This window comes from Neisseria sp. SLRRB23, assembly GCF_050896295.1.
GTDB lineage: Bacteria > Pseudomonadota > Gammaproteobacteria > Burkholderiales > Neisseriaceae > Neisseria.
In genome coordinates this window covers 1-57,671 of sequence record NZ_JBPBFH010000013.1, presented here as the reverse complement: position 1 = coordinate 57,671, position 57,671 = coordinate 1, and the positions used below count along the sequence as shown (strand labels likewise).

General features: G+C 51.8%; 49 protein-coding genes, 1 tRNA gene and 2 pseudogenes (1 of these 52 running past the window's edge). 14 read left to right on the top strand and 38 right to left on the bottom strand.

Features of this window, described 5'->3' with window-relative positions:
- The 6 genes from pepN to dusB all read right to left on the bottom strand — a co-directional run.
- Nucleotides 1–1,194, bottom strand: the 5' portion of a protein-coding gene (pepN, locus tag ACRPFF_RS04925) for an aminopeptidase N (protein ID WP_432673976.1). It extends 1,410 nt beyond the left edge of the window; only the first 1,194 of its 2,604 coding nucleotides appear in the window; its start codon is at nucleotides 1,192–1,194; its stop codon lies beyond the left edge, outside the window.
- Nucleotides 1,195–1,325: 131 nt separating this feature from the next.
- Nucleotides 1,326–2,120, bottom strand: a complete 795-nt coding sequence (locus tag ACRPFF_RS04920) for a 3'-5' exonuclease (RefSeq protein ID WP_107863045.1) — start codon at nucleotides 2,118–2,120, stop codon at nucleotides 1,326–1,328.
- 729 nt (nucleotides 2,121–2,849) lie between these two features.
- Nucleotides 2,850–3,737 carry a lipid A biosynthesis lauroyl acyltransferase gene (locus ACRPFF_RS04915; protein ID WP_432673979.1) on the bottom strand — a complete coding sequence of 296 codons (888 nt, stop codon included), beginning with the start codon at nucleotides 3,735–3,737 and terminating at the stop codon, nucleotides 2,850–2,852.
- Nucleotides 3,738–3,787: 50 nt separating this feature from the next.
- The gene (ruvC, locus tag ACRPFF_RS04910; RefSeq protein ID WP_432673975.1) at nucleotides 3,788–4,324 is read right to left on the bottom strand and encodes a crossover junction endodeoxyribonuclease RuvC; all 537 of its coding nucleotides are present in this window, start codon (nucleotides 4,322–4,324) and stop codon (nucleotides 3,788–3,790) included.
- Nucleotides 4,325–4,326: 2 nt separating this feature from the next.
- Nucleotides 4,327–4,566, bottom strand: a complete 240-nt coding sequence (locus ACRPFF_RS04905) for a Fis family transcriptional regulator (RefSeq protein WP_002213092.1) — start codon at nucleotides 4,564–4,566, stop codon at nucleotides 4,327–4,329.
- A gap of 29 nt (nucleotides 4,567–4,595) precedes the next feature.
- Nucleotides 4,596–5,606, bottom strand: a complete 1,011-nt coding sequence (gene dusB / locus ACRPFF_RS04900; protein ID WP_432673978.1) for a tRNA dihydrouridine synthase DusB — start codon at nucleotides 5,604–5,606, stop codon at nucleotides 4,596–4,598.
- A gap of 366 nt (nucleotides 5,607–5,972) precedes the next feature.
- On the opposite strand from dusB, the gene ACRPFF_RS04895 reads away from it, so the two are divergent.
- Nucleotides 5,973–7,346, top strand: coding sequence for a DEAD/DEAH box helicase (locus tag ACRPFF_RS04895; protein ID WP_432673974.1), 1,374 nt, complete (start codon nucleotides 5,973–5,975; stop codon nucleotides 7,344–7,346).
- A gap of 332 nt (nucleotides 7,347–7,678) precedes the next feature.
- Complete coding sequence (locus tag ACRPFF_RS04890) at nucleotides 7,679–8,917, top strand: FAD-dependent monooxygenase (protein ID WP_432673973.1); 1,239 nt, start codon at nucleotides 7,679–7,681, stop codon at nucleotides 8,915–8,917.
- A 76-nt stretch (nucleotides 8,918–8,993) separates the two neighbouring features.
- Here ACRPFF_RS04890 and lysS read toward each other — a convergent pair whose 3' ends face one another.
- Nucleotides 8,994–10,505 (bottom strand): lysine--tRNA ligase, encoded by a 1,512-nt coding sequence (gene lysS, locus ACRPFF_RS04885; RefSeq protein WP_432673972.1) that lies wholly within the window; start codon nucleotides 10,503–10,505, stop codon nucleotides 8,994–8,996.
- A gap of 154 nt (nucleotides 10,506–10,659) precedes the next feature.
- Complete coding sequence (locus tag ACRPFF_RS04880) at nucleotides 10,660–11,913, bottom strand: NRAMP family divalent metal transporter (protein ID WP_432673971.1); 1,254 nt, start codon at nucleotides 11,911–11,913, stop codon at nucleotides 10,660–10,662.
- A 316-nt stretch (nucleotides 11,914–12,229) separates the two neighbouring features.
- Here ACRPFF_RS04880 and ACRPFF_RS04875 point away from each other — a divergent pair, with 316 nt between their 5' ends.
- Together ACRPFF_RS04875 and ACRPFF_RS04870 are read left to right on the top strand one after the other, a co-directional pair.
- Nucleotides 12,230–14,026, top strand: coding sequence for an aminopeptidase P family protein (locus ACRPFF_RS04875; RefSeq protein ID WP_432673970.1), 1,797 nt, complete (start codon nucleotides 12,230–12,232; stop codon nucleotides 14,024–14,026).
- A gap of 17 nt (nucleotides 14,027–14,043) precedes the next feature.
- Nucleotides 14,044–14,355, top strand: a complete 312-nt coding sequence (locus ACRPFF_RS04870) for a hypothetical protein (RefSeq protein ID WP_432673969.1) — start codon at nucleotides 14,044–14,046, stop codon at nucleotides 14,353–14,355.
- Between the two features lie 628 nt (nucleotides 14,356–14,983).
- Here the strand turns inward: ACRPFF_RS04870 and purH are convergent.
- From purH to serB, 3 genes are all read right to left on the bottom strand, one after another.
- Nucleotides 14,984–16,564, bottom strand: coding sequence for a bifunctional phosphoribosylaminoimidazolecarboxamide formyltransferase/IMP cyclohydrolase (gene purH / locus ACRPFF_RS04865; RefSeq protein WP_432673968.1), 1,581 nt, complete (start codon nucleotides 16,562–16,564; stop codon nucleotides 14,984–14,986).
- Nucleotides 16,565–16,724: 160 nt separating this feature from the next.
- Nucleotides 16,725–17,948 (bottom strand): chloride channel protein, encoded by a 1,224-nt coding sequence (locus ACRPFF_RS04860; protein ID WP_432673967.1) that lies wholly within the window; start codon nucleotides 17,946–17,948, stop codon nucleotides 16,725–16,727.
- A 63-nt stretch (nucleotides 17,949–18,011) separates the two neighbouring features.
- Nucleotides 18,012–18,845, bottom strand: a complete 834-nt coding sequence (serB, locus tag ACRPFF_RS04855) for a phosphoserine phosphatase SerB (RefSeq protein WP_432673966.1) — start codon at nucleotides 18,843–18,845, stop codon at nucleotides 18,012–18,014.
- Between the two features lie 289 nt (nucleotides 18,846–19,134).
- On the opposite strand from serB, the gene ACRPFF_RS04850 reads away from it, so the two are divergent.
- The 3 genes from ACRPFF_RS04850 (at nucleotide 19,135) to pntB (ending at nucleotide 22,528) form a co-directional block, all read left to right on the top strand.
- Entirely contained in the window at nucleotides 19,135–20,676 is a 1,542-nt protein-coding gene (locus ACRPFF_RS04850) for a Re/Si-specific NAD(P)(+) transhydrogenase subunit alpha (protein ID WP_432673965.1), read from the top strand.
- A 3-nt stretch (nucleotides 20,677–20,679) separates the two neighbouring features.
- On the top strand, nucleotides 20,680–21,063 hold the full coding sequence (locus ACRPFF_RS04845; protein WP_432673964.1) for an MAPEG family protein: 384 nt from the start codon (nucleotides 20,680–20,682) through the stop codon (nucleotides 21,061–21,063).
- Nucleotides 21,064–21,142: 79 nt separating this feature from the next.
- The gene (pntB, locus tag ACRPFF_RS04840; protein WP_432673963.1) at nucleotides 21,143–22,528 is read left to right on the top strand and encodes a Re/Si-specific NAD(P)(+) transhydrogenase subunit beta; all 1,386 of its coding nucleotides are present in this window, start codon (nucleotides 21,143–21,145) and stop codon (nucleotides 22,526–22,528) included.
- A gap of 492 nt (nucleotides 22,529–23,020) precedes the next feature.
- Here pntB and ACRPFF_RS04835 read toward each other — a convergent pair.
- From ACRPFF_RS04835 to rlmD, 7 genes are all read right to left on the bottom strand, one after another.
- Nucleotides 23,021–23,096, bottom strand: a tRNA-Asn gene (locus ACRPFF_RS04835).
- A gap of 84 nt (nucleotides 23,097–23,180) precedes the next feature.
- The gene (locus ACRPFF_RS04830) at nucleotides 23,181–23,540 is read right to left on the bottom strand and encodes a roadblock/LC7 domain-containing protein (protein ID WP_311398448.1); all 360 of its coding nucleotides are present in this window, start codon (nucleotides 23,538–23,540) and stop codon (nucleotides 23,181–23,183) included.
- 18 nt (nucleotides 23,541–23,558) lie between these two features.
- Nucleotides 23,559–24,203 carry a peptidase M23 gene (locus ACRPFF_RS04825; protein WP_311398449.1) on the bottom strand — a complete coding sequence of 215 codons (645 nt, stop codon included), beginning with the start codon at nucleotides 24,201–24,203 and terminating at the stop codon, nucleotides 23,559–23,561.
- 1 nt (nucleotide 24,204) lies between these two features.
- A complete protein-coding gene (locus tag ACRPFF_RS04820) occupies nucleotides 24,205–24,741 on the bottom strand; it encodes a GTP-binding protein (protein WP_432673962.1) in 537 nt (178 codons plus the stop codon).
- A gap of 10 nt (nucleotides 24,742–24,751) precedes the next feature.
- On the bottom strand, nucleotides 24,752–25,849 hold the full coding sequence (locus ACRPFF_RS04815; protein ID WP_432673961.1) for a response regulator: 1,098 nt from the start codon (nucleotides 25,847–25,849) through the stop codon (nucleotides 24,752–24,754).
- Nucleotides 25,850–25,872: 23 nt separating this feature from the next.
- Nucleotides 25,873–27,294: a tetratricopeptide repeat protein gene (locus ACRPFF_RS04810; protein ID WP_432673960.1), complete on the bottom strand. Its 1,422-nt coding sequence runs from the start codon at nucleotides 27,292–27,294 to the stop codon at nucleotides 25,873–25,875.
- 270 nt (nucleotides 27,295–27,564) lie between these two features.
- A complete protein-coding gene (gene rlmD / locus ACRPFF_RS04805) occupies nucleotides 27,565–28,884 on the bottom strand; it encodes a 23S rRNA (uracil(1939)-C(5))-methyltransferase RlmD (protein ID WP_432673959.1) in 1,320 nt (439 codons plus the stop codon).
- A 63-nt stretch (nucleotides 28,885–28,947) separates the two neighbouring features.
- Here rlmD and ACRPFF_RS04800 point away from each other — a divergent pair, with 63 nt between their 5' ends.
- Nucleotides 28,948–29,964, top strand: a complete 1,017-nt coding sequence (locus tag ACRPFF_RS04800) for a L,D-transpeptidase (protein WP_432673958.1) — start codon at nucleotides 28,948–28,950, stop codon at nucleotides 29,962–29,964.
- 81 nt (nucleotides 29,965–30,045) lie between these two features.
- Here ACRPFF_RS04800 and ACRPFF_RS04795 read toward each other — a convergent pair whose 3' ends face one another.
- The 5 genes from ACRPFF_RS04795 to rpsT all read right to left on the bottom strand — a co-directional run bounded on the left by ACRPFF_RS04795 (nucleotide 30,046) and on the right by rpsT (nucleotide 34,764).
- Nucleotides 30,046–30,330, bottom strand: a complete 285-nt coding sequence (locus tag ACRPFF_RS04795) for a PepSY domain-containing protein (protein ID WP_039854296.1) — start codon at nucleotides 30,328–30,330, stop codon at nucleotides 30,046–30,048.
- A gap of 149 nt (nucleotides 30,331–30,479) precedes the next feature.
- Nucleotides 30,480–32,288 carry an aspartate--tRNA ligase gene (aspS, locus tag ACRPFF_RS04790; protein WP_432673957.1) on the bottom strand — a complete coding sequence of 603 codons (1,809 nt, stop codon included), beginning with the start codon at nucleotides 32,286–32,288 and terminating at the stop codon, nucleotides 30,480–30,482.
- A 57-nt stretch (nucleotides 32,289–32,345) separates the two neighbouring features.
- The gene (locus tag ACRPFF_RS04785; RefSeq protein ID WP_432673956.1) at nucleotides 32,346–33,047 is read right to left on the bottom strand and encodes a DUF502 domain-containing protein; all 702 of its coding nucleotides are present in this window, start codon (nucleotides 33,045–33,047) and stop codon (nucleotides 32,346–32,348) included.
- Nucleotides 33,048–33,192: 145 nt separating this feature from the next.
- Complete coding sequence (locus tag ACRPFF_RS04780; RefSeq protein WP_432673955.1) at nucleotides 33,193–34,317, bottom strand: phospholipase A; 1,125 nt, start codon at nucleotides 34,315–34,317, stop codon at nucleotides 33,193–33,195.
- 183 nt (nucleotides 34,318–34,500) lie between these two features.
- Complete coding sequence (gene rpsT, locus ACRPFF_RS04775; protein ID WP_311398456.1) at nucleotides 34,501–34,764, bottom strand: 30S ribosomal protein S20; 264 nt, start codon at nucleotides 34,762–34,764, stop codon at nucleotides 34,501–34,503.
- A gap of 302 nt (nucleotides 34,765–35,066) precedes the next feature.
- On the opposite strand from rpsT, the gene ACRPFF_RS04770 reads away from it, so the two are divergent.
- Nucleotides 35,067–36,209, top strand: a complete 1,143-nt coding sequence (locus tag ACRPFF_RS04770; RefSeq protein WP_432673954.1) for an extracellular solute-binding protein — start codon at nucleotides 35,067–35,069, stop codon at nucleotides 36,207–36,209.
- Between the two features lie 288 nt (nucleotides 36,210–36,497).
- Here ACRPFF_RS04770 and ACRPFF_RS04765 read toward each other — a convergent pair.
- The 3 genes and pseudogenes from ACRPFF_RS04765 to tyrS form a co-directional block, all read right to left on the bottom strand.
- A pseudogene (locus ACRPFF_RS04765) lies at nucleotides 36,498–37,501 on the bottom strand (IS5 family transposase); the annotation flags it as partial.
- A 195-nt stretch (nucleotides 37,502–37,696) separates the two neighbouring features.
- Nucleotides 37,697–37,819: a hypothetical protein gene (locus ACRPFF_RS04760; RefSeq protein ID WP_432673953.1), complete on the bottom strand. Its 123-nt coding sequence runs from the start codon at nucleotides 37,817–37,819 to the stop codon at nucleotides 37,697–37,699.
- Between the two features lie 16 nt (nucleotides 37,820–37,835).
- A complete protein-coding gene (tyrS, locus tag ACRPFF_RS04755) occupies nucleotides 37,836–39,131 on the bottom strand; it encodes a tyrosine--tRNA ligase (protein WP_432673951.1) in 1,296 nt (431 codons plus the stop codon).
- A 255-nt stretch (nucleotides 39,132–39,386) separates the two neighbouring features.
- Here tyrS and ACRPFF_RS04750 point away from each other — a divergent pair, with 255 nt between their 5' ends.
- Nucleotides 39,387–39,665, top strand: a complete 279-nt coding sequence (locus ACRPFF_RS04750) for a hypothetical protein (RefSeq protein ID WP_170314416.1) — start codon at nucleotides 39,387–39,389, stop codon at nucleotides 39,663–39,665.
- Nucleotides 39,666–39,679: 14 nt separating this feature from the next.
- On the opposite strand, the gene ychF is transcribed toward ACRPFF_RS04750, so the two are convergent.
- Together ychF and ACRPFF_RS04740 are read right to left on the bottom strand one after the other, a co-directional pair.
- A complete protein-coding gene (ychF, locus tag ACRPFF_RS04745; RefSeq protein WP_432673949.1) occupies nucleotides 39,680–40,771 on the bottom strand; it encodes a redox-regulated ATPase YchF in 1,092 nt (363 codons plus the stop codon).
- Between the two features lie 115 nt (nucleotides 40,772–40,886).
- Nucleotides 40,887–42,563: a formate--tetrahydrofolate ligase gene (locus ACRPFF_RS04740; protein WP_432673947.1), complete on the bottom strand. Its 1,677-nt coding sequence runs from the start codon at nucleotides 42,561–42,563 to the stop codon at nucleotides 40,887–40,889.
- Nucleotides 42,564–42,741: 178 nt separating this feature from the next.
- On the opposite strand from ACRPFF_RS04740, the gene ACRPFF_RS04735 reads away from it, so the two are divergent.
- On the top strand, nucleotides 42,742–43,173 hold the full coding sequence (locus tag ACRPFF_RS04735; protein ID WP_107792106.1) for an EamA family transporter: 432 nt from the start codon (nucleotides 42,742–42,744) through the stop codon (nucleotides 43,171–43,173).
- 70 nt (nucleotides 43,174–43,243) lie between these two features.
- On the opposite strand, the gene ACRPFF_RS04730 is transcribed toward ACRPFF_RS04735, so the two are convergent.
- On the bottom strand, nucleotides 43,244–44,629 hold the full coding sequence (locus ACRPFF_RS04730) for an L-serine ammonia-lyase (protein WP_432673945.1): 1,386 nt from the start codon (nucleotides 44,627–44,629) through the stop codon (nucleotides 43,244–43,246).
- Between the two features lie 95 nt (nucleotides 44,630–44,724).
- Nucleotides 44,725–47,115 carry a DNA topoisomerase (ATP-hydrolyzing) subunit B gene (gene gyrB / locus ACRPFF_RS04725; RefSeq protein ID WP_107997079.1) on the bottom strand — a complete coding sequence of 797 codons (2,391 nt, stop codon included), beginning with the start codon at nucleotides 47,113–47,115 and terminating at the stop codon, nucleotides 44,725–44,727.
- A gap of 265 nt (nucleotides 47,116–47,380) precedes the next feature.
- Between gyrB and ACRPFF_RS04720 the strand changes: the two genes are divergently transcribed.
- Both ACRPFF_RS04720 and ACRPFF_RS04715 read left to right on the top strand, forming a co-directional pair.
- Entirely contained in the window at nucleotides 47,381–48,253 is an 873-nt protein-coding gene (locus tag ACRPFF_RS04720) for a mechanosensitive ion channel family protein (protein ID WP_308018177.1), read from the top strand.
- A gap of 87 nt (nucleotides 48,254–48,340) precedes the next feature.
- The gene (locus tag ACRPFF_RS04715; RefSeq protein ID WP_432673977.1) at nucleotides 48,341–50,377 is read left to right on the top strand and encodes a M3 family metallopeptidase; all 2,037 of its coding nucleotides are present in this window, start codon (nucleotides 48,341–48,343) and stop codon (nucleotides 50,375–50,377) included.
- A gap of 528 nt (nucleotides 50,378–50,905) precedes the next feature.
- On the opposite strand, the gene ACRPFF_RS04710 is transcribed toward ACRPFF_RS04715, so the two are convergent.
- From ACRPFF_RS04710 to ACRPFF_RS04675, 8 genes are all read right to left on the bottom strand, one after another.
- Nucleotides 50,906–52,069 carry a cytochrome-c peroxidase gene (locus ACRPFF_RS04710; protein WP_432673943.1) on the bottom strand — a complete coding sequence of 388 codons (1,164 nt, stop codon included), beginning with the start codon at nucleotides 52,067–52,069 and terminating at the stop codon, nucleotides 50,906–50,908.
- Nucleotides 52,070–52,290: 221 nt separating this feature from the next.
- Nucleotides 52,291–52,857 carry a manganese efflux pump MntP gene (locus ACRPFF_RS04705; protein ID WP_432673942.1) on the bottom strand — a complete coding sequence of 189 codons (567 nt, stop codon included), beginning with the start codon at nucleotides 52,855–52,857 and terminating at the stop codon, nucleotides 52,291–52,293.
- A 1,049-nt stretch (nucleotides 52,858–53,906) separates the two neighbouring features.
- Nucleotides 53,907–54,974 carry a trimeric porin PorB gene (porB, locus tag ACRPFF_RS04700; protein ID WP_432673941.1) on the bottom strand — a complete coding sequence of 356 codons (1,068 nt, stop codon included), beginning with the start codon at nucleotides 54,972–54,974 and terminating at the stop codon, nucleotides 53,907–53,909.
- A 361-nt stretch (nucleotides 54,975–55,335) separates the two neighbouring features.
- Nucleotides 55,336–55,491: a hypothetical protein gene (locus tag ACRPFF_RS04695; protein WP_219207893.1), complete on the bottom strand. Its 156-nt coding sequence runs from the start codon at nucleotides 55,489–55,491 to the stop codon at nucleotides 55,336–55,338.
- A gap of 13 nt (nucleotides 55,492–55,504) precedes the next feature.
- The gene (locus tag ACRPFF_RS04690) at nucleotides 55,505–55,828 is read right to left on the bottom strand and encodes a type II toxin-antitoxin system PemK/MazF family toxin (RefSeq protein ID WP_432673940.1); all 324 of its coding nucleotides are present in this window, start codon (nucleotides 55,826–55,828) and stop codon (nucleotides 55,505–55,507) included.
- Nucleotides 55,816–56,055: an AbrB/MazE/SpoVT family DNA-binding domain-containing protein gene (locus ACRPFF_RS04685; RefSeq protein ID WP_002227726.1), complete on the bottom strand. Its 240-nt coding sequence runs from the start codon at nucleotides 56,053–56,055 to the stop codon at nucleotides 55,816–55,818. The genes ACRPFF_RS04690 and ACRPFF_RS04685 overlap by 13 nt, the downstream gene beginning before the upstream one ends.
- 122 nt (nucleotides 56,056–56,177) lie before the next feature.
- A complete protein-coding gene (gene truA / locus ACRPFF_RS04680; protein ID WP_432673938.1) occupies nucleotides 56,178–56,981 on the bottom strand; it encodes a tRNA pseudouridine(38-40) synthase TruA in 804 nt (267 codons plus the stop codon).
- 21 nt (nucleotides 56,982–57,002) lie between these two features.
- Nucleotides 57,003–57,407 carry a hypothetical protein gene (locus ACRPFF_RS04675; protein WP_432673936.1) on the bottom strand — a complete coding sequence of 135 codons (405 nt, stop codon included), beginning with the start codon at nucleotides 57,405–57,407 and terminating at the stop codon, nucleotides 57,003–57,005.
- Nucleotides 57,408–57,435: 28 nt separating this feature from the next.
- On the opposite strand from ACRPFF_RS04675, the pseudogene ACRPFF_RS04670 reads away from it, so the two are divergent.
- Nucleotides 57,436–57,671, top strand: a pseudogene (locus ACRPFF_RS04670) (IS110 family transposase); the annotation flags it as partial.

The window sequence follows — 57,671 nt, the reverse complement described above, 5'->3', positions numbered from 1 at the left end:
TTTTTGGAAGCCCTCTTCGTCGAGCAGGGTGTGATACATCCGCACCACTTCCGCGCCTTTTTCATAAACGGTCATGGTGTAGAAATTGTTCATCTCCTCATAGCTGGCGGGGCGCACCGGATGCGCCGTCGGGCCTGCGTCTTCGGGGAACTGGTGCTGGCGCAGCAAGCGGATGTTTTCGATGCGGCGTACGGCGCGGCCGGCGCGGTCGCCGGAAAACTCTTGGTCGCGGAACACGGTCAGCCCTTCCTTCAGCGAAAGCTGGAACCACTCGCGGCAGGTTACGCGGTTGCCCGTCCAGTTGTGGAAATATTCGTGTCCGACCACGGATTCGATGCCTTCGAAATCGGTATCGGTGGCGGTGCGGCTGTCGGCGAGGACGAACTTGGTGTTAAAAATGTTCAGCCCCTTGTTTTCCATCGCGCCCATATTGAAATCGCCCACGGCGACGACCATGAAAATATCCAAGTCGTATTCCAAACCGAAGCGCGTTTCGTCCCACTTCATCGCGTTTTTCAAGGATTCCACGGCAAAGCCGACCTTGGGCTTGTCCGCCTCGGTGGTGTAAAACTCGATTTTGACGTTTCTGCCGCTCATGGTGGTGAAACGGTCTTCCGTGACCGCCAAGTCGCCCGCGACCAAAGCAAACAGATAGCTCGGCTTGGCAAACGGGTCTTCCCATTTCACCCAATGGCGGCCGTCTGAATACTCGCCGCCGTCGATTTTGTTGCCGTTGGAAAGCAAAACGGGATAGCGTTTTTTGTCCGCGACGATGGTGGTCGTGAACTTGGACATCACATCAGGACGGTCGATGTAAAACGTGATTTTGCGGAAGCCCTCCGGCTCGCACTGGGTAAACAGATTGCCTCCGGAAGCATACAGCCCCATCAGCGATTTGTTTTCCGCCGGCAGGATTTCGGTTTCCACTTCAACGGTGAAGCGTTCGGACGGCACGTCTGCAATCGTCAGCGTTTCGCCTTCCAACACATAATCCGCCGCCGCCCCGTTGATTTTGACGGACAAAAGTTTCGCCGAACCGTCCAACACCAGCGGCTCTCCTATCCTCTGTGGCTCGACCGTCAAACGGGATTTCACGACGGTTTGCGGTTCGGCAATATCGAAATGCAGGTCGGTTTCGAGAATGCGGTAGGCAGGCGTTTGGTAATCTTTCAGATAACGGACGGTTTTGCTCATTTTTTTCTTTCAATATTGTTTGGTTTGACTGGAAAAGGCTTCAGACGGCATGGGCGCATCCCGCGTATGCCGTCTGAAGCCGCAACGGCGGCACGGGCGTACCGCCGAACAACCGGTTTGAATTTCAATCTTTATTCCCACGCGCGGACAAACTCTTCCCAATGCGGCTTTTCCCCGACTTGTGCGGACAGGTAATTCCGCATCCGTTTGATTTCCATTTCGTATTCGTCCGCATCCAGCCTGCCGCTGACCAGACAGAAACGCAGATACATCAGATACGTGTTTGCCGCGTCGGTTTCGCAATAATTGCGGATTTCCTTCAGCCTGCCCGCGTGGAACGCCTCCCACACCTTGCTGCCGTCCATACCCAGCTTGCCCGGAAAGCCGCACAGTTTCGCCATATCGTCCAGCGGCACATTCGCCCTCGGCTGGTAAAGCGCGAGCAAATCCATCAAATCGCAGTGGCGTTGGTGGTAACGGCTGATGTAGTTGTTCCACTTGAAATCGCGGCTGTCGCCGAAATCGCCGTCGCCCATATCCCAATAACGCGCGGCGTTGATGCCGTATATCAGGGAGCGGTAATGCAGTACGGGCAGGTCGAAACCGCCGCCGTTCCAACTGACCAGCTGCGGCGTATGTTTTTCCACCAACTCGAAAAATTTGGCGATAACCACTTCCTCGCCGTCGTCCGCCTCGCCGATTGTGCCGATATGGATTTTGTCCTGCCCCCAACGCATGCAGCACGAAATCGCCACAACCTGATGAAGATGATGCTGCATAAAATCGCCGCCCGTTTGGGCGCGGCGTTTCTGCTGGGCAAACAGCACCACTTCATCGTCGGGCAGCGAGGACGGCAGCTCGTACAATGTTCGGATACCCTGCACATCGGGTACGGTTTCAATATCGAAAGCCAAAATCGTATTCATGGCAGTACCTTGCATTCAAAAACAGACTTGCGCCTATTGTGTCATTAAAAGGCGGATAAAAAAAGAGGCAACCCCCCACAGGATTGCCCCAATACCTCAAATCAGAGATTTACGCTTCACAAACAATACAGGCTTTCGCCTGCGGCTTTACCCGCGTAGCTCAACCCTACGCCGACAAACTTTCGTTTCACCGTATCCGATGAAACGCCAACCAGTCATAAAACTGACCGGCACATCCTTTCAGACGGCATTTCTTGGCTACGTCTGTAATTTCATGTAGCGAAATGTACGCCATTTTTTACAGTTTGCCAAGCATTTTTTACAAAACGGATATAGAAACGTTTATTTTATAAAATAGTGAATTTTTTGATTTTTTAGATTAAAATTCTAATAATCTATTTAAATTGATGCTTAATTTTATAATATCTATATATTTGACAATATATTTCTCAAGATGGTACCGAGCAAAATAACGGTTATTGAAAGGTAATTTGCAACATTTTGTTTTTAAAGGAAATTAATTTTAATATATTAACCATATCGATAGAATATATTCATTGATTTATCATGTATTCTTCAAATTTTCTTTGAAATCTATTTTTAAAATCAAAAAATATTATTTTTTAGACACTTAAAATAACAGCAATTATTAAATGCTTCTGTTTATATAATTCAATTTTTCGCATTTAAAAAAACAATCGCAAAACTCAATTTTCCCTTAATAGTTCATTATGTAGTTTCGTGTAGTTTATAAAAATCCTGTACACCTTCCGGACGGGTTTTAAAACGCTTGTGCAGCCAAAAATATTGTTCCGGATGTTCGCGCACCCTGTCTTCGATAAAACGGTTCATGCGCTGCGCGTCGGCCTGCGCATCTTCACTCGGAAAGGATTCCCAAGCAGGGTAGAAATGCAGTGTAACCGTATTGTCTGCCTCGCGGACGGGGATGGCGGGTATCACTTTGGCATTTGCAAGCGCGGCAATGCGGCTCAAGCCGGTAATCGTTGCCGTCTGAATACCGAAAAAATCTACAAAAACCGAATCGTTGCGTCCGAAATCCTGATCGGGCAGATACAGAAACGGCGCGCTGCTTTTGCGGAACTGTTTGACGAGGGCACGCAGCCCTTCGGTGCGCCCGATGAGGAAAACGTTGTGATAGCGGTTGCGGCCTTTCAAAATCTGTTCGTCCAATATCTTGTTTTTTTGATGGGAATACATACTGATCAGCGGGACATCCTGATTAAGCGCGTACACCGCCATTTCAAAAGCGGTGAAGTGTGGGTACAGGATGATGACTTTTTCCCCCGCCGCCAGCGCGTCGTCCAAATAATGCTTATTGCGGTAGCGCACCAGTGATTTCAGGCGTTTGGCAGGCGCGTACCAATATAAACCGTATTCCAACATCAGTTTCGCCATGTGTTTGAAATGCTGCTTCAATACGGTTTTACGCTTTTCCTCACTCCATTCGGGAAAACATTTCGCCAAATTGATTTCGCCGATACAGCGGCGCGGTTTGACCAGAAGGTAGGCAAGTGAACCCGTCAGGTCGGCAATCTTGTGCAGCAGCGCAAACGGCAGAAACTGCAAAACATACAGTACAAAAAATATAAATTTCATCTCGATACACATTTTCTTTTCAGACGGCAAAATACAAATGCCGTCTGAAACTATTGAAACCTTCCGCGCTTGACCTGCATCCCCGAAGGATTGAGTTTGGACGCAAGCCCATGGTTGCGCAAGGCATGGGTCAAGGCCACCGCCAAACCGTCCGCCGCATCCGCCTGCGGCGTTCCCGAAAGCCCCAGCATCTGCACCACCATATGCTGCACCTGTTCTTTCGCTGCCTTGCCTTTGCCGACTACCGCCTGTTTGACCTGCAAGGCCGTGTATTCCGAAACGGGCAAACCATGACTGACCAATGCCGCCAATGCCGCGCCCCGCGCCTGACCGAGCATCAGCGTCGATGCAGGGTTGACGTTGACGAAAACCTGTTCCACTGCCGCCTGTTGAGGCTTGTAAACGGTAACGACTTCGCCGATATGCCGCACAATCACGGCAATCCTGTCTGCCAGTGCGGCATTGGCGGGCGTTTTGATGCAGCCTGAGGCAACATAAAAATGATCCCGCCCCCTGACATCGATGACACCGAAACCCGTTACGCGGCTGCCCGGGTCGATGCCTAAGATACGGACGGTTGCCGACATATTCACAGCAAACCGTGTTGAATCAGTTTCTTACGCAAGGTATTGCGGTTCAGTCCCAGCATCACGGAGGCTTTGGACTGGTTGCCGCCGCATTGCTCCATCACGCACACCAGCAGCGGTTTTTCCACCTGATGCAATACCATATCGTACACGCCGCAAGGTTCGGTACCGTTCAGGTCTTTGAAATATTGTTCTAAATTTTGTCTGATGCATTGAGAAATATCGGGAAGGGTATGGGGCATGATTGCACTTTCAAAGGATAATCAAGTGTTCAGAAGGCATTTGGGCGGTAGGCGCACGCCCAACGGTCGGTTTCTTCGGCAAGTCTTTCAAGATAACCTGCAAGCATGTCGTATTGCGCCGCCGCACTGTCCAAGCAGTTGATGTCGCGGCGCGCCTGTTCACCGTCAGGCATTTCGTCGATGTACCAGCCTATGTGTTTGCGTGCGATGCGCACACCGGCGGTCTCACCATAAAACGCGTGTATGGCGCGGATGTGGTTCAAAATAGTGGCGGTGCATTCTGCCAAACTCAAGGCAGGCGGCAAAACGCCGTGTTCGGCATAATGTTTCAAATCGCGGAAGAACCACGGCCTGCCTTGCGCGCCTCGCCCTATCATGATGCCGTCTGCGGCGGTTTGTTTGAGGACAGCTTGGGCTTTTTGCGGCGAAGTAATGTCGCCGTTGACCCAAACTGGGATGTTCAGACGGCATTTGGTTTCGGCGATGAGTTCGTAACGCGCTTCGCCTTTGTACATTTGCGTGCGCGTGCGTCCGTGGACGGCAAGGGCGGCAATGCCGCAATCTTCGGCGATTTTGGCGATGACGGGCAGGTTTTTGTGGTCGTCGTGCCAACCCAAACGGGTTTTGAGGGTAACGGGTACGCCCGCCGCCTTGACCACCGCTTCCAAAATGGCGGCAACCAGCGGCTCGTCCTGCATCAGCGCGCTACCGGCTTGGACGTTGCACACTTTCTTGGCGGGGCAGCCCATATTGATGTCGATAACCTGCGCCCCGAGGCTGACGTTGTAACGCGCGGCATCCGCCATCTGCTGCGGATCGCTGCCGGCAATCTGCACGGCAACGATGCCGCCTTCATCGACAAAATCACTGCGGTGCAAGGTTTTTCTAGTATTTCTGAGCGTCGGGTCGCTGGTCAGCATTTCGCACACCGCCCAACCTGCGCCAAAATCTCGGCAAAGTCGGCGGAACGGTTTGTCGGTAATGCCCGCCATCGGCGCAAGTGCGATGGGGTTGTCGATAAAATAGCCGCCGATGTGCATAATGGGCCCGCGTTTCAAAAAAGTACGCCATTGTACATTTTTTAAGCAGGATTTCCAATCTCCGGACGCGCCCGAGATTGGGGCAGGCACCGTTTTATGGCATAATCCGCACACAGATTCCCTGCCCCGCCACTCACAGGAGGGCAGTTTATAGTGGATTAACAAAAACCAGTACGGCGTTGCCTCGCCTTAGCTCAAAGAGAACGATTCTCTAAGGTGCTCAAGCACCAAGTGAATCGATTCCGTACTATCTGTACTGTCTGCGGCTTCGTCGCCTTGTCCTGATTTTTGTTAATCCACTATATTTCCCCGTCCTATCGGTTTCCCGCTTCAGACGGCATAAGGTCTGAAAGAAAGACTACAATCATGAGTAATCCATTTTCCTCTTTAGGTTTGGGTACGGAACTCGTTTCCGCACTGACCGCGCAAGGTTACGAAAACCCGACGCCCATCCAAGCCGCCGCCATTCCCAAAGCACTCGCCGGTCATGATTTACTAGCCGCCGCCCAAACCGGCACAGGCAAAACCGCCGCCTTTATGCTGCCCAGTCTGGAACGCCTCAAACGCTACGCCACCGCCAGCACCTCGCCCGCGATGCACCCCGTGCGTATGCTCGTCCTCACCCCCACGCGCGAACTCGCCGACCAAATCGACCAAAACGTGCAGGGCTACATTAAAAACCTGCCGCTGCGGCATACCGTCTTGTTCGGCGGTGTCAACATGGACAAACAAACCGCCGACCTGCGTGCCGGCTGCGAAATCGTCGTCGCCACCGTCGGACGGCTCCTAGACCATGTGAAACAGAAAAACATCAGTTTAAACAAAGTCGAAATCGTCGTTCTGGACGAAGCAGACCGCATGTTGGATATGGGGTTCATCGACGACATCCGCAAAATCATGCAGATGCTGCCCAAACAACGCCAAACCCTGCTCTTTTCCGCCACCTTCTCCGCCCCGATACGCAAACTGGCGCAAGACTTCATGAATGCGCCCGAAACCGTCGAGGTTGCCGCCCAAAACACCACCAACGCAAATGTCGAGCAGCACATCATCGCGGTCGATACCATTCAGAAGCGCAACCTGCTCGAACGCCTGATTGTCGATCTGCATATGAACCAGGTTATCGTCTTTTGCAAAACCAAACAAAGCGTTGACCGCGTAACGCGCGAACTGGTGCGCCGCAACCTGTCCGCACAGGCGATACACGGCGACCGTTCCCAACAAAGTAGGCTCGAAACACTCAACGCCTTCAAAGACGGCAGCCTGCGCGTCCTCGTCGCCACCGAGATCGCCGCGCGTGGGCTGGAGATGGCCGAACTGCCCTTCGTCATCAATTACGAAATGCCCACCCAGCCCGAAGACTACGTCCACCGCATCGGACGCACAGGGCGCGCCGGTGCGGACGGCGTGGCGATTTCCCTGATGGACGAATCCGAACAGAAAATGTTCGAGGCCATCAAAGAATTGACCGGCAACAAGCTGCTCATCGAACGCATCGAAGGCTTCGAGCCCCGATGGTGGGAACAGGAAGGCTCAAAACCGGAAAAAACCGAAACAAGTGAACCGAGACAACGCAACCGCTACGAATCCGCCAAGGCGCAGCGCGAAAAAAATACCCGACCGGAAACCACGGCAAACGATGCGGGCGCGGCTTGCGGAAAAATTGCCGGACGCAGCCGCCGAAGCCGCCGAGAACACCAGCCGTGCGCCCTGCTCCAACCACGTTACGGCGTAAAATAGCCCTGAAAATCAAATGCCGTCTGAACATTTCCGTTTCAGACGGCATTTTTCAAACCGGACTGACGCATTGGGCGCAACCGCCCATACCGGATAAATTTCTTCCGCAAACAGTTTCAGACGGCATTTGCTGCCTGTACAATATAGTGGATTAACAAAAATCAGGACAAGGCGACGAAGCCGCAGACAGTACAAATAGTACGGAACCGATTCACTTGGTGCTTCAGCACCTTAGAGAATCGTTCTCTTTGAGCTAAGGCGAGGCAACGCTGTACCGGTTTAAATTTAATCCACTATATCATTTCCTTTTCCACTCAAACCATCAGGATTTCCCAATGTCCACCCAATTCGATGTCGCCGTAATCGGCGCAGGTCCGGCAGGCTCGGTCGCATCCGCCCTGCTCCGCAAAAAAGGTTATCAAGTCTGCGTGTTGGAAAAACAGCATTTTCCGCGCTTCGTCATCGGCGAAAGCCTGCTGCCGCACTGTATGGAAATGCTGGAAGAAGCCGGATTTGCCGATGCCGTGCGTGCCGAGCCCGGCTTTCAGTTAAAAAACGGCGCGGCGTTTTCGTGGGGCAGCCGTTATACCGAGTTTGACTTTACCGATAAATTTTCAGACGGCCCCGGCACGACTTATCAAGTGCGCCGCGCCGTGTTCGATAAAATCCTGATTGGCGAAGCCGCCAAACAAGGCGTTGAAGTACGTTTCGGGCACGGCGTAACCGCGTTTGACAACAGCGGCGATTTTGCCCGCTTGAACATCGAAACCGACACCGGTAAGNGCTATGAACTGACCGCGAAATTCGTCTTGGACGCAAGCGGTTACGGACGCGTGCTGCCGCGCCTGCTGGATTTGGAAACGCCCTCGCACCTGCCGCCGCGCCAAGCGCATTTCACGCACATCGACGACAACATCACCAACCCGAAATTCGACCGCAACAAAATCCTGATTACCACCCATCCACAACACCGCGACGTGTGGATTTGGCTGATTCCCTTCGGCGACAACCGCTGTTCCGTCGGCGTGGTCGGCACGCCCGACAAACTTGACGGCGAATCGGAAACGGTGTTGAAAAAATTTGTTTACGAATGCCCGATGCTGAACGAAATTCTGGATAAAGCCGTTTGGGAAAACGATTTTCCGTTCCGCTCCATCCAAGGCTATTCTGCCAACGTCAAATCGCTGCACGGCAGGCATTTCGCGCTATTGGGCAATGCCGCCGAGTTCCTCGATCCCGTGTTCTCGTCGGGCGTAACCATCGCGCTGCACTCCGCCAAACTGGCTGCCGATTTATTGGCGAAGCAGCTTGAAGGCGGCACGGCGGATTGGGATACTGAGTTTGCCGAACCCTTGATGATCGGCGTGGACACATTCCGCACCTATGTGGACGGCTGGTACGATTTTCGCTTCCAAAACGTCGTGTACGCGCCCGACCGCAGCCCGGAAATCAGCCGTATGCTTTCTTCGATTTTGGCAGGCTACGCGTGGGATACCGAAAACCCGTTCGTGGCGAAATCCGAACAACGCCTGACTGCCTTGTCAGAATGGGTCGGTCAGTTGGAAAGCGAATAAATCCGTACCGCCATACAAAATGCCGTCTGAATCCAATCGGGTTCAGACGGCATTTCTATTTCAACTGTTTTTATGATTACTCGGGACGCATCTGCGGAAACAGAATCACATCGCGGATGGTTTGCGAATCGGTCAGCAGCATCACTAAGCGGTCGATGCCGATGCCGCAACCGCCAGTCGGCGGCAAACCGAATTCCATCGCGCGGATGTAGTCGGCATCGTAGTGCATCGCTTCGTCGTCGCCCGCGTCTTTTTGCGCCACTTGCGCTTTGAAGCGTTCGGCTTGGTCTTCGGGGTCGTTCAACTCGGAATAGCCGTTTGCCAGCTCGCGACCGACAACGAACAATTCGAAACGCTCGGTCAGACCTTGTTTCGTATCCGAAGCACGCGCCAACGGGGAAACCTCAACCGGGTAATCGACGATAAAGGTCGGGTTCCACAATTTGCCCTCGGCACAACCTTCAAACAGGGCAAGTTGCAGGCTGCCGATGCCCGGGGACGGCGGCAGGCTTTCGCCGTGTTTGACGATTTCTTTTTTCAGCCATTCCGCATCGTTCAACTGCTCGTCGGTGTAGTGCGGATTATATTTTTTGATGGCTTCGAGAATGGTCAGGCGTTCAAACGGACTTTCCAAATCGACTTCTTTGCCGTTGTAGCTGATTTTTGCCGTGCCGTTTACTGTGCGCGATGCGTTGCGGATGATGTCTTCCGCCATCTGCATCATGCGTTCGTAGTCGGAGAAGGCTTCGTAGAATTCAATCATGGTGAATTCAGGGTTGTGGCGCACGGACATGCCTTCGTTGCGGAAGCTGCGGTTGATTTCAAACACACGTTCCAAGCCACCGACAACCAAGCGTTTCAGATACAGCTCGGGCGCGATGCGCAGGTAGAGCGGAATGTCCAAGGCATTGTGGTGGGTAACGAATGGTTTTGCTGTCGCGCCGCCCGGAATCGGGTGCATCATCGGGGTTTCGACTTCCAAATAATGCTCGCCCACCATAAAATTACGCACGGATTGGATGATTTGGCTGCGTTTGATGAAGGTATTGCGCGCTTCTTCATTGGCAATCAAATCGACGTAGCGTTGGCGGTATTTGGTTTCCTGATCGCTCAAGCCTTTGTGTTTGTCGGGCAGCGGGCGCAGGGATTTGGACAGCAGGCGGATGTCGGACACGCGCACGGTCAATTCGCCGTGGTTGGTTTTAAACAAAGTACCTTCCGCACCGACGATGTCGCCCAAGTCCCAGTGGTTGAAGTCGTCCAAAACTTCTTGGCTCACGCCTTTGTTGTTCAGATAAAGCTGGATTTGACCGGTAACGTCTTGAATGGTGGCAAAACTTGCCTTGCCCATTTGACGCTTGAGCATCATGCGGCCGGCAATTTTGACGGGGACGGCTTGCGGGTCGAGTTCTTCTTTGCCGATTTCGCCGTATTGGGCGTGCAAATCGGCGGCAAAGCTGTCGCGTTTGAAATCGTTAGGGTAGGCGTTGCGCTGTTGGCGGATGTTGTGCAGTTTTTCACGGCGCAGGGCGATGATTTGGTTTTCGTCCAACTGCGGCTCGGTTTGCGGATGGTTTTGTTCGCTCATAGGGTTTTCCGAAAAAATAAATCAGGCGCAGTCTGTTTCAGACGACCTGACCGAATCACAAAATTTGCGCATATTTTACGCGATGTCGGTGTTTTTTTCTAGGAAAGGGCAATGCCGTCTGAAAATATTACAGACGGCATTCAGATTCTGAAACCTATGCCAAAAGTCCGCTAAGGTTCAACAGGAACAAAACGGCAAATCCGGTCAGGTAGAGCAAGCCGACAATGGCAAGAAAATTCATACCGGCGGTAAGCTTGTGCCGTTTGTCTCCTTTGACCAGGCGGTAGTTGAGCCAGGCAAACACAGGGGCGGACACAAAGGCGGCAATCATGGCAAATTTGAGCAGATTCGCCATTACGCCGTCAAACCAGAAAATCACCGCCAAACCGCTGCCTGCAACCCAAATATTCCAGGCAAAGAGTTCGGCGTTGCCCGTTTTGTCTTTTCCGCGCAGCAGGCGCACGGGTTCGGCAATGGCGCGGGCGTAGCCGTCCACAACGGTAATCGTCGTGCCGTACATACAGGCAAACGCGATAAACGCCACCAGCGGGCGCGACCAGCCGCCGATGGTTACGGCATACATATTAATCAATTGCCCGATATATTTGCCGCCGGCCATCTGCACTTCTTCACCGTTGCCGTATTGCACGTACGCACCCAGGGCAAGGAAGACGACGGCAAGCACGGCACTGGTGATGTAACCGACGTTGAAATCAAAAATCCCATCATGATAAGAGGAAGGTTGGAGGCGCTGTTTCTCCGTAACCCACAAAGAATTGATGGCGGAAATTTCAATCGGCGCAGGCATCCAGCCCATCAGCGCGATCAGGAAGCCCAAACCGGCAAGCGTCCATGGTGTCGGCTCGATAAAATCGGGTTTCATCTGCATACCGCGCGACATGGCGATACCGGCGGCGGCAACCGTGGCAACCGTCAGGCTGACGATGATGATTTTAGAAACATTGTCCAAAGCCTTGTAGCGCCCGCTCGCCAGGATAATCAGGCAGGAAGCCATAATCAGCGCGGAGATTGCGCCGATACCCAGTGTCAGCGAGGGAATCGCCATTTTAACGATGGCGGCGGTTACAATGGCAACCGCACCCGCGTTAATCGTCGCGGCAGCAATACACAAAATCAAGAAAACCCACAGGTAGATGCGGCTTTTCTCCGCATAACCTTCAATCAGGCTTTTACCCGTATCCAGCGTGTAATGCGCGCTGAAGCGGAAAAACGGGTATTTGAAGAGGTTGGTTAGGACGATAATCAACGCGAGCTGCCAGCCGTAAAGCGCACCTACCTGTGTGGAGGCAATCAGGTGCGAACCGCCGACTGCCGCCGATGCCATCATAATACCCGGACCCAATGCATTGATTTTACTTTTCCAAGTCGAAATATGTTGTTCGGACATGATTTTTCCGTATTGCTGATATAAAAATGTGTATTTTAACGTAATCTAAATACACACCAAACTGGCTTATTGAAACTTTACACCCTAATATTCCTGATTTTTCCCAATTATTTTCAGAAAAACATGCAATATGGCATTTTATGCCTGAAAGTTTACAACAAATAGCCTTGCATCGCTTTTTACCGTACAAAATATACTTTCAAACCCCTGAACGCGTTTTGCAGTCGGCAAACGATTTGATAAGATGGTTACGTTTCCCCAGCCGGTACGCCGCCATGCCGTCTGAAACCTTACACTTTCTCTGGAGAATCCGTTCATGAATACCGTATCGAATTACCTGTCCGCATTGCGCGAAGCCATGAAGGCGCAAGGCTTGGACGCACTCGTCATCCCTTCCGCCGACCCCCACCTGTCCGAATACCTGCCCGAGCATTGGCAGGCGCGGCGCGAATTGTCGGGCTTTACCGGCTCGGTCGGCACGTTTGTCCTGACCGCCGACGAAGCGGGCGTATGGGTGGACAGCCGCTATTGGGAACAAGCCGCCAAACAGCTTTCCGGCAGCGGCATTGAGCTGCAAAAAAGCGGTCAAGTGCCGCCGTACAACGAATGGCTCGCGGCAAACCTTCCCGAAAACGCCGCCGTCGGCATCCCTTCCGATATGGTGTCGCTCACCGGCAAACGCACTTTGGCACAATCCCTAGCCGCCAAAAACATCCGCATCGAACACCCCGACGACCTGCTTGACCAAGTGTGGACAAGCCGTCCCGCTATCCCCGCCGAAACCGTTTTCATCCACGACCCCGACTATGTTTCTGAAACCACCACCGAAAAACTCGCCCGCGTGCGCACAGTTATGGCGGAAAAAGGCGCAGATTACCACTTAGTTTCCTCGCTTGACGACATCGCTTGGCTGACCAACCTGCGCGGCAGCGACGTGCCTTTCAACCCTGTTTTCGTGTCCTTCCTGTTGATCGGCAAAGACAACGCCGTCCTGTTTACCGACCGATGCCGTCTGAACGCCGAAGCCGAAGCCGCGCTGCAAACCGCAGGCATCACGGTCGAACCTTACGCCCAAGTTGCCGACAAACTCGCGCAAATCGGTGGCGCGCTGCTTATCGAACCGAACAAAACCGCCGTCAGCACGCTTGTGCGCCTGCCCGAAAGCGTACGCCTGATTGAAGGCATCAACCCGTCCACGCTGTTCAAATCCTGCAAATCCGAAGCCGACATCGCCCGCATCCGCGAAGCGATGGAACACGACGGCGCGGCGTTGTGCGGTTTCTTCGCCGAGTTTGAAGACATCATCGACAACGGCGGCAGCCTGACCGAAATCGACGTGGACACCATGCTTTATCGCCACCGCAGCGCGCGACCGGGCTTCATTTCATTGAGTTTCGACACCATCGCAGGCTTCAACGCCAACGGCGCCCTGCCGCATTACAGCGCAACACCAGAAAGCCACAGCACCATCAGCGGCAACGGGCTGCTGCTCATCGACTCCGGCGCGCAATACAAAGGCGGCACAACCGACATCACCCGCGTCGTCCCTGTCGGCACTCCCACAGCAGAACAAAAACGCGACAACACGCTCGTTCTCAAAGCCCATATCGCGCTTGCCGAAGCCGTGTTCCCCGAAAACATCCCTTCACCGCTGATAGACGCAATTTGTCGCAAACCCCTGTGGCAGGCGCAGTGCGACTACGGCCACGGCACAGGCCACGGCGTAGGCTATTTCCTCAACGTCCACGAAGGTCCGCAACGCATCGCCTTCGCCGCCCCTGCCACTCCCGAAACCGCCATGAAAAAAGGCATGGTTACCTCCATCGAACCCGGACTCTACCGCCCAGGAAAATGGGGCATCCGCATTGAAAACCTCGCCGCCAACCAAGCCGTAGTCCACCCGCAGGAAACCGAGTTCGGCAGCTTCTTGTACTTCGAAACCCTGACCCTCTGCCCCCTCGACACCCGCCTGATGGACACTGCCCTCATGACCGATGGCGAAATCGACTGGGTCAACCGCTACCACGCCGAAGTCCGCTGCCGCCTCGAGCCGCTGACCGAAGGAGCGGCAAAAGCGTGGCTGATCAAACGCACCGAACCGCTGGCGCGTTAAACGGCACGGCGCAACAAATGCCGTCTGAAAGCCCTTCAGACGGCATTTGTTTCCCAAAACATCCTGCACCGTTTTCATCTTGCCGCAAGCAAATACCAATCCGTTTTGTGGCAAATGCACAAAAAGCCCGATGCCGTCTGAAACCCCAAACAGGCTTCAGACGGCATTTATCGCGGATGAAAACAGAAAATACCCATATCGTTATTCCCGCAAAAGCAGTTGCGCAGGGCGGGCTTCAGCCCTCCGACTCCCGCCATCTTCATCCTAAAATCCCGTCATTCCCACGCAGGCGGGAATCCGGTTTTTTGAGCTCCAGCCATTGCCGATAAATTGCCTTAACGTTGCGTTTCCAAATTCCCGCTTTCGCGGGAATGATGCGATTTTAGGTTTCTGTTTTTGATTTTCTGTTTTTGTGAGCGTCCAGTCTGTTCGGCTTCGGTTTTTTTGGATTTCGGGCAACTTCCAAACCGTCATTCCCGCGCAGGCGGGAATCCAGGCTCGTTGGACTTCAGCCCTTTCCGATAAATTCCTGCTGCTTTTCATTCCTAGATTCCCACTTTCGTGGGAATGACGGCGGTGGGTTTCAGTTATTTCCGAGAAATCGCCGCCGTTTCTCGTCATTCCCGCGCAGGCGGGAATCTAGTCCGTTCGGTTTCAGTTATTTCCGATAAATTCCTGTTGCGTTACTGGATTCCCGCTTTCGCGGGAATGACGAATTTCAAAGTTATGGCGTTATCAAAAAAACAGAAATCCCCCCGCCGTCATTCCTACCTTCGTATTTTGATTTTCTGTTTTTCGCGGGGAGAACGATTTAGAAATTACCCGAAACCTCAAAAAAACCGAAACCGAACGGTCTAGATTCCCGCTTTCGCGGGAATGACAGGTTTCAGAATTACGGCAAGGCGCAAAAAATGCCGTCTGAAAGCCCTTCAGACGGCATTGCCTTGTTCATCTGCCTTAATGGCGGAAGTGGCGGATGCCGGTTACCACCATGGCGATGCCGTGTTCGTCCGCCGCGTCGAAAACTTCCTGATCGCGCATCGAGCCTGCCGGATGGATGATGGCTTTGATGCCCTGTTCGGCAATCACATCCACGCCGTCGCGGAAGGGGAAGAAGGCATCGGAAGCGGCACACGCGCCGTTGAGGTCGAAAATGGCATCTTGCGCTTTGCGGGCGGCGATGCGGGTGCTGTCCACGCGGCTCATTTGGCCTGCNCCGATGCCGTAGGTTTGTCCGCCTTTGCCGAACACGATGGCGTTGGATTTGACGTATTTTGCGACGTTCCAGACGAACAGCAAATCGTTCCATTCCTGCTCGGTCGGTTGGCGTTTGGAGACGACTTTCAAATCGGCGCGGCTGATACGGCAGATGTCGGGCGTTTGTACCAACAGTCCGCCGCCGACGCGTTTGAGTTCGAAGCGGTTTGCGCCTGCTTCGAGAGGCACCTCCAATACGCGCACGTTTTTCTTGGCGGCGGCGATTTCGAGGGCTTCGGCGGTGAACTTCGGCGCCATCAGGACTTCCATAAACTGATTGTCGGTAATTTGTTTGACGGTTTCGCCGTCGATTTCACGGTTGAAGGCGATGATGCCGCCGAACGCGCTGGTGGTGTCGGTGGCGTAGGCGAGTTTGTAGGCGGTCAAGGTATCGGCTGCAACGGCTACGCCGCACGGATTGGCGTGTTTCACAATCACACAGGCTGGTGCGTCAAAGGATTTGACGGCTTCCCAAGCGGCATCGGCATCGGCGATGTTGTTGTAAGACAATTCTTTGCCTTGAAGCTGTTTGTAGGCGGAAAGGCTGCCTGCGGCGGGGTCAATATCGCGGTAGAACGCGGCGCGCTGATGCGGGTTTTCGCCGTAGCGCATATCTTGCACTTTAATCCAGCTTTGGTTGAACTGGCTCGGGAATTCACCGATTTCGGGCTCTCCGCTCAAGACGTCGTCTGAAAGCGAGGTCAGGTAGTTGGAAATCATGCCGTCGTATTGGGCGGTATGGCTGAATGCTTTGCGTGAGAGGTTGAAGCGGGTTTTGTCGCTCAACGCGCCGTTGTTGGCTTCCATTTCGGCAGCTATGGCCGGGAAATCGGCTGTGTCGGTAACGATGGCGACGTGTTTCCAGTTTTTCGCGGCGGAACGCACCATGGTCGGGCCGCCGATGTCAATGTTTTCAATCGCGTCTTCCAGTGTGCAGTTTGGTTTGGCGATGGTGGCGGCGAAGGGGTAAAGGTTGACGCACACGAGGTCGATGTTGCCGATGCCGTGTTCTTCCATCTTGGCGACGTGTTCGTCCAAATCGCGACGGCCGAGGATACCGCCGTGGATTTTCGGATGCAGGGTTTTCACGCGGCCGTCGAGCATTTCGGGAAAACCGGTGTAGTCGGCAACTTCAATCACAGGAACGCCTGCATCGGCAAGCAGTTTCGCCGTGCCGCCGGTGGAGAGGATTTCAACACCGAGCTTGGTCAGGGTTTGGGCAAATTCGACTGCGCCTGTCTTGTCGGACAGGCTGATCAGGGCGCGTTTGATGACGGACATTGGGGCTTCCTTTTCTGACAGTTGGATGGGGAAAGGGGAACTTTTTCGGGGCGGTATTATCCGCTATTTTCAGTTTTTTGACAGTAGGTTTTTGCAGATATTGTTGACAATTTACAAACAAATGCCGTCTGAAAACCTTTCAGACGGCATTTATCGGCATTCATTTGAAGCCTATTTTTCCCGATGTTCCCAATGCACCCGCCATGCCGATGCACAAAGGCAGCAGCAGGGACAGCGGCGCGTAAGTCAGTTCCAATACGAACACAATGGCGGTCAGCGGCATTTTGAGCGATACGCCGAGAAACACCGCCGCTCCGACGACTGCCGCGCTTTCAGACGGCATTGCGGGGAAGAGGCTGTTCCACGCGGCGGCGGCTGCAAAAGAAACGGTGCTGCCGAGCATCATAGACGGCGTAATCAGTCCGCCGTATGCGCCTGCCGCCAACGCCATCAAGACGACCAGCCATTTGACGGCGGTCAGCTCAAGGCTGTGTTGCCAGTCGGTCAAGCCTCCAAAAGTCAGTTGGTTGCCTGCTTTGCCGTTGCCCAAAATTTCGGGAAACCAAACGGAAATCACGCCGATGAACGCAAACATGCAGACTGCCAAGGGAATGATTTTGATATTGTCGCGCTTGATGAAGGGGAATTTTTGGGCGGTACGCTGGAAAAAGACGGCGGTTGCGCCCAGTATCGGGCCGATGACGGCGGAAAACCAAAGCAATGAAGTATTTACGGCAAGGTTGGCGGGATGATACTGCTGCACGTCGCCCAGACCGATACGCGCCATGGCGGTGGCAATGACCGAAGTCAGCAATGCGGCGGCAACCGCCGGCTGCGTCCACACGCCCAACATCGCTTCGAGGATAAACAGCGTGGAGGCGAGCGGCACGTTATACACGGCCGCCAAACCCGCACCGGACGCACAGGCAATCAAGAGGCGCATTTCGCCTTCGTCCAAACCCAAGCGTTTGCCGCCTGCCGAAGCGAACGCGGCGGTCATTTCGCGCGGGGCGACTTCGCGTCCGAGCGGCGAACCGAGTCCGACCGTTATGATTTGCAGCAGAACATGGAAAACCGTCGTCAGAAACGGCAGCCCCTGCAACGGCTGCTTCAAGGCAGCTTTGATTCCGATTTGCGGCTTGCCGAAATGTTTGAGCAGCCACCAGCCGCCGCCTGCGATCGCGCCGCACAGCGTCAGCATGGCAACGCGCCGCATACCGGAAGCCTGTGCCACGCCTTCACGGAACGAGATGTACACGCCGTCCGCACCATAACCGTATGCTGTGTGTTGTATGAAGTGCATCAGTTCCGTCAGCACAATGCCGACCAGACCGCCGATAACGCCTGCTGCTGCCAGGGCAAACCAAAGTTTCTTGCGTCCCACTGTCGTTCCCGCCGTTCAAATGCCGTCTGAAAACCTTTCAGACGGCATCCGTTTCCTATCCGCCTATCCGAACAGGCCGCGTACACGCTCCAAACCGCCGAAGTTGATACAGGCATCGGCGGCGGCCCGCGCTTTCGGTTTGGCGCGGTAAACCACGCCTATGCCCGCTTCTTTGAGTATCGGAATATCGTTCGCACCGTCGCCCATCGCCAACACCTGATGCGGCTGCAATCCGAGGAGGCTGCGGTATTCGCGCAATAAATCCGCCTTTGCCTGCGCATCGATGATTCTGCCTTTCAAACGTCCGGTCAGCCTGCCGTTTTCAATTTCCAAAATATTGGCGTGTTGGTATTCGAAGCCGAGTCGTTGTTGCAGCCTTTCGGTAAAAAACGTGAACCCGCCGGACACCAGCAGGAATTTCACATTGTGCCTTTTGCATTCGTCCAACAAAAATTCCGCACCGGGCGAGAGCTTCAAAACGTTTTCATAAACGTCCGCCAAAATCTGTTCGTCCAATCCCGCCAACAGCGCAACGCGGCTGCGTAAAGACTGTTCGAAATCGAGTTCGCCGCGCATCGAACGCTCGGTAATTTCCGCTACTTTGTCTTTTAAACCCACGCCTGCCGCAATTTCATCGACGCATTCAATGGTAATCAGTGTCGAATCCATATCGCTGACAATTAAACCGAGTTCGTCGAAATCCATATCCGGCAACACGGCGTGGTCGATTTGACGGCTGCCAAGCAACGCCGCGTCCGCCTCGCTTAAAGAAAACCCTTCTTCAACGATAAAACGCATACGCTTTTCATCAGCATAATCAGGCTCGGGCAGGCGTGAGGGGAAGTCGGAATGCAGGGCTTCGGCGGAGGGAAATTGAAGGACGAGGGCGTGCGGCATAACGGCGGCTCAAAAAATGTGGATTATATAGTGAAACGGCAAAGAATGTTACGGCGGGTGGGACTGCAATCGGAAAATGACTTCAAACGCAAACGGCAGTATGTGTCGGACAACACGGGAAAATGCCGCAACTATTGCCAGCCTGATGAAAATTCGTTATAAGGGGATTATCTAAAATATATTAACATTTGAAGTGAATCGGTTTTAAACCGGTACGGCGTTGCTCTGCCCTGCCCCGATTTAAATTTAACCCACGATACATATAAACAACCCGAAAAAGGATTCAGAGATGAAAATCGGTATCCCACGCGAGTCATTATCCGGCGAAACCCGCGTCGCCTGCACGCCCGCCACCGTCGCCCTGCTGGGCAAACTGGGCTTTGAAACCGTTGTCGAAAGCGGTGCAGGTTTGGCGGCAAGTTTGGATGATGCCGCTTACCAAACAGCAGGCGTAACCGTTGCCGACAAAGCGGCGGTTTGGGCCTGCCCTTTGATTTATAAGGTCAACGCGCCGTCCGAAGACGAGCTGCCGCTTTTGAACGAAGGTCAAACCATCGTCAGCTTCCTGTGGCCGCGCCAAAACGAGGCTTTGGTCGAAGCCTTGCGCGCCAAGAAAGTCAACGCGCTGGCGATGGACATGGTGCCCCGTATTTCCCGCGCGCAGGCTTTGGACGCTTTGTCTTCGATGGCAAACATCAGCGGCTACCGCGCCGTGATTGAAGCCGCCAACGCCTTCGGCCGTTTCTTCACCGGTCAAATTACTGCCGCAGGCAAAGTGCCGCCCGCGCAGGTTTTGGTGATTGGCGCAGGTGTGGCAGGTTTGGCGGCGATCGGTACGGCAAACTCGCTCGGCGCAGTGGTGCGCGCATTCGATACCCGCTTGGAAGTGGCGGAACAAATCGAATCGATGGGCGGTAAGTTTCTGAAACTCGACTTCCCGCAAGAATCGGGCGGCAGCGGAGACGGCTACGCCAAAGTGATGAGCGACGAATTTATCGCCGCCGAGATGAAGCTATTTGCCGAACAGGCGAAAGAAGTGGACATCATCATCACCACCGCCGCCATTCCGGGCAAACCCGCGCCCAAGCTGATTACCAAAGAAATGGTGGAAAGCATGAAATCCGGCTCCGTCATCGTCGATTTGGCGGCGGCGACGGGCGGCAACTGCGAACTCACCCGCCCGGACGAATTGTCCGTAACCGACAACGGCGTGAAAATCATCGGCTACACCGACATGGCAAACCGCCTTGCCGGACAGTCTTCTCAGCTTTACGCCACCAACTTGGTCAACCTGACCAAGCTGTTAAGCCCGAACAAAGACGGCGAAATCACGCTGGACTTCGAAGACGTGATTATCCGCAACATGACCGTTACCCGCGACGGCGAAATCACCTTCCCGCCTCCGCCGATTCAGGTTTCCGCCCGGCCGCAGCAAACGCCGTCTGAAAAAGCCGCGCCTGCCGCCAAGCCCGAGCCGAAACCTGTTCCCCTGTGGAAGAAACTCGCGCCCGCCGTCATCGCCGCCGTATTGGTGCTGTGGGTCGGCGCGGTCGCACCCGCAGCATTCCTGAACCACTTTATCGTCTTCGTCCTCGCCTGCGTCATCGGCTACTATGTCGTTTGGAACGTCAGCCACTCGCTGCACACACCGCTGATGTCGGTAACCAACGCCATCTCCGGCATCATCGTCGTCGGCGCGCTGCTGCAAATCGGTCAGGGCAACGGCTTTGTTTCGCTGCTGTCGTTTGTTGCCATCCTGATTGCCAGCATCAACATCTTCGGCGGCTTTGCGGTAACACGGCGTATGCTGAATATGTTTAAGAAAGGGTAAGCCATGACTTTCGCCTATTGGTGTATTCTGATTGCCTACCTATTGCCGCTTTTTTGTGCGGCGTATGCCAAAAAAGCGGGCGGATTCCGGTTTAAAGACAACCACAATCCGCGCGATTTTCTGGCGCATACGCAAGGCGCAGCCGCCCGTGCCCACGCCGCGCAGCAAAACGGTTTTGAAGTCTTTGCACCGTTTGCCGCCGCCGTTTTGACGGCACACGCAACCGGCAATGCGGCGCAATCGACCATCAACACGCTTGCGGGCCTGTTCATCCTGTTCCGCCTCGCCTTTATCTGGTGCTATATCGCCGACAAAGCCGCTATGCGCTCGCTGATGTGGGCGGGCGGATTTGTCTGCACCGTCGGGCTGTTTGTCGTGGCTGCTTGAAACAGATGCCGTCTGAAAACACGAACGTCAATTTTTCAGACGGCATCGGAAACAAATCATCGAAAATCGGAGAATTTCTATGTCTTCAGGACTCGTAACAGCGGCGTATATCGTTGCCGCAATTTTATTCATCTTCTCACTGGCGGGGCTGTCCAAACAGGAAACCGCCAAGCAGGGCTGTTATTCCGGTATCGCCGGTATGGCGGTCGCCCTCTTCGTAACGGTCTTTTCCGACAATACCCATGGACTGGGATGGATTATCATCGCCATGCTCATCGGTGCGGCAATCGGCATCTACAAAGCCAAAAAAGTAGAAATGACCGAAATGCCCGAACTGATTGCACTTCTGCACAGCTTCGTCGGCTTGGCAGCCGTTTTGGTCGGTTTCAACAGCTATATCGAGCCGGGCAACGTTTCCCCTGATATGCACACCATCCACCTGGTCGAAGTCTATTTGGGCATTTTCATCGGCGCGGTAACCTTTACCGGCTCACTGGTTGCATTCGGCAAACTCAACGGCAAAATCAGCAGCAGCCCGCTGCAACTGCCCGCCAAACACAAGCTCAACGCACTGGCACTTGCCGTATCGTTTGTATTGCTGCTCGTATTTGTCGGCATTGACGGCAGCGGCTTCATCCTGCTGATTATGACCCTGATTGCCCTCGCATTCGGCTGGCACTTGGTTGCCTCCATCGGCGGCGCAGATATGCCCGTGGTCGTGTCCATGCTGAACTCCTACTCCGGCTGGGCGGCAGCAGCGGCAGGCTTTATGCTCTCCAACGACCTGCTCATCGTTACCGGCGCGCTGGTCGGCTCAAGCGGCGCGATTCTGTCCTACATTATGTGCAAAGCCATGAACCGGTCGTTTGTCTCGGTAATCGCCGGCGGTTTCGGCAGCGACAGCGGCACATCATCTTCCGGCAGCCAAGAGATAGGGGAATACCGAGAAGTCAAAGCTGCCGATGTTGCCGAAATGCTGAAAGGCGCAAACAGTGTCATTATCACCCCGGGCTACGGCATGGCAGTCGCACAAGCGCAATACCCCGTTGCCGAAATCACCGAGCTTTTACGTAAAAACGGCACAGAAGTGCGCTTCGGCATCCACCCCGTCGCCGGCCGTCTGCCCGGTCATATGAACGTTTTGCTTGCCGAAGCCAAAGTCCCCTACGACATCGTTTTGGAAATGGACGAAATCAACGACGACTTCCCCGAAACCGATGTAGTCTTGGTCATCGGCGCGAACGACACCGTCAACCCGGCCGCCCAAACCGACCCGAACAGCCCGATTGCCGGCATGCCCGTGTTGAAAGTGTGGAAGGCAAAAGAAGTCGTCGTCTTCAAACGCTCGATGAGCACCGGCTACGCAGGTGTACAGAATCCACTGTTTTTCAATGAAAACAGCGTAATGTGTTTCGGAGATGCAAAAAAAACCATAGACGATATTCTCTCCGAACTGAAAAAATAAACACACAACAAAATGCCGTCTGAAAATCAATGCTTCAGACGGCATTTTTACACAAATCACTGTTTTAAATCTCTCAGCTGCCAAGTAGCATGTCCATATCCGCAACACCAGCCAAAATGCCAAACCATGCTTTTATCTATATCGGAATAAATGCTGAACAGTATGTCGTCTGAAGTGTTGACAAGCGAATACTGCAAGAATACATTCCTCATCCAGCCGTTCGTTGACTTTTCCGTGGGCAAAATTGTAGCCCGAAGGATTTAAACAGCGGACGGTTTTTCGTATCAGCGATATATCTCAATAATCCTTCTTCAGCACATTCCTTGAATGCCTTTACAGCATTATTCCTGCCATAAATCAGCTTGTTGATTTGATGGCAGCCCTGATATACAGGAGCACCCTTTCCATCTAAAGAACAAGCATCTTAAAAAGGCATTTCTGACTGCCGGTAAAGTAAAACCCTCTAAGTAATACTTAGAGGGTTTTAAAATTTGGCTCCCCGACCTGGGCTCGAACCAGGGACCTGCGGATTAACAGTCCGTCGCTCTACCGACTGAGCTATCGGGGAATAGCTTTAAATATTAATTCAAAATGCAGACTATGTCAACATATATTTACAACTGATTGTACTCAGCCTTTGAATATACAGCCCTTATATACTTTCTGCAATATGTCTTGCCGCACGTTTTGCGTCCAACAGAATCAAACCAAGCTTGCCGCTTTCTTTTGCCATCAGCACCAATACTGCATCTTTGCCTGCCTGGCTCAAAAGGATATAGCCCAATTTTCCCTTAATCATAATCTGCTCCAACTCACCGCAGGCAAGCTCATTTACCGAACGACTGCCCAAAGCAAGCAAAGTAGCAGAAATCGCACCTACCCTATCCGAATTCAAATGCGAAGGCAACATAGTCGCCATCGGTAATCCATCGGTTGAGATAACGGCAGACGCGATAATATCCGTAGATGTATTGTTTAAATCTTCAAGGATCGAAATCAATAATTGCTGCATAACCCCTCCTGTCCTGCTTTACACATGGTTACTGTAACGGCGGTATAAAATCCTTACTAGAGTAACAAATGCCTCCTTACTCAAGTCCGGAATACCACCGACAACCAAAATAAGCTTGGTTGACCCAATATATAATGGGAAAAATGTCAGTTCGCTCTGACCGGAAGGATCGCAAACTCCCCAAGCATTATTGTTAATATACAGATTATTCCTAACCAATAGCCGATGTTTCTTTTCCATCTGTGCAACTTCTGCCGCCAGCAACCCTAATTCTTCAGCCGCCTCATGATGGAAATTGGCATTGGCAAGATACAGACCATTCCGATCGACCAATAATGCCTTACCACTGCCGGACAACTGTTCCATCAACAACGGCAATTGTTCGTCTGCAAAGTTAATACCGTCAGAATCACCATTTTCATCACCATAGAGAAATTCAAGTTTTTGCAGACGGTACAGCAAATTTAAAGCGGTATCAATGTCGGAGGTATCTGCCCAAGCAAGCAGTTTCTCGCTACTAACCACTTCACCGGGGTCTGCCTTCAGCAAACCGTGCAGCAAAGTTTTGCCGGCACTCGGAGTATCGCTGGATACTGCATAGAATGCGCCGGCCGGGGTCAGGCGGGGATATAAATTCGTTTGTAGTGAAAGTGTTGATTCCATGTTAAACCTCCAGTCCCGGATCAATAGAAAATAACATTGCACTAACCAATTGTTTTACGTCATTTTCCTTACGGGCATCAATTTCGAAAACCGGAACATTAAGATTATGTTTTGCAAGATATTTGTGATATACGTCGATACCGGGCTGTGAGCGTATATCCATTTTAGTAATACCGATAACGACCGGCGCCGTTTTCAGTAATCCTTGAAACGAATCCAAGAAAAATTCCAAATCTTTCAACGGATTAGTCCGTGCATTATCTAAAAGCAAAACCAAGCCCATACTGCCTTGACTCAGAATTTCCCACATAAAGTTAAATCGCTCCTGACCCGGGGTACCATACAGGTGAACTTTGGTATCTTCATCCAGATAGATTACGCCATAATCCATTGCTACGGTCGTGTTCCTTTTTCTATCCAAAGTCATATCAGATGCCGAAGTATCAGTCTGAATGGGAGGGTCGTCTGAAATGGCTGCAATAGCCGTGGTTTTTCCCACACCGACAGGACCGGTGAAAATAATTTTATTTTCTCTCATATCTCCGCTCCTAATTACCCAACAGTTTTGTCATCAGCCTTTGAAGAAGACTTCGCGGCTGTGTTTGTGATGGTGCGGTCATTTTTACCGCTTCTTTTGCCATTTCACTGTCTGAGGCAGAATTGACTCNGATATCTATCTTATCTACCGTATCATGATATGAATGCTGGGAGACCGTCTTCAAATCTACAGATAAGAACCCTGTTGCATAAGTTGCCGCAATATAATTCAAAATATCATTAATACTCAAAGGCATAACTTTATACAACACATTAAGGTTAACAGATGTTTTAGTTAAAAACGCCGATAACCGTATCGATTCCGGCACATGCGCCAACCTAGTCAAATTCGGCCAAGACCTCAACGTAAACAAGGTATCCGGAGAGATCGGATAAATTAACCTACCCTGTGCCGTCCAAATAGAAAGCTGCCACATACAGGACATGATGCTGACTTTTGCTTTTTCACGCCACTGGGGGTTATCAGGAACGACTTTACAGCCCACCTGCACATTATCGTCCTTACACAACTGCTCAAGTTTTTCCGCACTTTCTGTCAGAAGAACCCGTTGTATTGAGGGAAAAACGATAAGAACCGGCTTTCCGCTGTGTAAAATGGCAATATCCTGATCGTTCTTTTCTGCGAATCGCAACGCTCCCAATAAACCTTTATTCGGATTGAAGCGGCGTATTGTTGTCGTACGTTGCTCATTGCCACTGCCTTTTGCAGACTGACCTACAGGCGCAGTAAACGATTTCCCATAAACATTTTCTCCCTGCAATAATTTGCGGAGCATGGGAAACAATGTTTCAAACCGGATTGGTTTAGGCAGGTAGGGAACTTCAGCATCAGGGGCTTTCTCCGAATATACGGTAACAGGTATATCCTTATAACGTTCACCAAACTCCTTCCAAAGATCCAGACCGCCCTCTGCATCAGTATCCACTAAAACCAAATCAGGTACGATACTGCCGTCTGAAGAAGGTATCGTTTCATAACGGGTGGTATTGTGCATTTTGAATGCCATTTGAAAAACGGATTCCTGATGCGCCGTCATCCCCGCCAACATAACGTGTACTGTTTTAATTTTCGGTATTTGTACTTCCATTTTTTATTATTCCCCGTACCGTTTTATTTTTTTATATTTTGATTCATACGCTGCAGCAGCCGGCTCATCAGCATGACGACTTCTTCCGGCAATCTGTCGGCACGCTCCCTCAGCACCCTTAAAAACTGCCCCAATCTATCCCAATCTTCGGTACGTTCATAAATATCGATTAACGTAATATACAGCTGGGATTCGTCCGGATATTTCAATACCGCCTGCTCCAACACATCTATTGCCGCATCCAACTGACCATACATCAGCAACGATTCTACTTCTTTAATCGCATCGTCTGCCGGAGATACATTGGTATTGATTAGTGAAGAATCTTGAAGTACCAAATCCCGATATTGTGCTTTTGATTTCTGTATATTTTGCGGCAGATACCCATGCCCCATACCGATGTCTTTAATTTGCTGATCGTCCGGTCCTTTTTCCAAATCATCGAAGACTTCATGGTAGCCCAAGCTGTATCCCCACCCCAGCATTCTCTCTTTTACCTGTCTGCCATAGTTTCCCAATGCGTGATAAAGCTTCCACAGATGTCCGGCAAAACGATCGATGTCTGCATATTGGTAATCAAGTTTGAGTGCATCAATAATCAGGTTGGCAGGTTTCTCAGAAGCCCGAATGGCACGGTCATATTGTTTCGATGCTGTTTCATAACTAACTTTGTCCTTAAGGATTTTTGCACCTTTATCTGCACGCACCAGACCGGTAATCGCACCAATCTCCTCCTGGCTAATTTCAGAAAAATCTTTTTTACCCTGTACAATCGGGATACGCTTGGCTTGCTCAACCTCATATCCCTTACTGATAGAATCCGACAGTGCGGATGTAGATGCAGTTACCGTAGAATTGCTCTCAGCTTGTTTTTCTATTTCTTGAACACTCCATCCCAAACCTTCCTCCGCCAAGACACGGCTACGCAAATGATTAGAATCCAGCCTCAGTGCCTGCCGAATATATTTCGTCAGAAGCTCAGAAGAAATCAGACTGCCGTACTTCTGCAAATTATCTGCCAAAACATCTACATTTCCCACTTCAAGGTTGGTATCAAACAATTCGCGGATAAGGTTTTCAGGCTTGTCTTCATCGTCCGGAATACTGTTCAAATAAGCAGCCAGGGATTCGGCTGCCTTACCCTGGTACCCGAATTGTTTATAAACCTGATATTCCGTCAGCGGATCAACTTCTTGTGCAGATACGGCTGCAGACGCGGTTTCCGCACTTTCATTCCACGACCAGCCAGATTGCGTACTCTCTGAAACCGAACGGTCAACTTGGTCAATCCAGTCTGTATCATCATAATCAGACGATTGTTCTTTTGTGTTGCCGCCGTTTTGAGACTTGTGCTTCGGTATTTGTTTACCTTGTTTCGCACGCATGACCAAAAGCACCAGCAATACAGCCACTAGTACCAAGCCGATAATTAATGAGTTTTCCAAAGGACACTCCCAATACCGTAATGAGCAAATATGAATGGTTAAACCGTCCGAGACGGTAGCCACCCGCTTTTATTATTAACAATTAACTGAAATAGACTTAAAAGAATCAAATCATACCATAATTCAACTTTGGGCAATATGCCCAAGATACAAGTTTTATTACATTTTACTTTACATTTTATGTATTTAAATATATTGAATTTTATTCCACCTTAGACGTTTTACCTTCATTAATCTTTACTTTTTATTTTTAGATACTGCCTACCGGATTTACGATAACAATTCAAATACGGCAACAGACTCAACATGGGATGTATGGGCAAACATATTCATTACCCCCACCTGGCCGAGTATATAGCCTTTTTCAACCAATACGCCCGCATCCCGTGCCAAAGTAGAAGGATTGCAGGACACATAAACGATTTTTTTCGGGAGATAAGGCGGCTTCAATGATCTAACGACTTCATACGCACCGCTTCTGGGAGGATCTATCAACATTTTGTCAAATTTCCCCCATGAGGCCACCATATTCTCGGTGCAATCAAAGAGGTTGGCAGCAATAAAATCTGTTTGTCCGCCGCAACCGTTTAACCGTGCATTTTGCCGGGCACGCCCGACCAGGTTTTCCGCACCTTCAACACCAACCACACTCGCTCCACTCTTGGCTATGGGCAGACTGAAATTGCCCAAACCGCAAAACAAGTCTGCAACTCGCTCACCCTGACATATGTCGAGCATTTTTACGGCGCGTGAAACCATCAGTCGGTTGGTATCTGCATTAATCTGCGTAAAATCTCCCGGCCGGAACGGCATTTCGATGCCGAATTCCGGTAACGTATATTTTAATGTCGTATCCTTTTGGGGATAAAACGGTTCCGATACCTTTCCTTCGATTTGCAGCCAAACCTGCCAGTCATCCGACAATTCCGAATCAAACCACTGCCTAATCCGGTTTTCATCATTCTGCCGAAGTTTGCTTTTGAACGCGATGTTCAATACGGTGATTTCACTGCCGCGATAAAACTCGGCAAAACGGGCAATACTTCCCTCTTCCGCCAAATCCTGCAAAAGCTCCCTGATGGCCGGCAGCTTGTCTGAAACAGGCTTCGGAATCAGCATACATGACGAAATGCCCACCACATCATTCGTTTTCTTTGCCTGAAACCCCAGTTTCAGACGGCATGATTTGTCTAATGACACACTGAACCGCGCCCTATCCCGATAATGCCATACATGTCCGTAAATCGGCGGCAATATCTGCTTCGGTTTGGCCTTGCCGATACGCTCGAGCTGCTCTTCCATAATCCTTTGTTTGAACGCCACCTGCGCTGTCGGAGAAATATGTTGCAGGGAACAACCGCCACAGCGTTCAAAATAACGGCACTGCGGGACGGTACGCTCATCCGAAACTTTGAATATCGCTACCGTTTCCGCTTCGTCAAACTGCTTTTTCTGTTTGGTAATCTGAAAACCGACTCTTTCAGACGGCAATGCCCCTTTAATAAAAACCGTTTTACCGCCAACCTTTGCCACACCCCTGCCTTCATAATCCAAGGCGGAAATTTCTGCGACATTTACTTCCGTCTCCATTCCCAAATCCGTCCGTACTGTACCGAAACGCATATTTTCGCACAAAACCACACGGTTTCAGGTATGATTTGCCAAAACACCATCGAACGCACACTACATTTTGATATGAATAAAACAATCTGCCTCACCGCCGTACTATCTATAACCAGTTTTTCATACGCGCATACAGTTATTCCCGATGTTTCCCCTATTGCGCAAGGTCAACATGTCTTCATCAACATCCCTCAGCAACGCCTGTTCCTCTACACTGACGGCAACCTAACCAAGGTCTATCCCGTTGCAGTCGGACGAGCCATGACTCAGACCAACTTGGGTGAACATAAAATCGGTGCAAAAGCCTATAACCCCGTTTGGCACATCCCCAAATCCATACAAAAAGAACGCGACGACGGCGTGAAAACCATAGCCGCCGGTCCGGACAACCCTCTAGGGCCGGTTTTTGTCCGCTTAGGCGACCCGAAACTAGGTTTGGGCATACACGGAACCAATGCACCGGCCAGCGTTCCTGGGGTCCGGAGCCACGGCTGCGTCCGCATGAAATCGCCCGATGCGCTCGAATTTGCCAAAACCATCGCCACAGGCTCGCCTGCATCTGTCATCTATCAAATGGCCGGTCTCAACGAAGATGCAGGAAACAACCTCTGGCTTGCTGCCTTCCCCGACCCTTACGGTAAGAACAACCTTGAAATGGCCTCACTGAAAAAAAGTATTGCGCAATGGGCAAAAACACAGGGTAAAACCATCGCATCCGGGAAAATCGATGCCGTACTTAAAGCACGTACCGGCGCACCCGTCTGCCTGACCTGCGGCAAAAACGGCAAGCTAAAGATGCCGCTTAGGTCGCTGGCATGGATGCAGGGTTCTGCCGCATACAGCCAACCCGAAACACCGGCCCAAAGCATCCAATCCAATCCTGCCGAACCGTCTGTCCCGCAGACTGTAGAAAAACAGCCGGCTCAAAGCATCCGCCCCGTTCCCATCCTGCCATCCAATAGAAGGCCTGCTGTCGAATCCGTACCTCAGGCAGAAACAGAAACCCTTGAAAATACTGCTTCTGAAACGGTCGACCTGCTGTTCTAGACCATTCTTTCCAGCAAAAACAAAATGCCGTCTGAACTGTCTTTCAGACGGCATTTCTCATTCATCTTCCCATCAAAGAGATCAGTAATCAACCTGCTCTTTGATAATTTTTAAGTCCGGATAAGACAACACGATGTCGTATTCACGGCCGTTTTTATAGGCCTCTACTTCCAGCACAGGCTTACCCCAATGGTCGTCGGCATCAACATCGTGAACTTGATAACCGCGCTGTTCCAACATTTTCACAGCTTTTACGCGGTTCTGTTCAAAATTGGGATCACCGTAAATCTGACGCTCTGCATGGTCACCGGCAAATGCAGCAGCGGCACTCAGGGAAATAACAGCGGCCAATAACAATTTTTTCATTTTCAGTCCTTTCTTTATCGATTTATTGAACAAGAAGTATTTTTCAATGCCGCTATTAAAACACAGCCAAATTAGGTTTAAATTAGCAAAAAGTTAAAAAGCGTAAAATGCCGTCTAAAAAAACAGAGCCGTAAACGGCTCTGTTTTTCTTACACTTCTTTAGTTTCGGTTGCCTTCTGGCGCAAACGCAAACTTAATTCACGCAGCTGCTTGTCATCCACACTGTTAGGTGCATTGGTCAACAGACATTGTGCACGTTGTGTTTTCGGGAAGGCAATCACGTCGCGGATAGATTCGGCACCGGTCATCAGGGTAACCAGACGGTCGAGGCCGAATGCAAGGCCGCCGTGAGGAGGTGCACCGAATTTCAGGTTGTCCAAGAGGAAGCCGAATTTCTCTTGTTGCTCTTCAGGGCCGATTTTCAGCGCGGCAAACACTTTCTCTTGTACGTCTGCACGATGGATACGGATAGAGCCGCCGCCGATTTCCCAGCCGTTCAATACCATGTCGTAGGCACGGGCCAGGCAGTTTGCAGGGTCGGAAACCATCAGGTCTTCATGACCTTCTTTCGGCGCGGTAAACGGATGGTGTACGGCAACATAGCGGTCGGCTTCTTCGTCGTATTCAAACATTGGGAAATCGACAACCCACAAAGGTTTCCATTCGTCTACGAAGTAGCCGTTGTCTTTGCCGTGTTCCAAGCCGACTTTGATACGCAATGCGCCGATGGCTTCGTTCACAACTTTAGTTTTGTCTGCACCGAAGAAGATAATGTCGCCGTTTTTTGTGCCGGTACGCTCGATGATTTCCTTCAGGGCGTTTTCGGACAGGAATTTCACGATTGGAGATTGCAGGCCGCTGTCTTCGCCGTTGGAGAGGTTGCTCACATCGTTTACTTTGATGTATGCCAAACCTTTCGCACCGTAGATGCCGACAAATTTAGTGTATTCGTCGATTTCTTTGCGGCTGAATTTTGCGCCGTTTGGTACACGCAGAGCGACTACGCGGCCGCCTTTCATGTCGGCTGCGCCACGGAAAACTTTAAATTCTTCCGTTTTCATCAGATCGGTCAACTCGGTAAATTTCAAGTTGATGCGCATATCTGGTTTGTCAGAACCGTAGTAGAACATGGCTTCAGAGTAAGGCATGCGTGGGAAATCGCCCAAATCTACGTTCAAAGCATCTTTGAAGACTTGTTTGGCCATGCCTTCAGTGATTTCCATGATTTCATCCTCGTTCAGGAACGAGGTTTCCAAGTCGATTTGAGTGAATTCAGGTTGGCGGTCGGCGCGCAAGTCTTCGTCACGGAAACATTTGGTGATTTGGTAGTAACGGTCGAACCCCGCCACCATCAACAGTTGTTTGAACAATTGCGGAGATTGTGGCAGAGCGAAGAATTCGCCCGGATGAACGCGGCTCGGCACGAGGTAGTCGCGCGCGCCTTCAGGCGTGGAGCGGGTCAGCATCGGGGTTTCGATGTCGATGAAGCCTTGTGCGTCCAAGTAGCGGCGAACGCCCATGGTGACTTGGTAACGCAGGCGTAGGTTGCGTTGCATGGCAGGACGGCGCAAGTCGATAACGCGGTTGGTCAGGCGAACGTTTTCGCTGATGTTTTCATCGTCAATTTGGAACGGAGGCGTAGCGGCAGCGTTCAAGACTTCGATTTCTTTGGCAAGGATTTCGATTTTGCCGGAAATCATTTTGTCGTTGGTTGTACCTTCTGGGCGGTTGCGTACGCGGCCGGTAATGCTCAAAACGTATTCGTTGCGGGCGGAATCGGCAGCGGCAAATGCTTCCGGAGTGTCAGGGTCGATAACGACTTGAACGATGCCTTCGCGGTCGCGCAGGTCGATAAAAATCACACCGCCGTGGTCGCGTCGACGGTGTACCCAGCCTTTGACGGTAACGGTTTGGTCTAAGTATTGCTCGCTAATCAGACCGCAATAGTTGGTACGCATAAAATCACCTTTTATTGATTTAAACTGAAAACAGAAAATGCCGTCTGAACGGCGGCTTTATTGTTGTTCGGGCAAATCCGCCTTTTCAGACGGCATAGGTCCTGCCAATGTTTTGACGGGCAGGTCGTCAGGGATGACCATACCCAGCGAAATCACATATTTCAACGCTTCGTCCACGCTCATATCGAGTTCGCGCACATCGCTTTTCTTAACCATAATATAGTAACCGCCGGTCGGATTTGGCGTGGTCGGAACATACACGGAAAGATAATCGTCATCCTGCGGCAATGCACCCTTAAGTGCGTTCGACACCTGCCCGGACACGAAAGCAATCGTCCAAATACCGGGCTGGGGAAACGGCACGAGTACCGGTGTTTTAAACGAACGGCTGCTGTCGGAAAGCAGGGACTCGGATACTTTTTTAACACTCGAGTAGATGGATTTCACAACCGGAATCCTACCCAACAAGCTGTCCCACGCGGCAAGAATCTGCCGGCCCAATACGTTTGCGGCAAATAATCCGGTTACAAATAATACTGCAATGGCAACAATAACGCCGAGCCCCGGGATATTAAACCCCAAAACATATTGCGGACGCCATTGTCTCGGAAGCAGGTTGACGAGTTGGTCGGATGCGGAAACGATATAGGAAATAACCCAAACCGTTACCGCAATCGGCAGCCAGACCAAAATGCCTGTAATCAGATATTTTTTTAACGCCTTAGCAGTTTTACCGCCTTCGGCTGCAGGTTCAGTCATCTTGCTTGATTCCGACAAAGTTTGTGCAAACTACACATTATACGCTCTTGCCAGAATTCAAACGAGCTTTTTATCTCATACGCCGTAAAGCCCCCGATGGCTTCAGACGGCACCGCCGACTTGATATCCCTTACCCGAACACGGTTCAGATGCCGTCCCAATCATTAAACATCAAACCGAAACCGATACCGCTCTGTTTGCGGTTATAGTCGATAAGACTCTCTCCATAACCGTGAAAGCCACGCACTACACCCTTAAGCTTGCCTGTAATAGGAAAAGTATAGGCAGCCTCTACTGCGCCATAACCCGTTTTGGGGTTGTAACGCAGCACTGAATACACATTCTTCCTGTCATTCAAACGGTACTGAACTTTCACATCGCCATAACCCATATAGTCGGCAATATCCGGGTTGTCGTTTTGATCGCCTCCTTGATCAAATACGCGCATCCACACACGTGGCACCACGGTCAACTTTCCCCACTCCATCCCCGCCACAGCATAAATCCTATTCCACGAACGCGACTCCGGACGGCTTTGCCCGTTAGACTGGTGAACAAAACCTGTACCAAGCATACGCAGCCTGCCGCCCCAAGGCAAGTCAGCCTTCACAGGCTGGGTCAGGAAGATTTCAGGCTTATAATCCGTATTTCGGAACGGTGCGGATTTCCTGCCCTGATTGAAAATCTGCCAGTCTGATTTCTGCGTATAACCAAACCACAAATCCGCACGGCTTTTGAACAAATCCTCAGCGATTTTGCTTTTAAACGAAATCTGAAGTTTGGTTTCCGCACGCTTTTGCTGCCCGAATCTCTCTTGTTCGGTTATGCCGCGCGTCGGTGAACTCGGAGAATAGTTGGGCGAACTGTTATACCAAAACGGCATAAGGTACATTGGATTATGCTCGCGTACACTCAGAAGCCCTCGCGTATCATTTCTATCTAAATCATACATCAGGCTCAACGGCGTATATGTAGCTTCCGTAGCTCCTGCTTGATCGCCGGACGGCACATCTTCGTCAACCACGATGACAGTCTCTTTCTTATCTAAGCTGCTTCGTACGGTTTCAGTAAGATTAAGTACAGGTTTTGTCTCATGCCGCCCGGATTTTCCCGGCATATCCGGAAACCGTACCGCAAATATTCTGTCATAACACGCCAAGCGTAAAGCATCGTCTTTCAAATTATGACATTGCACCGCAGTCTCGGCGAAGGCAGACGCAACCGGTAGCAAACCTATCAAAAAAATATAACGCATATTCTGTTTATTCATCTCCCTCCCCATTGCCGACACATTGTTTTAAGATGATATTTTATAGCGTGTTCAAATAAAAAACCGTACATTTTCCGATATTTTAAGCTTTGGCCTTCCCAATGCGAAAAACCCCGAAACCGTCAGGCTTCAGGGTTTTTTGCTTATTACATATAAAAAACCGCCTTAGCGGTTTTGCAAAAATTAAGCCAGGGCTTTCACTTTTGCAAACAAACGGCTTTTGTGACGTGCCGCTTTGTTTTTATGGAATACGCCTTTATCGGCGATACGGTCGATAATTTTAACAGACTCTTTGTAAACCGCTTGTGCAGCTGCCTTATCGCCTGCTTCGACTGCTTTCAATACTTTTTTCACTGCAGTACGGAATGCGGTACGCAGGCTAGCATTGTGTGCACGTTGTTTGACGGACTGGCGGGCACGTTTGCGTGCTTGTGCGCTGTTTGCCATATTGGAATCTCCTGGAAGAAAAATAAATTCTGTAAACGCGCAATTTTAAAGGGGGTTTACATTATATGCAAGCCTTTTCTCTCTATCCGCCCGTCGGACACCCTGACAGCGCAGGAAAACGGCAAAATCGGGCGGACGTTTTTCTCCCCTTTTGGAAACAGGATAATTTTTTAGGAAAATCAGTCCAATATCGCTTTGAGTTTGCACAAATTTACTTTACAATGCCCAAACCTTGCGCCGGGGTGTTTATGGGGCGCGGGGTTTTCTTTTTTTCTAACCTCTTTCATCAGGAATCTGCCCGTATGAAAAAATCCGTATTAGCCGTTTTGGCCGCGCTGTCTCTGGCAGCCTGCGGCGGCAGCGAAAAAAACGCCGTGCAACCTCAAGCAGACGCTGCGTCTGCTGCCAATGCCGAAGCCGCTGCCACCGATACTCTGAACATCTACAACTGGTCGAACTATGTTGACGAGAGTACGGTCGAAGACTTTAAAAAAGCCAACAATCTGAAGCTGACTTACGACTTGTACGAAAACAATGAAACGCTGGAAGCCAAAATGCTGACCGGCAAATCCGGTTACGATTTGGTTGTGCCGGGCATCGCCTTCCTGCCGCGCCAAATCGAGGCGGGCGCGTATCAAAAAGTCAACAAAGACCTGATTCCCAACTATAAAAACATCGATCCCGAACTCTTGAAAATGCTGGAAACCGCCGACCCGGGCAACCAGTATGCCGTCCCCTATTTCTCCGGCGTAAACACGATTGCGATTACGGCGAAGGGCAAAGAGCTTTTGGGCGGCAAGCTGCCCCAAAACGGCTGGGATTTGCTGTTCAAACCCGAATACACCCGCAAGCTGAAATCCTGCGGCATCGCCTTGTGGGACACCCCGAGCGAAATGTTCCCGATTTTGCTGAACTACTTGGGCAAAGACCCCAAAGGCTCGAATCCTGAAGATTTGAAGGCGGCGGCGGAAGTGTTGAAGTCTATCCGTCCGGATGTCAAACGTTTCAGCCCGTCCATCATCGACGAGCTGGCACGCGGCGACATCTGCCTGGCGGCAGGCAACGGCGGCGATTTGAACTTGGCGAAAGCACGTTCCGAAGAAGTGAAAAACAACGTCGGCATCGAAGTGCTGACACCGAAAGGTATGGGCTTCTGGATTGAGTCTTGGCTGATTCCCGCCGATGCGAAAAACGTCGCCAACGCCCACAAATACATCAACTATACGCTCGACCCCGAAATCGCGGCGAAAAACGGCATCGCCGTAACCTTTGCCCCCGCCAGCAAACCGGCGCGCGAAAAAATGCCTGCCGAGCTGGTGAACACCCGTTCCATCTTCCCGAACGAGCAGGATATGAAAGACGGTTTCGTGATGCCGCAAATGAGCGCGGATGCGAAAAAACTGTCGGTCAGCCTGTGGCAGAAAATCAAAGTCGGCACCAACTGATTTGAAGCATTAAAAATGCCGTCCGAACAATGTTCGGACGGCATTTTATATTGGATGGAAATAGAAATATTTATACCGTCGCTCCCACGGCCGGGATTTCAGATTGCGGACATCTGTCAGGAGGACAAAAAACCTTCCGAGACCTTTGCAAAATTCTTTCTCCCCTCAACAGCCGAAATCTAAACAAAGATTTTCGGCTGTTTTTGTTTCACATATCCACTGATTCTACCCAAATACCCCCTTAATCCTCCCCGGATACCCGATAATCAGGCATCCAACCGCCTTTGGGGCGGCAACAGGCATACTTAGCCTGTTGGCCGCTTTCAACAGGTTCAAACACATCGCCTTCAGGTGGCTTTGCGCACTCACTTTAATCAGCCCGAAATAGGCTGCCCGGGCATAGCGGAATTTACGGTGTAACGTACCGAAGCTTTGTTCGACCACATAACGGGTCTTCGATAAATACCGGTTGCGTTTGGTTTGCGTCTCCGTCAGCGGACGGTTGCAGTGGGCTTTGCGCATAATGCCGTCTAATAACCGATGCTCTTCCAGATGTTGCCGGTTTTCCTCGCTGTCATAGCCTTTGTCGGCATAGACGGTTGTGTCTTTGGCTATTCCTTCCAGCAAAGGCAACAGGTGGTTGCACTCATGGGTATTGGCGGGAGTGATGTGCAGTTTCTCGATATAGCCTTCCTCATCGGTACGGTATGTTGTTTGTAACCGAGTTTGTAGAAGCCGTTTTTCTTTGTTCAACGGGCATCTTTATCTTTGCTCGGTGTGGTTTGGCCGCTGACTTGTCCTTCGTCATCCACTTCTATGGCCTGACGCTGTTTGCTGCCGGCGGTTTGAATAATGGTGGCGTCAATGACGGCGGCGGATGCTTTCTCTACTTTTAGGTTTTTTTCGGTCAGTTGGCGGTTAATCAGTTCCAGCAATTCGGACAGGGTATCGTCTTGCGCCAGCCAATTGCGGTAGCGGCATAAGGTGCTGTAATCGGGGATGCTCAGTTCGTCAAAACGGCAAAACAGGTTGAAGTCGATGCAGGTAATGAGGCTGTGTTCGAGTTCGGGATCGGAGAGACTGTGCCATTGTCCGAGCAGGACGGCTTTGAACATGGACAACAGGGGATAGGCGGGGCGGCCGCGGTGGTCTCTAAGGTAACGAGTTCTTTGACGGTTCAGGTACTGTTCGATCGGTTGCCAATCAATCACTTGATCTAACTTTAGCAATGGGAGGCGGTCGATGTGCTTGGCGATCATGACTTGTGCGGTTTGCCTGAAGAAGGTGCTCATGAGAAATCCCCTAAATGTCTTGGTGGGAATTTAGGGGATTTTTGGGGAGTTTTGCAAAGGTCTCCTTCCGCCGTTATTTCCCACAGGCGGTAATCCGATCCGTTGGGATTTTGCAACTTCAAATCAATCCGCAAACTGAAATCCCGTCATTCCCATGAACGTGGGAATCTAGAACGCAGGGTTGGAGCAAGCGTTTTATCCGATAAGTTTCCGCACCGACAGACCTAGATTCCCGCCTGCGTGGAAATGACGGCATATCGGCAGGCGCAGGGTGTTTTGCATTTGATAAAAATGCCGTCTGAAACCTTCAGACGGCATTTCTGCGGCAATCGGATTATTTCCAAACCAAAAGCGCGTGGTTGCGTTTGCCGCGCCGAAGGATGGTGTATTTGCCGAAACGTTTGTGTTCGTCGGTCAACAGATAGGCATCATCGGGGCGTTCGGCGGCATGGTTCGGATTGTTGGCTTCGGCAGGTTTGCCGTTGAGCAATACCGCTTTGGCGTTGACAAAGCCGCGCGCTTCTTTGTTGGAGGATGCCAAGCCGGTTTTGACCAAGGCTTCGACGGCGTTGATGCCGTCTGAAACTTCAAATGCGGGCAGTCCGTCGAGGGCGAGCTGCTCGAAGTCGCTTTCGGTAAGCCGGCTTTGGTCTTCGGCAAACAGGCTTTCGGAAATGCGCTGTGCGGCTTGCAGGGCGGCTTCACCGTGAATCAGGCGGGTCATTTCTTCGGCGAGGATGCGTTGCGCTTCGGGCTTGCTGCCGCTTGCCTTGTCTTTCGCTTCGATGGCATCGATTTCTTCAACCGACAGGAAGGTAAAGTATTTCAGGAATTTATACACATCGGCATCGGCGACCTTCAGCCAGAATTGGTAGAACTGGTACGGCGAGGTTTTTTTCGCGTTCAGCCATACTGCGCCGCCTTCGGTTTTACCGAATTTGGTGCCGTCTGATTTGGTAACCAAAGGCAGAGTCAGGCCGAATACTTGTTTTTGGTGCAGGCGGCGGGTCAGGTCGATACCGGCGGTGATGTTGCCCCATTGGTCAGAGCCGCCGATTTCCAAAACCGCGCCGTGGCGTTTGTTCAACTCGGCGAAGTCGTAGCCTTGCAGCAGGGAATAGGCGAACTCGGTGAAGGAAATGCCTGCGCCGTCGCGGTCGATGCGCTGTTTGACGGATTCTTTGTTCAGCATGGCGTTGACGGAGAAATGTTTGCCGATGTCGCGCAGGAAGTCGAGGCAGTTCATTTTGCCGAACCAGTCGGCGTTGTTCGCCATAATGGCGGCATTTTCGCCTTCAAAGCTTAAGAAAGGGGTCAGTTGGTTGCGGATGCTTTCTACCCAGCCGGCAACGGTTTCGGCGGAATTCAAGCTGCGCTCCACAGCTTTGAAGCTGGGATCGCCGATCATACCGGTCGCGCCGCCTACTAAGGCAATCGGCGTATGCCCCGCCTGTTGGAAGCGGCGCAATGCCAATACGGGCAGCAGGTGTCCGATATGCAGGCTGTCGGCAGTCGGGTCGAAACCGCAATAAAGGGAAATTTTTTGTTCGTTCAACAAAGCGTCTAAGGCTTCGATGTCGGTAGTTTGCGCGATAAGGCCGCGCGATTGCAGGTCTTGGATGACGCTCATTAGAAATCTTTGTCCTTTCTCTTTTTCGCTTGATTCAGTAAATATTTCCCTTTTGGGGAGATGGAAGATGTTTTACTAAATTCATAGATTACCAAAGTGGGTAACAACAAATAAACAGAGTCTGCTGCTATTTGTAAAATAAAGATTGCATTTTGGAAGGCAGAAGTAATACTCATGCAAATAGTAACTTGCATAATGCCTAGTATAAGCACAGATTCATTCAAAGAAGCATATTTTTTATTATTCTGATACTTATTGAAACAGTATATTAATAGGCCGCAATTTATTAATAAGCAAAAGAAAATCCCAAGTTGTGCTCCTATACATGGTTTTGAAAGAAATTGTAAGGAGTCGTCAGTCAAACTTAGCATGAGCTCAATGGTTATTAATAAAAATGAGCCAATCAACATCCATAAGGATGTTGATTTTATTTCTCTAAATGATTTATGGCTTGAGATTGCTAAAAAAGCCAAAGAAATCAATATGAATAATAATGATAAACCAATGAATATTAGCAAAGAATATACTATGTAACTGCTTGGCATGGTTTACACGTTAAACAAAAAGTGCATCACATCTCCGTCTTGCACGACGTATTCTTTGCCTTCCACACGCATTTTGCCGGCTTCTTTGGCTTTGGCTTCGCCGCCTAAAACGATGAAGTCTTCGTAGGCGATGACTTGGGCGCGGATGAAGCCGCGTTCGAAGTCGGTGTGAATCACGCCGGCGGCTTGCGGGGCGGTGTCGCCTTTGTGTATCGTCCACGCGCGGACTTCTTTTACGCCGGCGGTGAAGTAGGTTTGCAGGCCCAAGAGGTCGTAGCCCGCGCGGATCAGGCGGTTCAGGCCCGGTTCTTCTAAGCCCATTTCGGCGAGGAACTCGGCTTTTTCGTCGTCTTCCAATTCGGCGATTTCGCTCTCCATCGCGGCGCATACGGCGACGACGGGGGCGTTTTCTTTTGCAGCCAATTCTTTCAGGTGGTCGAGGTGCGGATTGTTTTCAAAACCGTCTTCGGAAACGTTGCCGACGTACATGGCAGGTTTGGCAGTCAGCAAGAACAGCGGTTTGAGCATGGCGAGTTCTTCCGCGTCCAAACCGAAGGAGCGTACAGGCTTGCCTTCATCCAGATGCGGCAGCAGTTTTTTGCACAAATCGACCAGTTTTTGCGCGTCTTTGTCGCCTGAGCGGGCGCGTTTTTCTTCGCGGACGATGGCTTTTTCGACACTTGCCAGGTCGGCAAGTGCCAACTCTGTGCCGATGGTTTCAATGTCGGCAATCGGATCGACGCGGCCTGCAACGTGGACGATGTTGTCGTCGTCAAAGCAACGCACGACGTTAACAATCGCGTCAGTCTCGCGGATGTTGGCAAGGAACTGGTTGCCCAGGCCTTCGCCTTTACTCGCGCCTGCAACCAAACCGGCAATATCGACGAATTCGACGATGGCGGGCTGCATTTTTTGCGGATTAACGATTTTCGCCAGCTCCGCCATGCGCGGGTCGGGCACTTCGACGATGCCGACGTTGGGTTCGATGGTACAGAAAGGATAGTTTGCCGCTTCGATGCCCGATTGGGTCAGCGCGTTAAAGAGGGTGGATTTGCCGACGTTGGGCAAACCGACGATGCCGCATTTCAAACTCATGTTTTTTCCTGAAAATAGAGAAATTTAACGGAGAATTATAACATATTGCCTCCAGCATCCTGCAAAAATGCCGTCTGAAACAGCGTTCAGACGGCATCCGGTTTCAGAAAACCACTCAGAACAAGCCGTGAATCACGCCTTCTGCGTCCACATCGATTTTCTCGGCAGCCGGAACTTTCGGCAGACCCGGCATTTTCATCATATTGCCGCACAACGCAACGATGAAACCTGCGCCTGCGGAAACAGTGATACCGCGCACGGTAATGCGGAAGCCTTCGGGGCAGCCTAGAAGTTTGGCGTTGTCGCTCAAAGAATATTGGGTTTTCGCCATGCAGATCGGCATTTTGTCCAAGCCCAGTTTTTCCAGTGAGGCGATTTCGGCAGACGCTTCCGCGCTGAAATCGACATCTTCCGCGCCGTACACTTTTTGGGCAATCGCACGGATTTTGTCTTTGATGCCCAACTCGACATCGTAGGCGAAACCGAAGTTATTAGGTTGGTTGTCGATGGCATTGACGACTTTGTGCGCCAAGTCTGCACCACCCGCGCCGCCTTTGCCCCAGACTTCGGTCAGGGAAACTTCAACGCCGTGTTCCGCGCAGGCTTTTTCAATCATGGCCAACTCGGCATCGGAGTCGGACACGAAGCGGTTGATGGCGACGACGACGGGCAGACCGAATACGTTTTTCAGGTTGGAAATGTGTTTCAAGAGATTAGGCAGGCCTTTTGCCAAGGCTTCGAGGTTTTCTTCGCCGAGGTTGGCACGCTCCACGCCGCCGTTGTATTTCAAAGCGCGAACAGTGGCCACAACAACAGCCGCATCAGGTCTCAAGTCCGCCAGACGGCATTTGATGTCGCAGAATTTTTCCGCGCCCAAATCCGCGCCGAAGCCTGCTTCGGTTACGGCGTAATCGGCAAGATGTTTCGCCAAACGGGTGGCGGTAACGGAGTTGCAGCCGTGGGCGATGTTGGCGAACGGGCCGCCGTGTACAAAGGCCGGCGTGCCTTCGATGGTTTGTACCAAGTTGGGCTTAATCGCATCTTTGAGCAGGGCCGCCATCGCGCCATTCGCTTTCAAATCTTTGGCGTAAACGGGGCTACCGTCTTTGGCGTAGGCGACGAGGATGTTGCCCAAACGCTCTTTCAAATCGCTGATGTCTTTGGCAAGGCAGAATACCGCCATCACTTCGGAGGCAACGGTAATATCAAAACCGTCAAGACGCATCACGCCGTCAACGGGTTTGCCCATACCGTCGATGATGTTGCGCAACTGGCGGTCGTTCATATCGACCACGCGCCGCCACAGCACACGTTTCGGATCGATGTTCAACTCGTTGCCTTGGTAGATGTGGTTGTCGAGCATGGCGGCGAGCAGGTTATTCGCCGCACCGATGGCGTGGAAGTCGCCGGTGAAGTGCAGGTTGATGTCTTCCATCGGCAAAACTTGGGCATAGCCGCCGCCTGCCGCGCCGCCTTTCACTCCGAACACCGGACCCAAAGAAGGCTCGCGCAAAGCAATCACAGAGTCTTTGCCGATATGGCGCAATGCGTCCGCCAAACCGATGGTTACGGTGGTTTTGCCTTCGCCCGCCGGAGTCGGGTTGATGGCGGTAACCAAAATCAGACGGCCTTGTTTTTGCGGCAGTTTAAACGCTTCGGCAGGATTGATTTTGGCTTTGTAATGACCATAGGGCTCGATGTTGTCAACGTTCAAACCCAGCTTGGCAGCAATTTCACCAATCGGGCGCATGGTGGAGGATTGGGCGATTTCGGCATCGGTTTTGAAGCTCATGATTTTCCTTTATTGAGAGAGGGAAAGGCCGTCTGAAACAATACACTAAAGACGGCTGGAAGAAAAAGAATATTCGTTCTATTATAACGTTTTCCAAAGACAAACCGCAGTGAAAATTTTGATATTTCATCAACAAGCGGATTCATATTGTCAACAATTTGAAACAAGGGAATAAAACATGAGCAGCAACGCATGGCTATTTTGGGCATTGGCATCGGCAGGCTTCGCCTCATTGACCGCCATTTTCGCCAAAATGGGTTTACAGGGTATAGATTCAGATTTCGCCACCTTTATCCGTACCTTGGTCATCCTCGCCGCTTTATTATTATTTTTAACCTACACCGGCAAATGGCAGGGTGTGAACGGCTTTACCGGCCGCAACTGGACATTCCTCATCCTATCCGGCCTTGCTACCGGCGCATCTTGGCTCGCCTATTTTAAAGCCCTGCAACTGGGTAACGCCTCGCAAGTCGCCCCCGTCGACAAATTCAGCCTGGTTCTGGTTGCCCTGATGGCAGTAGTCTTCCTCGACGAACGCCCCAGTACGCAGGAATGGATAGGCTTGGGACTGGTAACGGCAGGTGTATTGACGCTGGCGTTGAAGCGGTAAACCCACAAGAAATAAATGAAATGCCGTCTGAAAAACTGTTTTCAGACGGCATTTCTGTTTCTGTCCATTCTCAGCACTCAACCACGCGCACGGATACGGGGATAGCTTTTTTCTGGAGTGTAGCGGCGAGTCCGGCGAGCGAGGTTTCTTTGTAGGTTGCCTTCATATCCCGACCGGTCTGCAACATGGTTTGGATGACTTCGTCGAGCGAGACTTTCTTGTCCGTGCCGTCTTCCAATAATGCCAGGGTGGCAAGCTTAAGAGCTTTTTCGGCGGCTATGCCGTTGCGTTCGATGCAGGGGATTTGCACCAGTCCGCCGACGGGGTCGCAAGTCAGGCCCAGATGATGTTCCATCGCCATTTCGGCGGCGTTTTCCACTTGTTTGGGCGTGCCGCCGATAACTTCGGCGTATGCGCCCGCCGCCATCGAACACGCTACGCCGACTTCTCCCTGACAACCGACATCCGCCCCGGAGATGGAGGCATTGGTTTTGTAGAGGATGCCGATTGCGCCTGCGGTGAGCAGGAAGTTTTCGACACGTTCCTGAGTGGCGTGTGGATTGAACTTGCGGAAATAGTGCAATACTGCGGGAATGATGCCTGCCGCGCCGTTGGTCGGGGCGGTAACGACGCGTCCGCCGGCGGCGTTTTCTTCGTTGACCGCCATGGCGTATACCATCGGCCAAAGCTGAGTGTTGACGATTTCGGTTTCGCGCAAGACTTTGAGCTTGGCGGCAAGCTGCGGGGCGCGGCGGCGAACGTTCAATCCGCCGGGCAGTTCGCCGTCTGCCGCCAAACCGCGCTTGATGCAGCCTTCCATAACCTCGGCAACACCGGCAACACGGCGGCGGATTTCGGCTTCGCTGCATCCGGCAAGCGCGGCTTCGTTTGCCAACACGGCTTCGGAAATATCCAGCTGGTTCAGACGGCATTGGGCAAGCAGCTCGGCACAACTGTTGTAAGGATAAGGAACGGTTTTTTCCGTTTCCGCCTGCCGCTCGAAATCTTCTTCGGTAACGACAAAGCCGCCGCCGACCGAATAATAAACCTGCTCCTTCAAGACTGCCCCGTCTGAAGCATAGGCGGTGAAACGCAGGCCGTTCGGATGTTTGGGCAGCACTTGGTCGCCGCGTATATGCAAATCGCGCCGGGGGTCGAACACAATTTCATCTCCGTTAAGCAGTAGGATATGCTGGGAGCGGATACGTTCGAGGCGGTCGGGAATGTCGGCAAGCGGAATATCGTGCGGCAGGCTGCCTTCCAAACCGAGCATCAGCGCGTCAAACGTACCGTGCCCTCGCCCTGTCAGTGCAAGCGAGCCGTAAATGTCGATGGCGATGCGGGCGATTTGCGCGTCCAAGCCTGCGGCAAAGGCAGCGGCGGCCTTCATCGGGCCGACCGTATGCGAACTGGAAGGACCGATACCGATTTTAAAAATATCAAAAATACTGATCATATTTTACTCCGACGGTTTTTTCAGACGGCATGGCTTCCGTTTGACAAACCAAAAGGAGACGCGGCAAGCTGCCCGTCTCCTTTTTTCATTTTGACTTATGCGTCGATATTTTGGGCAATCAGCGCGTTGTTCTCGATAAAGGCACGGCGCGGCTCGACCTCGTCGCCCATCAGGGTAACGAACACTTCGTCGGCGGCAATGGCGTCCTCAATGCGTACCTTCAGAAGGCGGCGCACGGACGGATCCATCGTCGTTTCCCACAGCTGTTCGGGGTTCATCTCGCCCAAACCTTTATACCGCTGGATGCTCATACCCTTTTGCACGTTTTGCAACAGGATGTCCAACGCTTCTTCAAAGCTGCCGACAGGATATTCGGTTTCGCCCTTAAACAAGGTCGAACCGGCTGCAACCAAACCTTTCAGCACGGCGGCAGTCTGAACAATGGTCTGATAGGCTTTGCTGTTGAGGAATTTGGATTCGAGGTAGCTGGTCATCACATTGCCGTGCAGCTTGCGCGTGATCTTGATGAAGCGGTTGCCTTCGTGTCCTTCCACGCGTTCCAACACCACTTCTTTTTCATCCAACAAGGCGGAAAGATTGGCAATGGCGCGGTCTGTGCTATCTGCCGAAGACAAATCGACGGGTTCGGCATACAGCATCGCCTTGAGCACCAAATCATCGATGATGCGGCTTTCCTGTCCGATAACGGTTTTTGCCAGCAGGAACTGCTTGGCGGCGCTTTCCAAATCTTTCCCCTCCAGCACTTTGCCGTCTGAAACGATTTTGGCTTTTTCCAAGGCGAGTCCGAGCAGCCATTGGTCTTTTTCCAACTCGTCCTTGAGGTAACGTTCCTGTTTGCCGTACTTCGCTTTATACAAAGGCGGCTGGGCGATATAGATGTAGCCGCGCTCGACCAGTTCGGGCATTTGGCGGTAGAAGAAGGTCAGGAGCAGGGTGCGGATGTGCGCGCCGTCCACGTCGGCATCGGTCATGATAATGATGCGGTGGTAACGCAGCTTCTCGGCATTGAATTCTTCCTTGCCGATACCTGCGCCCAACGCAGTAATCAAAGCGGCTACTTCCTGACTGGCGAGCATTTTTTCAAAGCGCGCCTTTTCAACGTTCAAAATCTTGCCCTTAAGCGGCAAAATCGCTTGGAATTTGCGGTCGCGGCCCTGCATGGCGGAACCGCCTGCAGAATCGCCCTCGACCAGATAAAGTTCTGACAAGGCAGGATCTTTTTCTTGGCAGTCGGCGAGTTTGCCGGGCAGCCCCAAGCCGTCCATCACGCCTTTGCGGCGGGTGATTTCACGGGCTTTGCGGGCGGCTTCGCGCGCGCGCGCGGCATCGACGATTTTGCTGGTGATGATTTTGGCTTCGGTCGGGTTTTCTTCGAGGAAGTCGGTCAGGGCTTGGTTGATGACTTCGTTGACGACGGGGCCGATTTCGCTGGAAACCAGTTTGTCTTTGGTTTGGGACGAGAATTTGGGGTCGGGCAGTTTGACGGACAACACGCAGGTCAAACCTTCGCGCATATCGTCGCCGGCGGTTTCCACTTTGGCTTTTTTGGCGACTTCGTTGGCTTCGATGTAGCTGTTGATGGTTCGCGTCATCACTTGGCGCAACGCAGTCAAGTGCGTACCGCCGTCGCGCTGAGGGATGTTGTTGGTAAAGCACTGCACGCTTTCTTGGTAGCTGTCGTTCCACTGCATCGCGCATTCGACGCTCATGCCGTCTTTCTCGCCGAACGCGTAGAAGATTTTTTCGTGCAACGGCGTTTTTTTTCGGTTCATGTATTGCACGAAACCTGCCACGCCGCCGGAAAGTGCGAAGCTTTCGTGTTTGCCGTCGCGTTCGTCGGTCAATTCGATGTCCACGCCGTTGTTCAGGAAGGAAAGTTCGCGGATGCGTTTGGCAAGGATGTCGAAGCTGTATTCGACGTTGCCGAAGGTTTCCGTACTGGCGAGGAAGCGCACGGTCGTGCCTTTTTTATCGGAATCACCGACAACTTTCAACGGCTCTTCGGTTTCGCCGCGCACGAAGCGGACGAAGTGTTCTTTGCCATCGCGGTAAATAGTCAGCGTTACCCAGTCGGACAGCGCGTTAACGACGGACACGCCCACGCCGTGCAGGCCGCCGGAGATTTTGTAGCTGTTGTTGTCGAATTTACCGCCAGCGTGCAAGACGGTCATGATGACTTCAGCGGCGGAGCGTCCTTCTTTCGGGTGGATGCCGGTGGGCATGCCGCGGCCGTTGTCGGCCACGCTGACGGAATTGTCGGCATGGATGGTTACGGTGATTTTATCGCAATGTCCCGCCAGTGCTTCGTCGATGGCGTTGTCCAATACTTCGAACACCATGTGGTGCAGGCCGCTGCCGTCCTGCGTGTCGCCAATGTACATGCCGGGGCGTTTGCGTACTGCTTCCAAGCCTTCGAGCACCTGAATGCTGTCGGCACCGTATTCTTCGTGTTTTTGTTCAGTCATATTTTTTGCCGGATTTTGAAAAGATTTTGCGATGTCGCCAAAACAGTCCGCACCTTGTGAAAAAAGCGGGCGGGACGGCGTATATAATTGTGTATTATAGCCGATTTCGCCGCCTGATTCAGCGTTATCCGCATCCGTATGCCGTCTGAAGGGGAGGGCGGCGCATTGGTGGCCGGTACGGGCGCGGGATTTGCCGGCAAAGTGGCAAAAGCGTTTTTTTGCCACTAAAATCTACACTCTATACTTTTCGGACAGGGGCGCGGAAATGGAAATATGGAATATGTTGGACACTTGGCTCGATGCCGTCCCGATACGTGCGGAGGCGGCCGAATCCGTGGCGGCGGTCGCGGCTTTGCTGCTGGCGCGCGCCCTTCTGTTGAATATCCACTTCAGACGGCATCCGGATTTCGGCATCGAAAGCAAGCGGCGGTTTTTGGTTGCCAGCCGCAATATAACGCTGCTTTTGGTGCTGTTTTCGCTGGCATTTATCTGGTCGGCGCAAATTCAAACGCTGGCTTTGTCAATGTTTGCGGTGGCGGCGGCGGTCGTCGTGGCGACGAAGGAACTGATTATGTGTTTGTCGGGCAGTATTTTAAGGTCTGCCACCCAGCAATACTCGGTCGGCGACTATATCGAAATCAACGGCCTGCGCGGGCGCGTGGTCGACATCAACCTGTTGAACACGCTGATGATGCAGGTCGGCCCGAACCCCTTGGTCGGACAGCTTGCGGGAACCACCGTTTCTTTCCCCAACAGCCTGTTGTTGAGCCACCCCGTGCGCCGCGACAATATTTTGGGCGACTATGTCATCCATACGGTCGAAATCCCCGTTCCCATCCATTTGGATTCGGATGAAGCCGTATGCCGTCTGAAAGCCGTACTCGAACCCTTGTGCGCGCCCTACATCCCCGCCATCCAACGGCATTTGGAAAACGTGCAGGCGGAAAAACTGTTTATCACGCCCGCCGCCAGACCGCGCGTTACCCGCGTGCCGTACGACGACAAGGCATACCGCATCATCGTCCGCTTCGCCTCCCCCGTTTCAAAGCGGCTGGAAATCCAGCAGGCGGTTATGGACGAGTTTTTGCGCGTACAATACCGCCTGTTAAATCATCCCGCCGACTCCGAAACACTTTAACTTTTCCCATCCGGCACCATTTCCGGCTTCAGACGGCATATTGCCGATATGCCGTCTGAAGCACAACACGCAAAGGAAACCCATCTTATGACTGACAACGCACTGCTCCACTTGGGCGAAGAACCCCGTTTCGACCAAATCAAAACCGAAGACATCAAACCCGCCCTGCAAACCGCCATCGCCGAAGCGCGCGGACAAATCGCCGCCATCAAAGCCCAAACGCACACCGGCTGGGCAAACACCGTCGAATCCCTGACCGGCATCACCGAACGCGTCGGCAGGATTTGGGGCGTGGTATCGCATCTCAACTCCGTCGTCGATACGCCCGAACTGCGCGCCGTCTATAACGAACTGATGCCCGAAATCACCGTCTTCTTCACCGAAATCGGACAAGACATCGAGCTATACAACCGCTTCAAAACCATCAAAAATTCCCCCGAATTTGCAACGCTTTCCCCCGCACAAAAAACCAAGCTCAACCACGACCTGCGCGATTTCGTATTGAGCGGCGCGGAACTGCCGCCCGAACAGCAGGCAGAACTGGCAAAACTGCAAACCGAAGGCGCGCAACTTTCCGCCAAATTCTCCCAAAACGTCCTAGACGCGACCGACGCGTTCGGCATTTACTTTGACGATGCCGCACCGCTTGCCGGCATTCCCGAAGACGCGCTCGCCATGTTTGCCGCCGCCGCGCAAAGCGAAGGCAAAACAGGCTACAAAATCGGTTTGCAGATTCCGCACTACCTCGCCGTCATCCAATACGCCGACAACCGCGAACTGCGCGAACAAATCTACCGCGCCTACGTTACCCGCGCCAGCGAACTTTCAGACGACGGCAAATTCGACAACACCGCCAACATCGACCGCACGCTCGAAAACGCCCTGCAAACCGCCAAACTGCTCGGCTTCAAAAACTACGCCGAGCTGTCGCTGGCAACCAAAATGGCGGACACCCCCGAACAAGTTTTAAACTTCCTGCACGACCTCGCCCGCCGTGCCAAACCCTACGCCGAAAAAGACCTCGCCGAAGTCAAAGCCTTCGCCCGCGAAAGCCTGAACCTCGCCGACCCGCAGCCGTGGGACTTGAGCTACGCCGGCGAAAAACTGCGCGAAGCCAAATACGCATTCAGCGAAACCGAAGTCAAAAAATACTTCCCCGTCAGCAAAGTTCTGGCAGGCCTGTTCGCCCAAATCAAAAAACTCTACGGTATCGGATTCGCCGAAAAAACCGTTCCCGTCTGGCACAAAGACGTGCGCTACTTCGAGCTGGAACAAAACGGCAAAACCATAGGCGGCGTTTATATGGATTTGTACGCACGCGAAGGCAAACGCGGCGGCGCGTGGATGAACGACTACAAAGGTCGCCGCCGTTTTTCAGACGGCACGCTGCAACTGCCCACCGCCTACCTCGTCTGCAACTTCACCCCGCCCGTCGGCGGCAAAGAAGCCCGCTTGAGCCATGACGAAATCCTTACCCTCTTCCACGAAACCGGCCACGGCCTGCACCACCTGCTCACCCAAGTCGACGAACTGGGCGTATCCGGCATCAACGGCGTCGAGTGGGACGCAGTCGAGCTGCCCAGCCAGTTTATGGAAAACTTCGTCTGGGAATACGACGTCTTGGCACAAATGTCCGCCCACGAAGAAACCGGCGCCGCCCTGCCGAAAGAACTCTTCGACAAAATGCTTGCCGCCAAAAACTTCCAACGCGGTATGTTTCTCGTCCGACAAATGGAGTTCGCCCTCTTCGACATGACCATTTACAGCGAAGACAACGAAGGCCGTCTGAAAAACTGGCAACAGGTTTTAGACAGCGTGCGCAAAGAAGTCGCCGTCATCCAACCGCCCGAATACAACCGCTTCGCCTTGAGCTTCGGCCACATCTTCGCCGGCGGCTATTCCGCAGGCTATTACAGCTACGCATGGGCGGAAGTCCTCAGCGCCGACGCATACGCCGCCTTTGAAGAAAGCAACGACGTCGCCGCCACAGGCAAACGCTTCTGGCAAGAAATCCTCGCCGTCGGCGGCTCCCGCAGCGCGGCAGAGTCCTTCAAAGCCTTCCGCGGACGCGAACCGAGCATAGACGCACTGCTGCGCCACAGCGGCTTCGACAACGCGGCTTGATCGATGTGAACAAAAAATGCCGTCTGAAACAATCAAACAGTGTTTCAGACGGCATCAGCATTTGCACGGTTTCGCCATTTTCACAAAAACAGCAAACCAAAATCCCGTCATTCCCGCGCAGGCGGGAATCCAGACCGGTCGGCACGGAAACTTATCGGGTAAAAAGGTTTCTCCAGTCCTGAGTCCTAGATTCCCACTTTCGTGGGAATGACGGGATGTAGGTTTCCTTAACCCTGAGTCCTAGATTCCCACTTTCGTGGGAATGACGGAATATAAGTTCCCATATCGATTTGAATCGATTAGGATAGTGTGGATTCGGTGGGAATGACGGCATATTTTTGTATCTGGTATAAAAGATCGTTTGAAATCTTTTCAGGTGTAGGGCGGATGCGTAGCAACTGTATTTTTCACCCCGTCGGGCAAAAATACAGTTGCTACGGTATATTCTGCGTATCTGACGCGACGAAATATAAAATGCCGTCTAAAACAGATTCCCGTTTCAGACGGCATTTTTGCGTACCGACCGGATTATTTGTTGTCCGGCTTAGATTCCATCGGTGCGGTCAGGGGCAGTTCCGGCATCGTGCGCGCTGATTCGGAAACATTGCCGGAAAGTGCATTCAGGAATACGACGATGTTATCCACATCTTCTTTCGGAATGTCTTTACCCAATTGTGCCTTACCCATGATGGTAACTGCCTTATCCAGCTCCCACACGCTGCCGTTGTGGAAATACGGATAAGTTTTAGCCACGTTACGCAACCCCGGAACACGGAAGAAAAATTCGTCTTCGGTTTTTTTGGTTACGTCAGCACGGCCTTTGTCGCGTTTCGGGTCTTCAATGAATTTCCAATACGGCCCTTCGACCAGACCGAATTTCTGGAAGGTCGTACCTCCAAGGTTGACACCGTTGTGGCAGGCAATACAGCCGTTGTCCATGAACGCGCGCACGCCTTTTCGTTCCTGTTCGCTCAGGGCGTTGACATTGCCTTTGAGGTATTCGTCCCATTTGGTCGGCGTCAGCAGGGTACGCTCAAACGCACCCAATGCGGTAGTGATGTTTTTAAACGAAACCGCGCCGTCTTCAGGAAAAGCTTTTTTAAACATTTCTTGATATTCGGGAACTTTGGCGATTTTGGCTGCAGCCGCCTCTTGCGAATCATTCGCCATTTCCACCGGATTCACCAAAGGCCCGCCCGCCTGTTCTTCAACGTCNGCCGCACGTCCGTCCCAAAACTGGCTGCCCAGCAGCGCGGCATTCAATGCGGTAGGCGAGTTGCGTCCGCCGAACTGCCCTTTGTGCCCCTGACTGGTCGGCATATTGTCCACACCGGCGGAAGCAAGGTTGTGGCAAGAGTTGCAGCTCACGGTATTGCCTTTGGAAAGGCGCGGTTCATACCAGAGTTGGTGTCCGAGTTTGACCTGTTCTTCGGTAAACGGACGGATTTTCTGCATTTCTTCGACAGTCGGCAGAGGTTGGAATACGCCTTGCGCGCGTTTCAAAAGGTCTTGGTCTTCGGGCGAGGCCGATGAAGCGGAAGGAACGGCTTCCGAGGCCTGTACTTGGGAAGCCGCTTCGGTCTCAGAAGCAGGAGAAGCATTACCTGCCGCAGACTTTTCCTGACCGCCGCATGCCGCCAACAGTGAAGACAATGCCAATACTGATGCGAGGTAACGGAGTTTGAAAGACATCGTGTATTCCTTATGGTAGGTTAAAATTATTGTTCAAACCGGCAGGCAAACCTGTTCTGCCGATTATTTCTTCAGTGTACCTATCGCACCTTTAGCCATATTTGCGGAAAATCAATATTTTATTTTCAATAGCTTTACACAATAATAACGATAAAGAATCAAGTTTAACAAAATGCCGTCTGAAACCGGTAAAGCTTCAGACGGCATTTTATTTTCCGACATCATTGAATCAAACCCAAATGCAACAAGAGCGTCCATGTACCGATGGCAATCAACACCAAACCTCCGGCAAATTCCGTACGCCTGCCGAACAATACGCCCAAAGCCCTTCCCGCCGTCAGCCCGATGGTAACCATCACCGTAGTCGCCATACCGATTACGGCGGCGGCAAAGGCGATGTTTACCTCCATAAACGCCAAGCCCACCCCGACTATCATGGAATCAATACTGGTTCCAAAAGCAGTCAGAACCGTCAACCACCAGCTTTCCCGTTTGCTTTCCCGCGCGTCCTCCGCCTCGCCGGACAACCCTTCTCGCATCATTTTCAGACCCAGCCCGCCCAGCAGGACAAAAGCCACCCAATGGTCCCATTCGCTGATAAACGGCTTGGCATAAAAACCGCCTACCCAGCCTGCCAGCGGCGTGAGTGCTTCGACCGTGCCGAACACCAAAGCCGTTGCTGCAATTTTGCGCGGGGGCATCCTGACCGCCGCACCCTTTGCCAGCGCGACGGCAAACGCATCCATCGACATTCCCAGCGCAACCAAGAGCAAAGCGTAAAGACTCATACCGCACCCATCCTCAAAAAGGGCGGATTATAGCAAAACAGCAAAGCACGAAAAACGCCGCACGAAAACCCGCATCCCGTCATTCCCGCAAAAACAAAAAATCAAAAACAGAAATCCCGTCATTCCCCAAAAACAAAAAAATCAAAAACAGAAATTTCGTCATTCCCGCGCAGACGGGAATCCAGAGCTGTCGGAACAGAAACTTATCGGATAAAACGGTTTCTTGAGATTTGACGTTCTAGATTCCCACTTTCGTGGGAATGACGCGGAAAAGTTGCTGTGATTTCGGATAAATTTTCGCAATGCTTAATTTCCGTTTTACCCGATAAATGCCCGCAACCTCAAATCCCGTCATTCCCCAAAAACAAAAAAATCAAAAACAGAAATCCCGTCATTCCCGCGCAGGCGGGAATCTAGGTCTGTCGGTGCGGAAACTTATCAGGTAAAACGGTTTCTCCAACCCTGCGTCCTGGATTCCCACTTTCGTGGGAATGACGGTATGTAGGTTNGTAGGAATGACGTGGTGCAGGTTTCCGTGCGGATGGATTCGTCATTCCCGCGCAGGCGGGAATCTAGGTCTGTCAGTGCAGGAACTTATCGGGCAAAACGGTTTCTTGAGATTTTGAGTCCTGGATTCCCACTTTCGCGGGAATGACGCGGAAAAGTTGCTGTGATTTCGGATAAATTTTCGCAACGCTTAATTTCCGTTTTACCCGATAAATGCCCGCAACCTCAAATTCCGTCATTCCCCAAAAACAAAAAAATCAAAAACAGAAATCCCGTCATTCCCGCGCAGGCGGGAATCTAGGTCTGTCAGTGCGGAAACTTATCGGATAAAACGGTTTCTTCAGCCCTGCGTCCTAGATTCCCACTTTCGTGGGAATGACGGAATGTAGGTTTGTGGGAATGACGGCGGAGAAGTTTCTGCTTTCCCGATAAATGCCCACTCTCGTGGGAATGAAGGCTGCCGCATTAAATAGCAAACGAATCATTTCAAATAAAAAAGCCTGTCTGACGACAGGCTTTTTGTTGATACCAATCTTTTCAGATTAGAATTTGTGACGCAGACCAACCATGCTGGCAGTTTTTTCGACTTTTTCCGCGCCTTTGCCTTGTTTCAACCAACCGGCAGAAACCAGAGCGGAAGTGCGTTTGGAGAAGTCGTAGTCGGCACCAACGATAACTTGGTCGTATTGGTAACTTGCTACTTTCTCGCCATTCACTTTAGCTTTGAAGCCGTGAGCGTAAGAAACGCGAGGCGTTACGTTGCCAAAACGGTAAGCGGCAGTAGCGGCAACTTGAGTTTGCTCGTGTTTTTTACCAATAGTGGGAGAACCAACCTCGTTGTTTTTAGCAGCTTCATGCTGACCGGCAACAGAAACATACAGATCATTAGCATCGTAACCGGCAACTACGCGGTGTACTTGGTAATCCTTAACAGCATGGGCATTTGCAGTATTTACTGCAACACGTTCTGCATCAGTGTTCAAATCAGCATATTTGGCAAAAGAGCCTGCGTATTGACCGAAGAAACCGGCATTTTCGTATTTCAGACCGGCGTGGTAAGACTCACGGCTGGACTTCGTATGTTTGTATTTATCCACATCATTCGCATTGTCGCGCGGAACGTATTGTACGCTGCCGCTGAAGCCTGCAAATACGGGAGAGTCGTAGCGTACGGAGATTTCACGGCTTTCTACACGACCGATAGTACCCAGTCCCAGTACATCTTCGGTGTTAGAACCAGATTCCCATGCATTGACGTTGTCGCCGCTGTCTTTCAATACGGTGTTCAGATTACCGGCGCGGACGGTACCGAAGTCGCCTTTCAAGCCGATGAAGGATTGGCGGTTACCCCAGCCGCTGTTAGTGCCGGCGATGGAGGCTTTTTGTTCCAACTGCCAAATGGCTTTCATGCCGTTGCCGAAGTCTTCTTGACCTTTGAAACCGATTTTAGAACCGAAGTCGGCAATTTGGGTTGCAGTTTTGGTTTTTACGCCTTGATTTTTTACGCGAGAAACTTCTACACCTGCTTTAATTGTACCGTACAGGGTAACGTCAGCCATCGCTGCAACAGGCAGAGCTGCCAAAGTCAGAGCAATCAGAGATTTTTTCATTGCTGTATTCCTTTTCGTAGTTAAGAAATTTAAGCAGACCTAACTTTCCAATCCGCTTAGGCTTTACACCTACCGCCGAGGGGTTCGGCGATTTCATGTCTGAAACTATAGATGTTCCTGTCTGAAAAAACAAACTTCTGCCTGTTTTTGTGTGGAATCCGATGTGCATTTTGAAGGGCGGATAGAGATATTACGGGTATTTTTTGTTTTATAACATATGGTTATTTAAAATTTTTAAGATTTGCATTTTTACAACACTTACTTGGGAAGGCATTGGAGGGCATTGCAAACCGGGGGTTATAAAGACAGCAAAAACCGCACACGCGGTTTCTTTCGGAACGGGCGGATGTGAAACCCGACCCTACAATAAAATGCCGTCTGAACCGACAGGTTCAGACTCCTGCCGGTAAAAATGGCGGCAGCAAGGTTTTCCGTTTTGAATGCCGTCTGAAAGGAGGAAAAGATTGCGGGCGAGTGTAAAACCCGACCCTGCGGCAGGATAATGAACACAATCCATTCAGACTATTCAATCAGGCAAACATCTCCTGCAATACTGCAAACAGTTTTTCAGCCGTACTGTTGTCTAAATTTCCAAGATGTTTGACCAATCCGGCTTTATCCACAGCCCTAATCTGTTCGGGCAAAAGCAAACCGTCTTTATCCTGAAAGCGGACATTGACGCGGAACGGGGCAGGACGGCTTCCGCTCGTCATAGGAACGATCAGCACAGTCTTGAGATGGTTGTGTATTTCAGGAGGAGATACTACGACACAAGGACGTGTCTTTTTGATTTCGCTTCCTACGGTCGGGTCTAAGGAGACCAGATAGATTCCGCCGCGTACTACCATATCCATTCTTTATCCGCTTCGTTTTCAATTTCGGAAAAAAAATGCTCCTGCTCGGTTTCGACAAGCATTGCGGCAGCTTCTGCCCATCCCCTGCGAACGGTAGGACAGCTTAAAATAATATTGCCCTTTTCAACTGTAACAGCCAAGCTGTCCACTGCCCCTATTTGACTCAATAATGATTTGGGCAGAATCACTCCTTGCGAGTTTCCCATTTTGCGTATGTTGAGAATCATATACGTACCCTATTTACCAGTTTATGTAATAACAATGTTATTACCTTGATGAGGTAGTGTCAACATTGAAAAAGATTGCCTGACAGTTTGTCCGATTTCAAAATCTCCGCGACAAGAATGTTTTAAAGCCATTCGGGGATTTGGGGACGGATGATGCCGTATGCCTCGGGATAGTCGACGCCGGTCAGGTAAAGCCCATCGGGCATGAAGGTCGGTGGGGCTTTGAGGCGGCTGCGTTCTTGAATCAGTGCGGCGAAGCCTTCGACGCTGAGTCTGCCGCTGCCGACATAAACGAGCGCGCCCATGATGTTGCGTACCATGTGGTGCAAAAAGGCGTTGCCGTGCAAATCGAGGCGGACGAGTCCTGCGCTTTGGGTAAGGTCGGCGCGGTAGATGGTTTTGACGGGGGATTTTGCGTGGCAGTCGGCGGCACGGAAGCTGGAGAAGTCTTGTTCGCCGATCAATAAGGCGGCAGCCTGCCGCATCTGCGCGATGTCGAGTTTGAGGTGTGTCCAGCCTGCCCTGTTTTTGAGCAGGGGGGAACGGACGGGGGCGGATTCGAGCAGGTAGCGGTAATGTCGTCCGTATGCGTCAAATCGGGCATGAAATGCGGGGGCGACCTGTTGGGCGTGCAAAACGGCAATGCCTTCGGGCAGGTGGGTATTTACGCCGCGTACCCATGCCTGTTGGGGACGGACGGCAGTTGTGTCAAAGTGGACGACTTGGGCGGTGGCGTGCACGCCGGTGTCGGTTCTGCCGGCAACGGTGGTGGCGACAGATTCTCCTGCGATTTGGGCGAGCGCGGTTTCCAATGCCGTCTGAACGGTCGGTACGCCGCCCGCCTGTTTCTGCCAGCCGTAAAAACGGCTGCCGTCGTAGGATAGGGTCAGTGCCCAGCGTTGTGTGTCGGGGGGTTGTGTGTTCATTGCGGATTCTGCCGGTGGGTTTCAGACGGCATTGTATCGCAGATTTTGCAGGGAAACGGCAAACTCCCGGGGCTCGCGGCGTTGTTTGGGAAGTTGTTCGGGGTTGGTTGGATACAGAGTGCGCCGCAGGGTGGGCTTCAGCCCACCGATTCCACCGTCTTCACCGATTCCGTTTGATTCGCCGATTCCAACGATTCCGTCAATGTTGCCAAACCCACCGTTTTTACCGACTCCGTTTTCAGACGGCATCGGTTTGCCGGCATTTGCGGGGTTGGTTTGATTGGCGGGGTTGGTGGGCTGAAGCCCACCCTTGTATATTGGAATCACCGTATCATAGCAACAAACCGCCCGGCCGCCACCCGCGCCCACCCAAGGCACACAACCGTTGCGCAGCTCAGGGAGCGGCAGGGCAACCCATCGACACAACCGGACAGTTGCCGGACAACACAACCGAATGCAAGGCAGGTTGATGATGAGTACCCGATACCATTACGCAGGTATCGACATCGCCAAACGAAACTTCGTCATCGCCGTTTCGTCTTTGTCTAAAACCAACGAGCAGACATAGCCGTGATTATCGCCAACCCGCGTCAGACGCATCAGTTTGCCCAATCGCAGTCGCTGACCAAAACCGACGCCAAAGATGCCAAAATGCTCGCCTTCTTCGCACAGATGACGGCACAGAAAGAA

Excerpts from the sequence above, each read along its gene's own strand:
- ACRPFF_RS04920 (WP_107863045.1), bottom strand. The coding sequence starts at position 2,120 with ATGAATACGATTTTGGCTTTCGATATTGAAACCGTACCCGATGTGCAG.
- ACRPFF_RS04915 (WP_432673979.1), bottom strand. The coding sequence starts at position 3,737 with ATGAAATTTATATTTTTTGTACTGTATGTTTTGCAGTTTCTGCCGTTT.
- ruvC (WP_432673975.1), bottom strand. The coding sequence starts at position 4,324 with ATGTCGGCAACCGTCCGTATCTTAGGCATCGACCCGGGCAGCCGCGTA.
- ACRPFF_RS04905 (WP_002213092.1), bottom strand. The coding sequence starts at position 4,566 with ATGCCCCATACCCTTCCCGATATTTCTCAATGCATCAGACAAAATTTA.
- dusB (WP_432673978.1), bottom strand. The coding sequence starts at position 5,606 with ATGCACATCGGCGGCTATTTTATCGACAACCCCATCGCACTTGCGCCG.
- ACRPFF_RS04895 (WP_432673974.1), top strand. The coding sequence starts at position 5,973 with ATGAGTAATCCATTTTCCTCTTTAGGTTTGGGTACGGAACTCGTTTCC.
- lysS (WP_432673972.1), bottom strand. The coding sequence starts at position 10,505 with ATGAGCGAACAAAACCATCCGCAAACCGAGCCGCAGTTGGACGAAAAC.
- ACRPFF_RS04880 (WP_432673971.1), bottom strand. The coding sequence starts at position 11,913 with ATGTCCGAACAACATATTTCGACTTGGAAAAGTAAAATCAATGCATTG.
- ACRPFF_RS04875 (WP_432673970.1), top strand. The coding sequence starts at position 12,230 with ATGAATACCGTATCGAATTACCTGTCCGCATTGCGCGAAGCCATGAAG.
- ACRPFF_RS04870 (WP_432673969.1), top strand. The coding sequence starts at position 14,044 with ATGCCGTCTGAAAGCCCTTCAGACGGCATTTGTTTCCCAAAACATCCT.
- serB (WP_432673966.1), bottom strand. The coding sequence starts at position 18,845 with ATGCCGCACGCCCTCGTCCTTCAATTTCCCTCCGCCGAAGCCCTGCAT.
- ACRPFF_RS04850 (WP_432673965.1), top strand. The coding sequence starts at position 19,135 with ATGAAAATCGGTATCCCACGCGAGTCATTATCCGGCGAAACCCGCGTC.
- ACRPFF_RS04845 (WP_432673964.1), top strand. The coding sequence starts at position 20,680 with ATGACTTTCGCCTATTGGTGTATTCTGATTGCCTACCTATTGCCGCTT.
- pntB (WP_432673963.1), top strand. The coding sequence starts at position 21,143 with ATGTCTTCAGGACTCGTAACAGCGGCGTATATCGTTGCCGCAATTTTA.
- ACRPFF_RS04830 (WP_311398448.1), bottom strand. The coding sequence starts at position 23,540 with ATGCAGCAATTATTGATTTCGATCCTTGAAGATTTAAACAATACATCT.
- ACRPFF_RS04825 (WP_311398449.1), bottom strand. The coding sequence starts at position 24,203 with ATGGAATCAACACTTTCACTACAAACGAATTTATATCCCCGCCTGACC.
- ACRPFF_RS04820 (WP_432673962.1), bottom strand. The coding sequence starts at position 24,741 with ATGAGAGAAAATAAAATTATTTTCACCGGTCCTGTCGGTGTGGGAAAA.
- rlmD (WP_432673959.1), bottom strand. The coding sequence starts at position 28,884 with ATGGAGACGGAAGTAAATGTCGCAGAAATTTCCGCCTTGGATTATGAA.
- ACRPFF_RS04800 (WP_432673958.1), top strand. The coding sequence starts at position 28,948 with ATGATTTGCCAAAACACCATCGAACGCACACTACATTTTGATATGAAT.
- ACRPFF_RS04795 (WP_039854296.1), bottom strand. The coding sequence starts at position 30,330 with ATGAAAAAATTGTTATTGGCCGCTGTTATTTCCCTGAGTGCCGCTGCT.
- aspS (WP_432673957.1), bottom strand. The coding sequence starts at position 32,288 with ATGCGTACCAACTATTGCGGTCTGATTAGCGAGCAATACTTAGACCAA.
- ACRPFF_RS04785 (WP_432673956.1), bottom strand. The coding sequence starts at position 33,047 with ATGACTGAACCTGCAGCCGAAGGCGGTAAAACTGCTAAGGCGTTAAAA.
- ACRPFF_RS04780 (WP_432673955.1), bottom strand. The coding sequence starts at position 34,317 with ATGAATAAACAGAATATGCGTTATATTTTTTTGATAGGTTTGCTACCG.
- rpsT (WP_311398456.1), bottom strand. The coding sequence starts at position 34,764 with ATGGCAAACAGCGCACAAGCACGCAAACGTGCCCGCCAGTCCGTCAAA.
- ACRPFF_RS04770 (WP_432673954.1), top strand. The coding sequence starts at position 35,067 with ATGAAAAAATCCGTATTAGCCGTTTTGGCCGCGCTGTCTCTGGCAGCC.
- ACRPFF_RS04760 (WP_432673953.1), bottom strand. The coding sequence starts at position 37,819 with ATGCCGTCTGAAGGTTTCAGACGGCATTTTTATCAAATGCAAAACACC.
- tyrS (WP_432673951.1), bottom strand. The coding sequence starts at position 39,131 with ATGAGCGTCATCCAAGACCTGCAATCGCGCGGCCTTATCGCGCAAACT.
- ychF (WP_432673949.1), bottom strand. The coding sequence starts at position 40,771 with ATGAGTTTGAAATGCGGCATCGTCGGTTTGCCCAACGTCGGCAAATCC.
- ACRPFF_RS04740 (WP_432673947.1), bottom strand. The coding sequence starts at position 42,563 with ATGAGCTTCAAAACCGATGCCGAAATCGCCCAATCCTCCACCATGCGC.
- ACRPFF_RS04735 (WP_107792106.1), top strand. The coding sequence starts at position 42,742 with ATGAGCAGCAACGCATGGCTATTTTGGGCATTGGCATCGGCAGGCTTC.
- ACRPFF_RS04730 (WP_432673945.1), bottom strand. The coding sequence starts at position 44,629 with ATGATCAGTATTTTTGATATTTTTAAAATCGGTATCGGTCCTTCCAGT.
- gyrB (WP_107997079.1), bottom strand. The coding sequence starts at position 47,115 with ATGACTGAACAAAAACACGAAGAATACGGTGCCGACAGCATTCAGGTG.
- ACRPFF_RS04720 (WP_308018177.1), top strand. The coding sequence starts at position 47,381 with ATGGAAATATGGAATATGTTGGACACTTGGCTCGATGCCGTCCCGATA.
- ACRPFF_RS04715 (WP_432673977.1), top strand. The coding sequence starts at position 48,341 with ATGACTGACAACGCACTGCTCCACTTGGGCGAAGAACCCCGTTTCGAC.
- ACRPFF_RS04705 (WP_432673942.1), bottom strand. The coding sequence starts at position 52,857 with ATGAGTCTTTACGCTTTGCTCTTGGTTGCGCTGGGAATGTCGATGGAT.
- porB (WP_432673941.1), bottom strand. The coding sequence starts at position 54,974 with ATGAAAAAATCTCTGATTGCTCTGACTTTGGCAGCTCTGCCTGTTGCA.
- ACRPFF_RS04695 (WP_219207893.1), bottom strand. The coding sequence starts at position 55,491 with ATGGATTGTGTTCATTATCCTGCCGCAGGGTCGGGTTTTACACTCGCC.
- ACRPFF_RS04690 (WP_432673940.1), bottom strand. The coding sequence starts at position 55,828 with ATGGATATGGTAGTACGCGGCGGAATCTATCTGGTCTCCTTAGACCCG.
- ACRPFF_RS04685 (WP_002227726.1), bottom strand. The coding sequence starts at position 56,055 with ATGATTCTCAACATACGCAAAATGGGAAACTCGCAAGGAGTGATTCTG.
- truA (WP_432673938.1), bottom strand. The coding sequence starts at position 56,981 with ATGAACACACAACCCCCCGACACACAACGCTGGGCACTGACCCTATCC.